Below are 57,671 nucleotides of genomic sequence, written 5' to 3' on the forward strand. Positions count from 1 at the left end.
CCATGGCAGGGGTTGCCTTGGTGGCAGGGCCGCGCCGCCTGATTCGTTGGGCGGGTGTGCTGCTGCCCATGTTGATGCGGCTGCGGCGCTAGGCCGGTGCTGCACGCACCTGCGCAAGGCGGCCTGCCTCTCGCAAACACAAAGAGCCGCTGATCACAGCGGCTCTTTGTGTTTCCGGTTCAGCGGGGCGACCTGGACTCAACCCATGGCTTTGATGGCCTTTGCGGCCTTCACCACCAAAGCGGGGCCTTCGTAGATCAGTCCGGTATAGATCTGCACCACGTCGGCGCCCGCGCGGACTTTGCTGACGGCATCCTCTGCGCTCATGATGCCGCCCACACCAATGATGGGAAAGCGGCTGCCCAGTGCGGCCCGCAACTGGCGGATGACCTGGTTGCTGGCCTCCAAAACCGGCGCTCCGCTCAGGCCGCCGGTCTCTCCTGCATGGCGCAGGCCTTGCACGGCAGTGCGGCTGATGGTGGTATTGGTCGCGATCACGCCGTCCATCCCATGGCGTTGCAGTGTGGCGGCGATCACGGACACCTGGGCTTCGTCGAGGTCGGGGGCAATCTTCACAAACACCGGCACGCGGCGGCCATGCTGTGTGGCCAGGGCCTCACGCCTTTCGGCGATGGCACCCAGCAGGGCGTCCAGGGCAGCGTCGCTTTGCAGAGCGCGCAGGTTCTGGGTGTTGGGTGAGCTGATGTTGACTGTGACGTAGTCAGCGTGGGCGTAGACGCCCTCCAGGCAGGTCAGGTAGTCGCTGGTGGCATTCTCGATGGGGGTGGTGGCGTTCTTTCCGATGTTGAGGCCCAGCAGAAGGGGATGTTTGCGGCTTTGGGTGCGAAATTGCGCCTGCTGCACGTTGTGCAGGAAGGCGTCCAGGCCCCCGTTGTTGAAGCCCAGGCGGTTGATCAGCGCCCGGGCTTCGGGCAGGCGGAACATGCGCGGCTTGGGGTTGCCGGGCTGCGCCTTGGGCGTCACCGTGCCCACTTCGACAAAGCCGAAGCCCATGGCACCGAGCGCGTCAATGCAGCGGGCGTTCTTGTCCAGGCCTGCCGCCATACCCACGCGGTTGGGAAAGGTCAGGCCTGCCAGTTCCACGGGGTCGTCCACGGTTTCGTTGCACCAGGCCCACTGCAGCGGAGTGCGCTGCCCGCGTGCCAGCATGTCCATGGTGAGTTCGTGGGCGGTCTCGGCATCCATGCCAAAGAGAAAGGGGCGGGTGAGGGCGTAGGGGATCAGGGACATGGAGGGATAATTCAAGGATTACCCCTGATTTTCTCCCATGACGACCACTCCTTCCCTGACCCAAGACGAACTCAAGACCCTGGTAGGCCAAGCCGCACTGCAATATGTGGTGCCTGGCGAGATTGTGGGCGTAGGCACCGGCTCCACCGTCAACAAGTTCATTGACGCACTGGCCACCATCAAGGACCAGATCAAGGGTGCTGTCTCCAGCTCGGTGGCCAGCACAGAGCGGCTCAAGGCGCTCGGTATTCCAGTGTTTGATGCCAACGAAGTGGCTTCGCTTGCGGTCTACATCGACGGTGCCGACGAGATCGATGGCAAAGGCCATATGGTCAAGGGCGGTGGCGCTGCGCTGACGCGCGAGAAGATCGTCGCGGCACTGGCCACGCGTTTTGTGTGTATTGCCGATGAATCCAAGCTGGTCCAGGCGCTGGGGCAGTTTCCCTTGCCGGTCGAGGTGATCCCCATGGCTGCCAACCACATTGCACGGCGTTTTGCGGCGATGGGGGGGCAGGCGCAGCTGCGGATGCGGGATGGGCAACCCCTGGTGACCGACAACGGTCAACACATCCTGGATGTCCGTGGGCTCTCGATCGCGGACCCGTTGGCGTTTGAATCCGACATCAACCAGTGGCCGGGGGTGGTGACGGTGGGGGTTTTTGCCCACCAGAAGGCGTCTGTCTGCCTGTTGGGCACCGCACAGGGTGTGAAAACGCTCACCTACTGAGCATGAACTCCTGAGCAGTTTTTCCGGCAAAGAAAAAGGGGCCTGAATAGGCCCCTTTGTTTTGGCAGTTGGCCGCGCGTTCCCGCGCTCCGAGATCAGAACCGGATACCTGCGGGATTGCTGGGCGATGGCCCATCATTGACAGGTGCGGGCGGGCGTGCCCTGGATGGTGCTGCGGGCGCTGGGGCCGAGGCCGCTGCTGCGGGTTCTGCCGCCTTGACGGCCACCAGCGGCGTGGGCGCTGGCTGGCGGTAGTTTCGGGGCAGTGCGGATTGTTTCGGGTAGCCCGCAGCGTCCAGATACTGTACCCATTCCCCTTCGGAAAAGCCTGCGAGCTGCTGGCCGCCGATGGTGCCGAAGGGCAGGCCGGTACCGCCACTCAACCTTTGAAACGCCGCGATGTCTTCGTTGCTGGACACGGTGCGCTCGGTGAAAGGGACACCCCGTGACGTGAGCAGGTTGCGCGCAGAGGTGCAGGGCGGGCAGTCGTTGCCGGTGTAGAGAGTGACCGGAAAGCGGTTGGCAACCTGGCGCAGCTCGTAGGGCAGCGCGCCGTTGGCAACAGCGGGCGCCTCGTTGGCCGTGCGGGCGGGCTGCGCGTTGGCATTGGCGTCGGCGGGAGGTCGGTCTGAAAACGTCACTTTGCCATCCGGGCCGACGATGCGGTAGACGCCTTGTGCTTGCACGCCGGCGCAGGCCAGTGTCATCAGCAAAGTCGCCAACAGGGGGGCGGTCAGTGGCTTGTGCATGTTCATTCTCCTTGCTCCTTCTTTGTCGTCAGGCCTGGGTGCAACGTGTGCATTTCAGGCCGTGGGTTCGGTTCGCTCAGGCAGTCGATTCTTCCGCCATGCCCTGGTGGCGCAGCAGGGCTTCCAGGCTGGGCTCGCGGCCCCGGAAGGCCTTGAACGATTCCATCGCAGGGCGGCTGCCACCGGCTTCCAGAATGGCCTGGCGGTAGCGGCGACCCGTTTCTATACTCGGCAGACCGTCGCTTCCCGCGGTTTCCTCGAAGGCTGCGTAGGCGTCTGCACTCAGTACCTCGGCCCATTTGTAGCTGTAGTAGCCAGCGGCATACCCGCCCGCAAAGATATGGCTGAAGGTGTGTGCCGTGCGGCTGAATGCCGGGGGCTGCAGCACGGCCACTTCGCGGCGCACCTGGTCCAGCAGAGGCATGATGTCCTGGGCCGGGTCGTGTTCGGTGTGCAGCAGCATGTCGAACAGCGAGAACTCAATCTGTCGCAGCGTCTGCATGCCGCTCTGGTAGTTCTTGGCGGCAATCATCTTGTCGAACAGCGCGCGGGGCAGGGGCTCGCCCGTGTCCACATGGGCCGTCATGTGCTTGAGCACATCCCATTCCCAGCAGAAGTTCTCCATGAACTGGCTGGGCAGCTCCACCGCGTCCCACTCCACGCCGCCAATGCCCGAGACGTCGCGCTCGTTCACCTGGGTGAGCATGTGGTGCAAGCCGTGGCCGAACTCGTGGAAGAGGGTGATCACGTCGTCGTGAGTGAGCAGCGGTGGCTTGCCGTCCACGCCGCTGGCGAAGTTGCACACAAGGTGCGCCACCGGGGTTTGCAGCACGCCCGTGTCGGGGCGCAGCCAGCGTGTGCGCACATCGTCCATCCATGCGCCGCCGCGTTTGCCGGTGCGTGCAGGTTGGTCGAGGTAGAACTGGCCCACCAGCTGGGTGCCCTTATGGGCGCCCTCCGGGTGCGTGCGCTCAATGCGGTAGAACTCAACGGCTGGGTGCCAGACGGCGGCCGTGTCGCGCCGGATGGACACTTCGAACAGGGTTTCGATGATCTTGAACAGGCCTGCCAGCACCTTGGGCGCCGTGAAGTACTTCTTGACCTCCTGCTCGCTGAAGGCGTAGCGCGCTTCCTTGAGCTTTTCGGAAATGTAGGGCCAGTCCCAGGCCTGCGGATTGGCCAGGCCCAGGTGTTCGGCGGCAAACGCGCGCAGGTCGGCGATGTCCTTCTCGGCGTAAGGGCGTGCGCGTCGGGCCAGATCACGCAGGAAGGTGATCACCTGCGCCGGAGATTGGGCCATCTTGGGCACCACGGACACTTCCCCAAAATTGGCGTAGCCCAGCAGTTGGGCCTCTTCGCGGCGCAGTGCCAGGATTTCGCTGATCAGCCCTGTGTTGTCGAACTTGCGTGCATCGCCTTCAGCCTGGTCGGAGGCACGGGTCACATAGGCGCGGTAGAGCTTCTCGCGCAGGTCGCTGCGCGCGGCAAACTGCATGACCGGTAGGTAGCAGGGCATCTTCAGGGTGAGCTTGTAGCCTTCCTTGCCGTCTGCCTGTGCTGCGGCCAGCGCGGCCTGTTGCACATCGTCTGGAATGCCATCGAGCTCTTCGGCCGTGGCGTAGTAGGCGTAGGCGTCGGTGGCATCGAGGGCGTTCTCGCTGAACTTCTGGCTCAGCTCGGCCTGGCGTTCCTGGATCTGCGCAAAACGCTCCTTGGCGGCACCGGTCAGCTCCGCGCCACTCAACACAAAGTTGCGCACCGCGTTCAGGTGTGCCTGCCGCTGCTCTGCAGTCAGGGTGGCGGGGTCGATGGCCTTGTACTTGGCGTACAGGCGTTCATCGGCACCCAGGCGCGTCCAGAACTCGGTGACCTTGGGCAAGGCGGCGTTGTAGGCTGCGCGCAGTTCAGGGGTGTCGGCCACGCTGTTGAGGTGGCTGATGCTGCCCCAGGCGGTGCCCAGCCGTTCGGTGGCCACATCCAGCACTTTCGCAATCGCATCCCAGCGGGCTGGAAAGTCGGGTGCGGTGACAGTCTCCAGCGCGGCATTGGCACGCTCGAGCAGAACATCCACGGCAGGCGCCACGTCCTGCGGTGTGATGCGGTCGAAATGGGGGAGGTCCGAGAAGTCGAGAAGGGCGTTGCTCATGCGAAATCAGATGGCGCCATATGGCGCAGGTTCAAGTTGCAAAGCCGCCGACATCGACAGCACTGACCCAGGTCAGTGCCCTGCAGTGCGCTCAGCGGCTTCGATGGTGTTCACCAGCAGCATGGTAATGGTCATGGGGCCAACCCCGCCAGGCACGGGGGTGATCCAGCCGGCCACTTCCTTGACGCCGTCAAAGTCCACGTCGCCGCAGAGTTTGCCTTCGTCATTGCGATTCATGCCCACGTCAATCACCACGGCGCCAGGCTTGACCATGTCGGCGGTCAGCACATTGCGTTTGCCGACTGCGGCCACGATCACATCGGCCTGCAGGGTTTGAGCCTTGAGGTCCTGGGTGGCACTGTGGCAAATAGTGACGGTGGCGTTCTGGCCGAGCAGCATCAGCGCCATGGGCTTGCCCACGATGTTGCTGCGGCCGATGACCACGGCGTGTTTGCCCTTGAGCTCGTAGCCGATGCTTTCCAGCATCTTCATGCAGCCATAGGGTGTGCATGGCCAGAAGCCGGGCATGCCGGTCATCAGAGCCCCGGCGCTGGCGATGTGAAAGCCGTCCACATCCTTGGCGGGCGAGATGGCTTCGATCACCTTCTGCGCATCAATGTGTTTGGGCAGGGGCAACTGCACCAGGATGCCGTGAATGGCCGGATCGTTGTTGAGGGCCTCCACACGGGCCAGTAACGCGGCTTCGGTCATGTCGGCCTCGTACTTTTCGAGGACGGAGTACAAGCCGCTGTCTTCGCAAGCCTTGACCTTGTTACGCACATACACCTGGCTGGCAGGGTTGTCGCCCACCAAGACAACGGCCAGCCCGGGGGTGACGCCACGGGTTTTCAGGGAGGCGGCGCGTTGCGCCACGTCGGCGCGCAGTTGGCGGGAAAGGGCGTTGCCGTCGATGAGTTGGGCTGTCATGTCAGAGAATATGAGTCAAATTGGTCTCTAGCGCTTTATCAGCAAGCGCGATCAGCTATCAAAATGTGAGTATCAACCCTTGGGGGCGTTCTGGCCGAGGGCGATCTTGAGCAGGTCGGCCACGGTGTTGGCGTTGAGCTTCTCCATGATGTTGGCGCGGTGCGCCTCCACCGTCTTGATGCTGATGCCCAGGTCGTCGGCAATCTGCTTGTTCAGGCGACCGGCCACGATGCGTTCGAGCACCTGGGCTTCGCGGCTGGTCAGCTTGGAGAGCAGGGCATCGCGGCTGGCGGCCTGCTGGTAGCCGGCGAAGGCCTCGCGGGCGTGGTCGAGCATGCGCTCGACGAGTCCGACCAGTTCTTCTTCGTCAAAAGGCTTCTGGATAAAATCCAGCGCGCCTTTTTTCATGGTGTTCACAGCCATGGGCACGTCGCCGTGGCCTGTAATGAACACGATGGGCAGGGGGGACTTGCGCTCGATCAGTCGATCCTGAAGCTCCAGGCCCGTCATGCCGCCCATGCGGATGTCCACAATCAGGCAGGCGACTTCGCGGGGGTCGTAGCGTGAGAGAAAGGTCTCGGCCGAATCAAAGCAACGCACCCGGTAGTCCTTGCCTTCCAGCAGCCACTGCAGGGAATCGCGAACTGCCTCGTCGTCGTCCACAACGTAGACAGTGCCTTTTTTCGGAATCAAGCTCATGCAATTGTCCTTGGTTTTTGAATGTTTGCTACAGAATTTGTAGTGGCATCAGCAGGCTTGGCAAGCGGCAGCCAGAAGGAGAACTTGCAGCCCGTGACCTCGGATCCATTGTAGAGGTTCTCCGCAAGCATCCTGCCCTGGTGCGACTCGACGATGCTGCGGCACAGATTGAGGCCCATGCCCATGCCTTCTTCCTTGGTGGAGAAGAAGGCTTCGAAGAGGCGCTCCAGCACTTCGGGGGCCAGGCCCTTGCCGGTGTCCTGCACCGAAAATTCCACCACTTCGCGGTCTTCGACGTGTTTGGGCACCACGCGCAGTTCCACGCTACGACCCGACGGTGGACGGTTGGCGTGCTGGATGGCTTCGGCGCCGTTCTTCATCAGGTTGACCAGCACCTGCTCGATCAGGATGGTGTCCACCATCACGGGCGGCAGGCGGGCGGCCACATAGTGCGTCAGGCGCACGTTGTGTCGGCGCAGCTCGATGTCGGCCAGCTCCACGGCTTCGTTGACCATCGAATGCACGTCGGCCAGGGTGCGGTTGGGCTCGCTCTTCTTCACAAAGGCCCGGATGCGCTGGATGATCTGGCCCGCGCGCTGGGCCTGGTGGGCGGTCTTTTGCAGTGCCGTGAGCAGCGCTTCTTCGGTCAGCTGGCCACTCTGGATGCGCGAGACCATGCCACTGCAGTAATTGTTGATGGCCGTGAGCGGCTGGTTCAATTCGTGCGCCACGCTGGAGGCCATCTCGCCCATGGTGATGAGGCGGCTGACGGATTGGGCGCGCTCGGCCTGGCGTGCCGCCTGCTCCTCGGCCTGGCGGCGGGGGGTGATGTCGGTGGCAATCACCATCTGGGCCAGTCGGCCGTCCACCCAGTTGAGGTAGCGCGAGCGTACTTCGAGCCACTTTCCCAGGTCGGGCAGGTAGATTTCGGCGTTCTCGGTGCGGGCGCTGGTGAGTGGGTCGGTGGGCAGGCCCATGAGTCCGTCTTCGTCGTCCATGCCCGTGTGCTCCGTGCCCGCCACGGGCACCACGCCCGCCTGCGCCACCAGCTGCAGGTGGCCGCCCGTCTGCGAGCCGAACCATTGGCGGTAGAGCTTGTTGGCGAACAGCAGTTCTTCGCTGCCCAGCGGGGCCACCGACACCGAGGCGTCCAGCGATTCCAGGACGATGGTGAAGCGCTCGTGCGATGCGGAAAGCTGTTCGCGGATGCGGTTGGGCTCGGTGATGTCCGTCATCGAGGTCATCCAGCCCGTCTGCTGGCCGTGTGCATCGATCAGGGGCGACACATACAGTCGCGCATCGAAGAGCGTGCCGCTTTTGCGCCGTACCCGCACCTGGAAGCCGCCCACGATCGTTTTGCCCGACAGTTCGTCGCGCAGCTTGGCGTGCAGGGCTTCGTGGTCGGAGTCGGGCCAATAGGGGAAGGGTGCTTTCAGGCCCACCAATTCGGCCTCGCTCCAGCCAGTCATCTGGCAGAAGGCGGCGTTCACATAGGTGATGCGGCCTTCCATGTCCAGCGCGCGCATGCCCGTCAGGATCGAGTTCTCCATCGCGCGGCGGAAGTTCGTCTCGGCCACCAGGGCCTGCTGGGCCTGCATGCGGCGGCGGGTGTGGCGCCAGGTGGCGATCAGCATCCAGGCCGTCATCGCGCTCAGCGTGCCCACCAGCCAGAACAGCCCACTGCCCACAACGCCCAGCGAGGTGCGGTAGGCCTGCGCCTTGAGCACCAGCCCGTTGCCCACCGGGGAGACGGGCACCTCGTACTCGTTGGCTCGGGGTGACCAAGGCAGGAGCTGTGTGGCCGTGTTGCGCGGTCCCAAAGGGGTTCCGGCCAGCACCTGGTTCTTGCCATCGAGCAGCGTGACGGCGTAGCGCGCCAGCACCTCGGTCGGCGTGCCGTAGCGCAGCAGGCTGTCGATGGAGTATTCGCCCAGCACCACCCCGCTGAATTTGCCCTGGTTGTTCAAAGGCACCTGCAGCTGGAGCAGCGGGGTTGAATCGCCCGAGGTTGCGGCCGGCTGGGCGTACACCGGCTGTTGCAGGTCGCGGGCCAGGCCAAAGGTGTCGGCCGTGTCGCCGGGTTTGAGCACTTCGCCGGCAATGCGCAGCTCGCTGCTGGCCAGCGTCGGTGCAGCATGGCTGGCGCGGATGCGGCGGCGCTCGTCGATCCAGGTGATCGCCTGCAGTTCGGGGTATTGGCTGATCAGGCTTTCGGCACGGCTCACAAACTCTGTGCGTTCCAGCTCTTGGTTGGACAGGTCACGCGCAATGCGCATGAGCTGTTCTTGCCGCTCCAGCAGCCGCAGGCGCACACGCTGTTGCGCGTATTCCACGTCACGCCGTAGGGCTTCTTGTTCGCGCTCGGCCTCTTCGGCGCGCAAATACCAGAACGCCGCCACGATGGCGGCCAGAAACATCAGCACGGCAGCCAAGGGTGCCAGCGCCGCAAACCGGTCCTGCCGGGTAGGCGACAACCCGCGCCACCACTTGCGCCACCAGCGGGCAGGCGCTGCCACGACCATGGCTGTGGGGGAGGGGTGAGGGGGCAGGGAATCCATCCTTCAAGTGTAGGGGAGCAGCAGCCCGGAATCCGGGGTACGTGCAATGTGCGTTTGCAGCATTTTCTTGCAATATGAAATGCATAGGCACCATTTGAAATTTTAGAAAAATATGCGAAACTAGAGCCAACGTACTAAATTGCTGCCACACCTACAGGAGACAAAGCATGTCAGCTCAGCCCGACCCTCAGGCCGGAAACGGCAACGCGCCCGCCACCGATACCGACCAACAGGAAACCCGTGAGTGGATGGATGCGCTGTCCGCCGTCATCGACAAAGAGGGGGCCGAGCGCGCCCACTACCTGTTGGAGCAATTGCTGGAACACGCCCGCCAGAACAGCGTGGACCTGCCGTTCTCGGCCAATACCGGCTACGTGAACACCATAGAGCCCAGCCAGGAGGCACGCAGCCCCGGCAACCTTGAAATCGAACAGCGCCTGCGCGCCTACATGCGCTGGAACGCCATGGCCATGGTGGTCAAGGCCAACCGCCATCACCCGCCCGAAGGTGGCGATCTGGGCGGTCACATCGGCTCCTTTGCCTCGCTGGCCAGCATGTTTGGCGCGGGCTTCAACCATTTCTGGCATGCCGAGAGCGAGAACCACGGCGGTGACCTGCTTTACATCCAGGGCCACGTATCGCCCGGTATTTATGCCCGCGCCTACCTGGAAGGCCGCCTGAGCGAAGAGCAGTTGCTCAACTTCCGCCAGGAAGTGGACGGCAAGGGCCTGTCGAGCTACCCGCATCCCAAGCTCATGCCCGAGTTCTGGCAGTTCCCCACGGTGTCGATGGGCCTGGGCCCGCTGATGGCCATCTACCAGGCGCGTTTCCTCAAGTACCTGCACGCCCGTGGCATCGCCAATACCGAAAACCGCAAGGTCTGGGTGTTCTGCGGCGACGGTGAAATGGACGAGGTCGAATCCCTGGGCGCCATTGGCCTGGCGGCGCGTGAGAAGCTCGACAACCTTGTGTTTGTCATCAACTGCAACCTGCAGCGCCTGGACGGCCCCGTGCGTGGCAACGGCAAGATCATTCAAGAGCTCGAAGGCGAGTTCCGTGGCGCGGGCTGGAACGTCATCAAACTCATCTGGGGCAAGGGCTGGGACGAGTTGCTCGCCAAAGACCATGATGGTGCGCTGCGCAAGCTCATGATGGAAACCAACGACGGCGACTACCAGGCCATGAAGGCCAACGACGGCGCCTACGTGCGCAAGAACTTCTTCGGCCGCGACCCTCGCACCCTGAAGATGGTCGAGCACATGACCGACGACGAGATCTGGAACCTGCAGCGCGGCGGCCACGATTCGCAAAAGGTCTATGCCGCATTCCATGCCGCTCAAAACCATGGCGGCCAGCCTTCCGTCCTGCTGGTCAAGACCGTCAAGGGCTTTGGCATGGGCAAGATTGGCGAAGCCAAGAACACGGTTCACCAAACCAAGAAGCTCAGCGACGAAGACATCAAGGCCTTCCGCGATCGCTTCAACATCCCGATCCCCGACAGCCAACTTGCCGAACTGCCCTTCTACAAGCCCGCCGACGACACCCCGGAAATGAAGTACCTGCACGAGCGCCGCAAGGCCTTGGGCGGCTACCTGCCACACCGTCGCGTGAAGGCCGACGAGAGCTTCACCGTGCCTGCGCTGGACACCTTCAAGGCCATCCTGGAGGCTACGCCCGAGGGCCGCGAAATCTCCACCACGCAAGCTTACGTGCGCTTTCTCACGCAGCTGCTGCGCGACCAGGCCCTGGGCCCGCGCGTGGTGCCCATCCTGGTGGATGAAGCCCGTACCTTCGGCATGGAAGGCCTGTTCCGCCAGATCGGCATCTACAACCCCGCAGGCCAGCAGTACACCCCGGTCGATAAAGACCAGGTCATGTACTACAAGGAAGACAAGGCGGGCCAGATCCTGCAAGAGGGCATCAACGAAGCCGGCGGCATGAGCAGCTGGATCGCGGCGGCCACCAGCTACAGCACGAACAACCGGATCATGATCCCGTTCTACGTGTACTACTCGATGTTCGGCTTCCAGCGCATTGGCGACCTGGCCTGGGCGGCGGGTGACATGCAAGCCCGTGGCTTCCTGCTGGGCGGCACCTCAGGCCGCACCACGCTCAACGGCGAAGGCCTGCAGCACGAAGATGGCCACAGCCACATCCTGGCCAACACCATCCCCAACTGCGTGAGCTACGACCCGACCTTTGCGCACGAAGTCGCGGTGATCATGCACGACGGCATGAAGCGAATGGTCGAGCGCCAGGAAAACGTCTTCTACTACCTGACGCTGCTGAACGAAAACTACCCCATGCCCGGCCTGCAACCCGGCACCGAAGAGCAGATCATCAAGGGCATGTACCTGTGCAAACAGGCGCCCGCACTGCCCAAGGATGCGCCCACCGTGCAACTGCTGGGCAGCGGCACCATCTTGCGCGAATCGTTCTTTGCGCAAGAACTGCTTGAAAAGGACTGGGGCGTGGCCGCCTCGGTGTGGAGCTGCCCAAGCTTCAACGAACTGACCCGCGACGGCCAGAACGCCGAGCGCTGGAGCCTGCTGCACCCGACCGAAGAAGCGAAGGTGCCTTTCGTCACGCAGCAACTGTCCGCATCGCAAGGTCCCGTGGTCGCGTCCACTGACTACATGAAGGCCTACGCCGAGCAGATTCGTCCGTTCATCCCCAAGGGCCGCACCTACAAGGTGCTGGGCACCGACGGCTTTGGCCGCAGCGACTTCCGCAGCAAGCTGCGCGAGCATTTCGAGATCAACCGCCACTACATCGTGGTCGCTGCGCTCAAGGCGCTGAGCGAAGACGGCATCCTGCCCGCCACCAAGGTGGCTGAGGCGATCGCCAAGTACAACATCCAGGCCGACAAGGTCAACCCGCTGTACGCGTAAACCGAACGGAGACAACAATGGCATTGGTAGACATTCAAGTCCCGGACATCGGGGATTTCGACGAAGTGGGCGTGATCGAACTGCTGGTCAAGGTGGGCGACACGGTCAAGGCCGAGCAGTCGCTCATCACTGTCGAGTCTGACAAGGCATCGATGGAGATTCCGTCCAGCCACGCAGGCGTGGTCAAGGAACTCAAAATCGCCCTGGGCGACAAGGTCAAGCAGGGCTCTGTGATTGCCGTGGTCGAGTCGGCAGACGCGGTTGCCTCAGCCCCGGCTGCTGCGCCAGCCCCTGCCGCTGTTGCACCCGCCCCCGTTGCGGCCGCTGCGCCAGCACCGGTTGCACCCGCTGCAGCCCCTGCAACTGCAGGCCCGGTGGAAGTGCGCGTGCCCGACATTGGCGACTTCAAGGACGTGGCCGTCATTGAGTTGCTGGTCAAGGTGGGCGACACCATCAAGCTCGAACAATCGCTGTTCACCGTCGAATCCGACAAGGCCTCCATGGAGATTCCGTCGCCCGCCGCTGGCGTGGTCAAGGAGCTCAAGGTCAAGATTGGGGACACCGTCAACATCGGCGACTTGGTGGCCTTGCTGGAAGGGGTGGCGGGCAGTGCGCCAGCTGCCGCTGCAGCGCCCGCAGCGCCGGCGGCGGCTCCCGCTGCTGCGCCTGTTGCAGCCCCCGCACCGGTTGCAGCAGCCGTTGCACCGGTCGCCGCTACGGCCTCCGTGCCCGCCCACCAGCCTGGCACGCCCACAGCGGGCCTGCCGCACGCATCGCCCTCGGTGCGCAAGTTCGCCCGCGAGCTGGGTGTGCCCATCGATGAAGTCAAGGGCAGTGGCCCCAAGGGCCGTATCACGCAAGACGACGTGCAGTCCTTCACCAAGCAGGTGATGGCGGGTGCCACCCAAACCAAGGCGCAGGCTGCCAAGGCGCCTGCCGCATCCGGTGGCTCTGGCGGTTCCGGTGTGGGCCTGGATCTGCTGCCCTGGCCCAAGGTCGACTTCACCAAGTTCGGCCCCGTCGAGCGCAAGGACCTCTCGCGCATCAAGAAGATCAGTGGCGCCAATCTGCACCGCAACTGGGTCGTCATCCCGCACGTCACCAACCACGACGACGCGGACATCACCGACCTCGAAGCCTTCCGCGTGCAGTTCAACAAAGAGAACGAGAAGAGTGGCGTCAAGGTCACCATGCTCGCCTTCATGATCAAGGCCGCCGTGGCCGCGCTCAAGAAGTTCCCCGAGTTCAACAGCTCGCTCGACGGCGACCAGCTGGTGCTCAAGCAGTACTTCCACATCGGCTTTGCGGCCGACACGCCCAACGGCCTCGTTGTGCCCGTCATCCGCGACGCCGACAAGAAGGGCATCGTCCAGATCTCGCAAGAGATGGGCGACCTGGCAAAGAAGGCGCGCGACGGCAAGCTCGGCCCGGCCGACATGACCGGTGGCTGCTTCTCCATCAGCTCGCTGGGCGGCATTGGCGGGCGCTACTTCACGCCCATCATCAACGCGCCCGAAGTCGCCATCATGGGCGTGTGCAAGAGCAGCATCGAACCGAAATGGGACGGCAAGCAGTTCGCACCGCGCCTGATGCTGCCGCTGTCGCTCAGCTGGGACCACCGCGTGATCGATGGCGCGGCCGCCGCACGCTTCAACGTGTACTTTGCCTCGCTGCTGGCGGACTTCCGCCGCATCGTGATGTAACGAAAGGGCAAGACACACCATGGCAATCATCGACATCAAGGTGCCCGACATCGGCGACTTCGCCGAAGTGGCCATCATCGAAGTGCTGGTCAAACCCGGCGACACCATCAAGGCCGAGCAAAGCCTGATCACCGTGGAGTCCGACAAGGCCTCCATGGAGATCCCGTCCAGCCATGCTGGGGTTGTGAAGGAGCTGAAAGTGAAGCTGGGCGACAAGATCGCCGAAGGCTCGGTGGTGTTGACGCTGGAAGTGCAGGGCGCTGCAGCTCCAGCGCCTGCTACAGCCCCGGCACCCGCAGTTTCTGAGCAAAAACAGGCCCCATCGCCCGCCCCACAAGCGCAAGCAGCTATCAATTTAGTAGCATCCAGCTTTGCAGGCACTGCCGATATGGACTGCGACGTGCTCGTGCTCGGCGGCGGCCCCGGCGGCTACTCGGCTGCCTTCCGCGCGGCCGATCTGGGCCTCAAGGTCATCATCGTCGAGCGCTACGCCACCCTGGGCGGCGTGTGCCTGAACGTGGGTTGCATCCCGTCCAAGGCCCTACTGCACGTGGCAGCCGTCATGGACGAAGTGAGCCACATGGCCGACCTGGGCGTGGACTTTGGCGCCCCTGCCGTCAACATCGACAAGCTGCGCGGCCACAAGGAAAAGGTCATCGGCAAGCTCACCGGTGGCTTGGCCGCCATGGCCAAGATGCGCAAGGTGACCACCGTGCGCGGCTACGGTGCCTTTGTGGGTGCCAACCACCTAGAAGTGGAAGAAACCACCGGCACTGCGCAAGAGAAGACGGGCACCAAGAAGGTCATCGCCTTCAAGAAGGCCATCATCGCCGCCGGAAGTCAGGCCGTGCGCCTGCCCTTCATGCCCGACGATCCACGCGTGGTCGACTCCACCGGCGCCCTGGCGCTCAAGGAAGTGCCCAAGCGCATGCTCATTCTGGGCGGTGGCATCATCGGCCTCGAAATGGGCACGGTGTACAGCACTCTGGGCGCGCGCCTGGATGTGGTCGAGATGATGGACGGCATGATGCAGGGCGCCGACCGCGACCTCGTCAAGATCTGGCAGAAGATGAATGCCAAGCGCTTCGACAACATCATGTTGAAGACGAAAACGGTGGGCGCCGAAGCGACACCGGAAGGCATCAAGGTCACGTTCGCCCCGGCAGAAGAGGGCGGCACCGCCCCCGAGCCGCAGGTGTATGACCTGGTGCTGCAGGCTGTGGGCCGCACACCCAACGGCAAGAAGATTGCCGCCGAAAAGGCAGGCGTTGCCGTGACGGACCGTGGCTTCATCAACGTCGACATCCAGATGCGCACCAACGTGCCGCACATCTTCGCCATCGGCGACATCGTGGGGCAGCCCATGCTGGCGCACAAGGCGGTGCATGAGGCGCATGTGGCGGCAGAAGTGATTGCTGGTGAACTGCAGGGCAACAAGGAACTGGCCTCCGCCGCCTTCAACGCCCGCGTGATTCCGTCGGTGGCCTACACCGACCCCGAAGTGGCATGGGTGGGCCTTACCGAAGACCAGGCTAAGGCGCAAGGCATCAAGGTCAAGAAGGGCCTGTTCCCCTGGACGGCCTCCGGCCGCGCCATCGCCAACGGCCGCGACGAGGGCGTGACCAAGCTGCTGTTCGACGACTCGCCAGAGGCCCATGGCCACGGCAAGATCCTGGGCGGCGGCATGGTGGGCACGCATGCCGGCGACATGATCGGCGAGATTGCCCTGGCCATCGAGATGGGCGCCGACGCCGTGGACATCGGCAAGACCATCCACCCGCACCCCACGCTGGGAGAAAGCATCGGCATGGCGGCGGAGATTGCGCACGGCAGCTGCACGGATGTTCCGCCGCAGAAGAAATAAGTAGCCAGCTTCTCAGCTTCTAGCTAGTAGACAAAGCCCGAACCGGTAACGGTTCGGGCTTTTGCGCATTGCGCGCCCCTGCAATCGTTGCAAAATGTTTCTGATTGGTATTGACTGAAGCGATCGCCGGTCTCCCAGGCGGGCGTACGACGACCACCAGCAGATTGTTGATCTGGAAGCAGGATGCCCGTAACGCCAACCATCGCCGCTCAGCCTGACGATGACCCGAACCTTGCCTGGGTGCTGCTGGGTAAGGGGCTGGACCTGTATCAGGATGCCGTACTCATACTGGGCGAAGAGGGCCGCTTCGTCTATGTGAACGATGCCGCCACCCGCGCCCTGGAATACAGCCGCGAGGCGCTGCTGACGATGGGGCCGCCGGACATCGATCCGAACATTTCCAGGGAGCGGTGCCAGGAAATACTGCAAAGCCCGGAGGGCCAGGCTTTTGTCATCGACACGGTGCACAAGACCCAGAGCGGCAAACAGATTGCCGTGCAGGTGCACGGTGTGACGCTGCGGCGGGAGGGGCGCTTGTTTGCCGTCTCCATCGTTCGCGACATGTCGGAAGCCCAACGAATGCAGGAGGCCCTTCAGCAGCGCCAGCAGTATTGGCGCACCCTGCTGGACGAGTTCCCATTTTTTGTCTGGCTCAAGGACGAGCACAGCCGTTTGCTGGCAGCCAATATCGCGTACGCCAGAGTGGCGCGGGTGGCCTCCACGGCGGAACTGGAGGGCCGGACTGAATTCGATTTCTTCCCCAAGGATTTGGCGGAAACGTATGTGGCCGACGACAAGGCTGTCATGGCGGCGGGCGTGGCCCACTATGTGGAAGAGCTGTACGTCGATGAGCACGGGCAGCGGCGCTGGATGGAGGTGTGGAAGTCTCCGCTGCACCAGCATGGCAAGGTGGTGGGCACGGTGGGATATTCCAGAGATATCACGGACCGCAAGCACACCGAGAGTGAACTTCAGAAAGCGCTGGCCTTTGCCCAGGGGGTGATTGATGCCTTTCCGGACTTGTTGTTCGAAACCGACCGGGAAGGCCGTTACCTGAATATCTGGACGCGCAACCCCGAGTTATTGGCGGCCAGCCGGGAGGCTTTGCTGGGGCGGACGCTGCAGGAGGTGCTGCCTCCTGAAAGTGTGGCGATTGCCGAGATGGCGTTCGCGGAGGCAGAGCACAAAGGCGTGTCGTTGGGCCATGTCATATCGGTTGCGACCTCTCTGGGCCCGCGCTGGTTTGAACTGTCGGTATCGCAAATGCGCACCAGCGTGGATGCGCGCCCGCATTTCATTACGGTCTCCCGCGATGTAACGCAACGGCTGGAACTGCAGGATGAGCTGACCTTGCGGGAGCGTGAGTACCGTACCCTGGTCGAAAACTCTCCCGATGTGATTGCCCGTTTTGATCTTCAGTTCGGCTGCCGGTATGCCAACCCGGTGTTGCTGAAGGCGGTGGGGCGGCTTGACACCGGCGCGCTGGGATGCTTACCCCATGCGCTCTGGGGGCAAGAGGTTGGGGCAAAGTTGACGCAACATCTGGTACAGGTGGTGGACAGCAAGGCGCCCGTCGAGTTGGAGCTGCAATGGTCCGATGCGCTGGGGCGCCGCATCTGCAGTTTGGTGAGTTTGACCCCCGAGTTGGACGACGACGCCAGCGTCTCGAGCGTGTTGCTGGTGGGGCGGGATATCGGTGAACTGAAGGCCTACCAGGACAAGGTCCACCAGATGGCTTTCTACGACGCGCTGACGGGGATGCCCAACCGCGTGCTGTTCCATGACCGCCTGGCGCAAATGCTGAAGGATGCGGCCTACCACCGCGCTCAGGCGGGTGTGATGGTGGTGGACCTGGACCGCTTCAAGCAGATCAACGACACCATGGGTCATGCGGCGGGAGACGCGTTGCTCAAGGAGGTCTCCCTGCGCCTGCGCGCCAGTGTGCGCACTTATGACACCGTAGCCAGGCTGGGAGGGGACGAGTTCGGCATGCTGTTGCCAAAGATCCATACCGGCAGCCATCTGGCGCGTGTGGCGGGGAAGGTGAAGACCGCCTTCAACCAGAGCTTTTGGCTGGAGGGGCAGGAAATTTTCGTCTCCTGCAGTGTCGGTATTGCGGTGTACCCGACGGACAGTGAGGCGGCAGAAGAGCTGCTCAAGTACGCAGATTCGGCGATGTACTCCGCCAAACGCTCCGGGCGAAACAGCTTCCGGTTTTACTCCAGGGATATGACCGAGCATGCCCAGCAGCGGCTGACCCTGGAGTTCGACCTGCGCCGAGCGCTCCAGCGCGGTGAACTGGCGCTGCACTACCAGCCCAAGGTGCTGCTGGCGTCCGGCGCAACGGTCGGCTGTGAGGCGCTTTTGCGCTGGACGCATCCTCGCCTGGGCCAGGTGTCTCCGGAGTTGTTCATCCCGGTGGCAGAAGACGCTGGCTTGATCAACCAGCTGGGCGCCTGGGTGTTGCGCGAATCCTGCTCGACCGCCGTCGCCTGGAATGCCGGGGCCACACAGCCACGCAAGGTGGCGGTCAATCTGTCGGCCCGCCAGATCCAGGCCTCCGGCCTGGTGGCGCAGGTGAAGGAAATCGTGTCCCAAACGCGTTGCAAGCCCCAGTGGCTGGAGTTTGAGATTACCGAGAGCCTACTCCTTGACGAGGACGGTGTTGCAGTCAAGGCTCTGCGGGCCCTGCGCGACATGGGGGCCACCATCGCGATCGATGACTTCGGCACCGGGTATTCGGCGCTGTCCTATCTGGCCCGCTTCCCCATCGATACGCTCAAAATCGACAAATCGTTCATCCACTCCGCGACCACTGACCATTTCAGGGCCGAGCTCATCAAGGCCATCTTGTCGATCGCGCGCTGCTTGAACCAGGAGGTGGTGGCGGAAGGCGTGGAAACGCCCGAGCAGGCAGACTTCCTGGCGGCGGAAGGATGCCAGTTGGCTCAGGGCTTTCTGTTCAGCAAAGCGGTGCCACGAGAGCAATTGCTGGGCATGTTTGGCGCCTGACAGGAGCTCGCTGGGCTGGCCACGATCCGCCCGCACCGCGCAGTTCTGCATGGGCTGCTGCAGGGGCTTTTTTTGCCTGGAAGATGATCAAAGGCGCATTAGGCTCATTGTTACAGGTGGAAACTGACATGGGGTCGGGCGATTCAATCCAGTATTCTCGACAACACACTTGCTCCGGACTGGGCTCCCACGCCCAGTTGCCGTGAATACAGTGAAGAAGGCGCAAGCCAATTTTGGCTTGGCGCCCACAAACCAGGGAGTCGACTTTGAAATGGATGAACTTGGCCCGCTTTACCGGGCACGCGGTAACGTTTGCGAGTCTCGTAGCTTTGCAGGCCTGTGGCGGTTCCGGCGGAGGAGACAACGTCAGCCCACCACCGGCAGTGGCTGGAAAAATCGCCCTGTTTGCGGGTGACGTGGGGGGCGTTGGAAACCTGGATGGAGCTCGCGGCAACGCAACCTTCTATGGCATCCAAAGTCTGACGGTGGACCCTGCGGGCAATCTCATGGTGGCCGAGGTTGGCAACCACGCGGTGCGCAAAATTTCTTCTGACGGCACCGTGAGTACCGCTGCCGGTGGCGATATGGTCGCGGCATTCGCTGACGGGCAAGGGGTAGCCGCCAAGTTTCTGAATCCGCAATTTATTGCGGCGGACACCAAGGGCAACTGGTACGTTTCTGACAACGGAGAATACATACGCAAGGTGACGCCTCAAGGCGCGGTTACCACGCTGGCAAACGTCTCGACCAATTGGAACTGCCAGAGTTCATCGATGGTTTTCTGCCATGTTGGCAAACCTTTGGCGGTGGACGTTGCGGGTACGGTGTATTTCACCGCCAATAACCAGCTGCGCAAGCTGGGGGCAAACGGCCAAATGGAGACTTTGGTCAATGCCATCAGTTCGCGGGGGCTACCCACTCCGGCGTTTTCGTTTGTCTACCTGGCCTCTGGCTTGGTGGTGGATGCACAGGGGACGATCTATATCGCTGACCGTAACCAGCCTGTGATTCGCAAAGTCTCGCCTGCGGGCGAGATGACGATACTGGCCGGCTCGGAAGAGTCAAGCCAGGCTGTGGACGGGCAGGGTAGCGCTGCGCGTTTTGTGGAACTTCAAGCCATCACGATGGATGCCGTGGGCAACTTGTACGTGTTGGAAGGCAACGGTGCTATCCGTAAAGTTACGCCTGCTGGTTTGGTCTCCACTGTTCGGCAGCCAACACAGACATGGAGTTCAGGCTGGTCGTACAGCTTTACCGGGTTTGCACGGGATGCAGCTGGAAACTTCTACCTGTCTGCGCTCGGAGCTGGCGGAAATGCACCTGTTTTTGGGAATACTGCCATCCTGAAAATTGATGCTCAAGGTGTTGAAAGTGTTTATGCGGGCCACAAGGGACTGGAGGGTGAGGGGGACGGAATTGGCAGCGCTGCACAGTTCTCTGATCCGCGCAGCCCATCCATCGATGGGAATGGCAATCTGGTCGTACTCGACCGGTTCGTTAATCCCAACAGCCACTTGTCGGGCCACATTGACGACTCCTACTCTCTGCGCCGCATAAGCCCTGAAGGCGGCACAACGAGTATCGTTCGCATGGAATATCAAAATGCGATGAGCGGAGCGGCCGTAGATCGACGAGGCAATACATATGTCGGCGGTGGGAAGCGCATTCGAGTGATTGCTCCCGACGGCACAGTCCAATCATTCTTTGAAGGCAGCGAGAGTCTTCCCGATGGATTGAAGGTGTTGGCGGTAGATAGCTCCGGGGCGGTGTATGTAGCCGCAGGCTCAACAGTACCGGCCGCAGGCCTGCCTATTTTTGTGCCGACAAGGCCGTATGGAGCAATTTACAAGATCAATTCGGACAAGACCGTGAGTCTGCTGGCTGGCAGGGCGGGCGTTCAAGGCCTGGTGGATGGCATGGGGGATTCCGCTCGGTTTTCTTCCATTGGCGGTGGCGCGCTGGACTCTGCAGGTAATCTGTATGTGGCGGATCCCGCCAATCATGTGGTCCGCAAAGTTACTCCAGCGGGTTTGGTCAGCACCATCGCCGGTCAACCCGGCGTTCTTGGCTACAGCGATGGGGCGGCGGCGCAGGCTAAATTCTGGTTCCCCGTGGATGTCAAGATCGATGGTCAGGACAACTTGTATGTGGCTGATCGCAACAATGCTTTGGTGCGCAAGATCACTACTAGTGGTGTGGTGAGCACCGTGGTTGGCACGGTTGGAAAGTACGGTTTTGTACCTGGCGCCTTGCCGAGTGTGATTCCTCCCCCAGAAGGCATTGCGCTGAAAGACTCCGCGCTCTTTATTACGACGCGCAATGGGGTGTTGAGGGCTGATCTGTAACACAGAAGAGGCTGGCGCTCATTCTGCTTGCGGGATGGCTGCTGGCAGCCCGCTGTAGCGAATTCAAGTCGCCTCCTTGGGGGCTGCGTCAAAGTGCCCGGACAAAAGTCGTGGAAAATAGATGGTTTTCTGCCGCTACCTCTGGGGCAGAACATCCGCCCGGCCTCCCAATCACTTTTGCTCCTCTGAGCTTGTCCATGTCAGACGTCAACTCCTCCAAGATCTCTGTCGAGAAAATCGGCGGCACCTCCATGACCGCCTTTGGCGATGTGCTGCGCCACATCATGCTGCACGATCCCAAGCGCATTTATGGCCGGATCTATGTGGTGTCTGCCTACTCTGGCGTGACGAACCAGTTGCTGGAGCACAAGAAGACGGGCGAGCGCGGCATCTATGCCCTGTTTGCAGAGGGCAAGGGCTACCAGGACGCCTTGACCCAACTTGCCGCCAGCCTCAAAAAGCTGAACGCGGGCTACGCCGACCTGGGCCTGCCGCTGGATGTGGCCGATGCCTTTGTCGACCAGCGCATTGGCCAGGCACGTGAATACCTGAACGCCATGCAGCACGTGCTCGCTAGTGGCTATCTGAGCCGCAAGGATGTGCTGCTGGCCGCTCGCGAAGTGCTGGCCTCCATTGGCGAGTCGCACAGCGCGTTCAACTCGGTCGAGATCCTCAAGGTCAATGGCGTCAACGCCATCCTGATGGACCTGGCCGGTTTTGACGACAACGAAGCCTGGACCATTGATGAGCGCATTGCGCAAAGCTTCAAGGGCCTGGACCTGAGCGACAAGGTGGTGGTGGCCACTGGCTATACCAAGGGCACCGAAGGCATCATGCGCGAGTTTGACCGCGGTTATTCCGAGGTCACCTTCAGCAAGATCGCCGTGGAAGTGCGCCCAGCCGAGGCCGTGATCCACAAGGAATTCCACCTCTCGTCCGCCGACCCCAACCTTGTGGGCCTGGAAAACGCCATCGTTGTGGGCGCCACCAACTACGACGTGGCTGACCAGCTGGCTGACGTGGGCATGGAAGCCATCCACCCCAAGGCTGCCAAGCCGATGGAATTGGCGGGCATTCCCATCCGCCTGAAGAACACGTTTGAGCCCGACCACCCTGGCACGCTCATCACCAAGGACTTCGTGGGCGAGCGCGCGCGTGTGGAGATCGTCACGGGCACCGACAAGGTCACGCTGATCGAGATCCACGACCCCAGCATGGTGGGCACGGTGGGCTTTGATGCGGGCCTGATGAACGTGTTCTGCAAGCATGATGTGAGCTACATCCTGAAGGCAACCAACGCCAACTCCATCGCCCATCTGGTGTGGGACAACCAGGTCACGCCCGAGCTGGTGGCCGAGCTGCAGGAGGGCTACCAGGTCGTGACGATCAAGCCCAGCGCGATCGTGTGCACCATCGGCTCCAACATTAGTATCCCGGGCGTGCTGGCCAAGGCGGCGCAGGCGCTGGCTGATGCGCAGGTCAACGTGAACTGCGTGTCGCAAACCCTGCGCCAGGTGAACATGCAGTTCGTGATCGAGCGCGAGGATTACAAGACCGCGATCAAGGCGCTGAACCTGGCACTCTGCGTGAACTCAGGAACTCCCGTTCCACGTGTTTGAAGGAATAGCGGCAGGCTTGCCTTCCGCTATGCCGTTCCATAACGAGCCCGCCCTGTGCGGGCTTTTTATCGCCTGGATGTCTCCGTCAGCCGGCGCCGAGCAGCCTTTCGAAAAGGTCCGTTCCACCCATCTGCCCACCCTTGAGCATCAACTCCAGCCCGTGGCGCGACGGATCTGAGCTGTGTGCGCTGCTCAGCGTGACCCCGGGACATACCGTGGTTTTGTACGACAGCCCCCACAGCTGAAGCGCCTGCACGGCGTGGCTGGAGGTGTCGCCCCCCGCAATGCCAATGCGCCCCAGGGGCGTGCCGTTGTCGGCCTGCGCCTGCACGACGCGGGCTACCAGGGCCGCGCTGGCGGGGGCGACGGCTGCCAATGCGCCACCGGCGGGGGCATGGGCGCCGTCCGCAGGCCCGGTGTAGGCCAATACATGATGGCCTTGCTGCAGCCCGGCACATATCGTGCGCTGGGTGGCCTGGGCGTACGCTGCGTCGGTGCCCAGGCGCTGCGCGTCCACAGGGATGTGTTGGTAAGACGCTGCGGCCTGGACCTGGGCCGCAGTGATGGGTGACAGGCTGCCCGCCCAGGCGAACACAGGGCCAGTCGATGGCGCCAAGGCGGGGGTGGGGTGGCTTGCGTGGGCTCCCCAGTGAGCGATCAGCGCTTGCGCCACGGAGCTGGGCCCCACGGCGAGCAGACGCGCGCGTTGTGCCTGTTGCCAGAGCAGGCGCCCCACGCTGGCCAGCTGGTCTGCACTGGTCAGGTCCAGCAGCGTGGGCACGAACGGCAAATCGGGCAGATCGGCCGGGCCGTTGTCCAGAAGCGTGCCCAGTGCGGTGCGCAAGGTTGCCGCGTTTTGCCCTGTATCCGCTTCATACAACGGGTAATGCAACGCCGTGATGCCCTGCAATCCTTGTTGCGCCAGATGCACCCGCAAGTCTGCCTCGGCCATGGGGGTCACTGGGTGCCGGTGCATCGTCGGGTGCCGGTCAATGCGGTAGACGGCTCCACCCGTCCCGGCAGCGGCAAACAGATTGCTGAACGCGCAGTATCGGCCCAGGCTGGGCTGGCCTCCGAGGATGGGCACCCAGCGGTTGTCCACGCTGGGATGCAGGGTCTGGATGGCGCAGGCAATGTTGCCGACATGGGGTGCGCTGTCGAAGGTGGAACACACCTTGTAGTGCAGCACGGTGGGCGCAATCTGCCTGAAAAATTGGCCCACACCGGTCAGCTCGACGCGCATGGCGTCGGGCGCCATGGCACGCGCGGCGCCGGCAATGCCGATGGCATCCAGCGGCCCGGCGGCCACCAACGCTTGCGCGCTGGGCACGCCCATGAACAGCATGGACCGCAGGCCCGCCTGGGCCAGCACGGCGAGGGTGTCGGTGGCGCCGGTGAAGTCGTCGCCGTACAAGCCAAACCGGGGGGCTGTGGTGGTCATGGTTCAGGGCTTCTTGCCGAAGAATTCGATGGCGCGGCGCAGCTCGGGGGCGCGTGCCGCGCGCTCGGCCAGGGTTTCGCCCTTCTGCACCGCATTCCACGCCTGCTGCAGGCTGGCCACGCCCGAAGCGGGGCCATCGGGGTGGGCCAGGATGCCGCCGCCGGACATGAACAGCAGGTCGTTGGACTGGATGTTGTCCCACGTGGCAGGCACGGTGCCAGCCCACTGGCCGTTGGAGAAGGCGGGCAACACGCGGTCGTCCAGGCCTTCGCACAGCGGGGCCAGGGTGTCGCGCGCTGACTCGATCACTTCTTCATCGGTCTGCGAGAACTTGCCTTGCAGGCCATGCACGTGCATGTGGTCCACACCCGCAAGGCGCCACAGCGTCTGCCAGGCGTTGAACGAAAAGCCCAGCAGCGGGTGGCGCGACAGGGCGCCGTAGCCGTTGCGGTGGCCGTGTAGCGCCAGCGGGGTGTGGCGCCGCAGGGTTTGCACGGCGGAGTAGCCGCACCAGTTCAGGCTCACCATCACACAGCTTCCGCCTTCTGCGGCGATCAGGTCGGCGTGGCGGCGCATGGCGTCGGTTTCGTCGGTGATGTTGAAGGCCACCATGACCAGCTTGCCGGTTTTGTCCTGGTGGGCGCGCACGCGGCGCATCACGGCCTTGACGCGGTCGGCCAGCGGCGCGCGAACCGGGTTGGCGCAGACCTCGTCGTCCTTGATGAAGTCCACCTCCGCGGCACACAGGCGGCCGGCCAGGTCGCCGGTTTCTTCGGCCGACAAACCCACGTTGGGTTTGATGATGGTGCCGATCAGCGGGCGCCCCTGCACACCCGTCAGCGCGCGGGTGCCGCTGATGCCGTGGCGGGGCATGTCGAACTGCGCGCGGTAGGCGCTGGGCAGTTTCATCGACTCCAGGCGCAGGCCGGTGACCTCGCCCAGGTCGTACAGATTGCCCGACACCGTGGCGGCCAGCGTCGGCAGGTTGGGGCCGATGTTGTCGCACGGAAAGCTCACGCGCAGCCGGGCGCGTTGCCAGGTCTGCGGCGTGTCGAACATGCCGCGCCGCTGCATCCAGCCGTTGGGCAGCGAAGGGGCGGGCGCCACGTCCAGCAGCTCAACCGATTCGACCGTGGCGCGGGCGCGTTCGCGCAGCGCGTCGGTCTCGCCCTCCACCCGGGTGAAGGTGCCACACGATTGTTCGCCCGCCAGCACTTCGGCCACGTGGGCCGGGTCCAACGGGGTCTCGATCAGGTAGGTGGCTTCAAAGCGGTCTGGGGACATGGTGGGTGAACTACTGTTTTGATAGCTGCTAGCGCTTATGGAATAAGCGCTAGAGGCCAATTTGGCTTGAAATTCTGGGCGTCTTCAGATCTTGGACAGATCCGGAAACGGCCGCACCGGGTCGGTCGTACCGTCCCAGGTCTCCGACTCCGAACGGATCAGGTCGAACATGCGGCCCTTGGGGCCCGCCACTTCCGACAGCTCGATCACGGTGCCGGGGTGGTACTCGGTGTCGAAGTACACAAACCGGCCCTTTTCGCCCACCTCGCCGCTCATCACCGTCTTGAAGCCCTGTGCCGTCAAACGCGCCATGTCGGCGTCGTAGTCGCTTGTCCAGTACGCCACGTGCTGCAGCCCGGTGCGCCCGGCCTGCAGAAAGTCGCGGTACATCGACGGCACATCGTTGCGCGTCTGGATCAGCTCGACCTGCACATAGCCCGAGTTGGCCAGCGCCACCGAGTTGTGCGGCTCGTATCGCTCGCCCTTGTAAACGTAGTTCTTGATCGGAACCTTGGGGTTGTAAAACCAGGGGCCTACGCCCAGGGTCTTGCTCCAGTAGTCCATGGCGGCTTCGATGTCGTGGACCACGTAGCCAAGTTGGCGGATGGCGCCGAAATGACGGCTCATAAAAATTTCCTTTAGTGGTGATGCGTCAGGGCAGGGCGCAGCCGGGCGGGGCCCGTCAGGCGCCGCCCAGGTTGCAGGCTTGGCTTGCTAGTTGGCTTACTTCGCGCCGTCGATGATTTCTTTGGGGATCGGCACGCCCGCGTACTTCACATGGATGTCGTTCAACTTGCCGTTGGCCAGGTTGGTCTTGATCCAGCCATTGACGGCGGCCATCAGCTCGGGCTGGCCTTTGCGCATGGCCACGCCCAGCTGGTACGACTGCAGGATGAACTTGGTCTCGAAATCGCGCGCCGGGTTCTTCTTGGCGATGGCCGCGATGATCGGCGGCGTGATGGCCACGATGTCGGCCTGGCCGGTGGCGGCGGCGGTGATGGACGCGGATTCATCGTCAAACCGCACCACCTTGGCCTGCGGTGCGCGCTCGGTCACGATCTTGTCCTGCGGGCCACCGCGCGTCACGGCCACGGTTTTGCCCGCCAGGTCTTCGATGCTGGTCAGCTTCAAGCTCTTGGGCGCGCCCACTGCCGCCTGGATGGCGCCGTAGGGGATGGAGAAGTCCACCGCCTTCTGGCGCTCGGGCGTGATCGACAGCGACGAGATGATCAGGTCCACCTTGTTGGACAGCAGGTTGGGGATGCGTGCGGAGTTGGTGGTGTTCACGATCTCCAGCGTCAGACCCAGGTCCTTGGCCAGCAGCTCGGCCGCCTCCACGTCCGAGCCCACGGGCTTCATCTTGTCGTCCACATAGCCGTAGAACGGCGCGCCAAAGTCGATGCCCACGCGCAGCTTGCCGGCAGACTTGATGTCGGCCAGCTCGGCCATGGCGGGCATGCACAGGGCGGCGGCGCCCACAGCCAGCAAGGTGCGGCGGAAGAAGAGGGATACGGTCATGGTGGTTGTCTCCTGGTGGTTTTTGGATACGGAATCGAAAGGGGCAGGGCTGAAGCTGAAACTCAAAGCCCGTGAGAAAGAAAGTCGCGCAGCTCGGCGGTCTGCGGGTGTTTGAGCATGTCGCCCGGGCCCGTCTCCCAGACCTTGCCTTCGTGCATGTAGATGATGGTGTCGGCCACACGGGCGGCAAACTCCATCTCGTGGGTGACCAGAACCATGGTCATGCCGCCCTGGGCCAGGGCTTCGATCACACGCAGCACCTCGCCGGTGAGCTGCGGGTCGAGGGCAGAAGTCACCTCGTCAAACAGCATCACCTGCGGCTCCATCGCCAGCGACCGGGCAATGGCCACGCGCTGCTGCTGCCCGCCCGAGAGCTGCTCGGGGTAGGCCTGCGCCTTGTCCGCCAGGCCCACCTGCTGCAGCGTGCGGGCGGCAATCTCGCGCGCCTTGGCCGTGGGCAGGTTCTTCACGGCCTTGGGGGCCAGGGTGATGTTCTGCTCCACCGTCAGGTGCGGAAACAGGTTGTAGCTCTGGAACACGATGCCCACGTCCTGGCGCAGCTGGCGCAGGTCGATGGCCGGGTCGTGCACAGCGTGGCCGCAGACATTGATGGTGCCGCTGTCGATGATCTCCAGCCGGTCGATGCAGCGCAGCGCCGTGCTCTTGCCCGAGCCGCTCTTGCCGATGATGGCCACCACCTGGCCCCGGGGAATGGCAAACGACACGCCCTTGAGCACCTGGTTGCTGCCAAAGCTTTTGTGCACGTCTTTTAGTTCAACGACGGGCTGCGCAGGCGAGGCCGCTGGCTGGGAGGGTTGCGTGGCAGCGTCTCGGGCGAGGTTCATGGTGTCTTCTCGTTTCATGCGGTGGTCACAGAAGGGATGGCTGTGCCACGGTTTCCAAACTGCTGGCGCTGCTCCAGCTTGCGGCTCCAGACGGACAGCGGGTAGCACATCGCAAAGTAGACGATGGCGATCAGCAGGTACACGGTGAAGGGCTGAAAGATCGAGTTGTTGATGAGCTGCCCGGCACGCACCAGCTCGATAAACCCCACGATGGACGCCAGCGACGTGTTCTTGACGATCTGCACCATGAAGCCCACCGTGGGCGGCGTGGCAATGCGCACCGCCTGCGGCAGTACCACCAGCCGCATGCGCTGCGTGCGTGACAGGGCCAGGCATTCGGCCGCCTCCCACTGCGTGCGCGGCACCGACTCGATGCACCCGCGCCAGATCTCGCCCAGATACGCGCTGACGTAAACAATCATCGCGATGCTGGCGGCCACGATGGCGGGCAGCTCCAGCCCGGCAATGCTCAGGCCAAAGTAGCACAGGAACAGCACCACCAGCAGCGGCGTGCCCTGGATGATCTGGATCCACGCAATCGTCGCCCAGCGCACGGCCTTGATCGGGCTGACGCGGCACAGCGCAATCACGCCCCCGGCCAGGCCGCCCCCCACAAACGCAATCAGCGACAGGCCAATGGTCCACAGCGCGCCAAACAGCAGGTACTGCAGGTGATACGAGTTCAGTCCACCGTCAATCATTTGGCGTTCCCCAATTTGCGCTGGCGCGTGAACACGATCTGCCCGAACACCCACAGCCCCAGCCGCATCAGCAGCGACAGCGCCAGGTAAGCCACCGCCACCAGGATGTAAGCCTCAAACGGGCGGAAGGTCTCAGACTGCACCCGCGCCGCCACGGCCGTCAGTTCTTCCACCGAGATCTGCGAGGTGATGGACGACGCCAGCATCAGCAGCACAAACTGGCTGGTGAGCGCGGGGTACACCTTCTCCATCGCCGGGCGCAGCACCACATGCCAATACACCTGCCGGCGCGTCAGCCCCAGGCACTCGGCCGCCTCGATCTGGCCCTTGTGGATCGAATCCATGCCCGCCCGCATGATTTCGCAGGTGTAGGCCGCCACGTTGATCACCAGCGTCAGCAGCGCTGCAGCAAACGCCGACACTTTGAAGCCCAGGCTGGCCAGGCCAAAGAACACCAAAAATACTTGCACCAGCAGCGGCGTGTTGCGCAGCACCTCTACATACGCACCGCAGGCCTTCACCACCCAGCGCCTGTCGCCGCGCCGCCCAATGGCCAGCAGCGTGCCACCCACAAAACCAATCACCGTGGCCGGGAAGGACAGCAGGATGGTCATCCAGGCCCCTTCCAGAAACTGGGGCCAGTTGGCCAGCACGCTGGCAAAGTCGAACTCGTATTGCATGGGCGCGGCGGCGATGCTTCAGCGCACGCAGGCGGGGCGCCTGGTCACGAACGGCACGAAGGGTACGAAGGGCACGGGCAGGCCCGGGGCGCTGCACGCGGCGCGAGTTGGGGTATCAGGCATGTCTTGTCTCCTGCGCAATCGGTCTTGGCCGTTGCAACCTAGGGTTTGTACTGATGGTTTCTGATGCCTTTCAGCATCGAACGCCCAGTGATACTATCCGCGGAATCCATCAAATACCAGCAAACTTAATGATGGTTTTTGATTGAATTCATATGGCCCAAAACCCGCCTAGTCCTAGCAGTCCCAGCAGTCCCCGCAGCCCGCGCATCCCCGACATCGCCCAGCTGTCCGGCGTCTCCACCGCCACGGTCGATAGGGTGCTGAACCAGCGGTCGGGCGTGCGCAACGCCACCGCGCAGCGGGTGCTGCAGGCCGCCGCCACCCTGGGCTACCTGCCGCAGGCCGAGCTGCACGCAGCGCTGCAACCGCAACCCTTGCGCCTGATGGTGCTGATCCCCGAGGGCAGCAACCGCTTCCTGCAAATGCTGGGCGACGTGATCGGCTACGCGCAAGACCACTGGGCACCGTTCAACGTGCGCTGCCAGGCGGCGTACATCGAAAGCTTCAACCCCGATGCGCTGGCAAAAGCACTGCTGCACTACGGCAAGCGGTGTGACGGCATCGCCTTCATGGCGCTGGAGCACCCCGTGGTGCGCGAGGCCGTGGCCCAGCTGGCAGAGCAGGGCGTGCCCACCGTTACGCTGATCTCAGACCTGTCTAACTCGCGCCGCGTGGCCTACGTGGGCCTGGACAACCGCGCCGCAGGCCGCACCGCCGCCTACCTGATCGCCCGCTTCATGGGCCCGCTGGCCCACAGCCGCAAGGCGCATGTGGCAATGATTGTTGGATCACTGCGCTACCGCGCCCATGAGGAGCGCGAGGCGGGCTTTCTGCACCTGTTTGAAGAGCAGTTCCCCCTGGTGCAGGTGGTGGGCGTGCGCGAAGGCCAGGACGACGCCGAGCGCAACTACCGCCAGGCCCGCGCGCTGCTGGAGCAGCACGACGACTTGGCAGGCATCTACAACATCGGCGGCGGGGCCGAAGGCATCGGCCGGGCGCTGAAGGAAGCCGGGGCAGACCGCAAGATCGTGTTCATCGGCCATGGGCTCACGCCGGATACGCGGGCGCTGCTGATCGACGGGACGATGGATGCGGTGATCACGCAGAACCCGCAGGGCGCGGTAATGAACTGCGTGCGGATTTTTGCCAACCTGCGGGATGGGCGGGAGCCGACGAGCGGGGTGGAGACTACGCGGAGTCAGGTGATATTTCGGGAGAATTTGCCTTAGCGGTATGGCAAAAATGCAGTAATAAAAGAAAATGGTCTCAACGTTTAACTGACTGGTGCGAAGTCGTCTAAGGACACTTTTCCAATGATTTCTCCATCGAAATGGTTGAACATCACGTCTCCAAGAAGTTCAGGGAAAACTGAAACATCAAAACCGCTCTCGACTTGTAGCAACATTGCGTCATGCATCGGCAGAATAAGTTCTGTCGTATGAAATTTGCTAACTGCTAAAAGAGCCTTTTTAAATATAAGAGATGCTGTTCCTTGCACAACTTGACTTATGGCTGAGCGTTCCTCTTTAGGCGTCAGCGGTCCCGGCTTATCGCGATAACGGTAGTTGCCAAGAGATGTGCCGATGCGATTGTTACTTAAGTAACTTGCATGCACTGAAATTTTCCATTGCTCAAATTTCGAAAACTGGCGAAAAAAATCCTTGGCTGCTTTGCGTGGGGCACCTTCTGCTTCTGCCGCCTGAATCAGTGCTTTGAAATTCATCCCATATGCGTAGGAAAGGAAGAGTCTCTTGGCTTGCTTTCGCCTCAATGCATCTTGAAATAGTATTTCTGCGGCAGCTTCATATAAATCGCCTTCTAGGTAAAATCGGCGCATTGCAGGATCTCCGGAGAGAGCCGTCATGATCCCGACTTCATATTGGTCGTAATCAACATAGCAAAATTCTGTACCAACCTCTGGCACCAGAATATCACGGTGACGCTTCGCGAGATTCTGCAGAGCGGGATCTTTATAATAAATTCTTGACGTAATTGACCCAAAGGTGTCGACCATTGGGAAGGCTCTTTTTTGTCCTACTGGAAGTGCGTTTAGAACCCCCCGAGATAAGGCGAGTTTTTTTAAATTAAGCAGGTCTTTTGCAAAATTGTCAGGCATCGGGACGAAGCGAAGCATGTAATCAACATCTATTCCAGAAAAATCAAATCCACGAGAGGTTAGATAATCTACAACATCCTCATCATGTGGAATCTCTAAAGGAAAATTATAATTATTCGAAAATTCCTTGAGAGCTGTGTAATAGTCATGATCCATCTTCTTCTTGTGCATGCCCAGCCGGTCAACATCGATAGAGATTCCTTTTGCGGCAGATCGGGCTACGTAATTCCAAACAGGCTGCTCTATCAGTAGATATCTATCCAGTTCATTCTTTTCCAAAGCGGCTTGCTTTAAGATTTTCCAGTAATCAAGCAGTGCGGCTCCAAAGGCAGAGTAGATTTTTTCATCAAACGGTGCAGATTTGTTGAATATCTTAAAATAATGACTCGCGAGTTCTTTTTCTGGGAAATCAGGCAATCTACGTCCAATGTCTTGTTTTTCGCGTGCTCGTCGGGCAAAATTACCTCCCGTGGTTGCCGCTTGAAAATCATCTGCATCAATGATATTTTGAGGCAGGAATTTTCCTGAGGTTGCAAAAGTCGAGAAAATAAGCCATGAGTCATGACAGATTAGCGTGGATTTTTCATCTAGGATGGTAGCTTGATCTACCTCATCCAATTTTTCGTGGAATAAAAAATACCTGTCTTGCCCATTGTTCGCATAATCTTTAATAAATAGAAATGCTTTGGTTTGCCTGTTAGTCATAAGCATTGACTTCGTCAAAAAGCTGCAAAATATTTAGGGGTTCTTTCGTGGCTAGAGGGTGTCCATCAGTGTTGAAAAACGCGGCGCCCCTTCGTGCGGTATTTCTTACTTTTATCCCCACCTTGCTGTGCAAGGGCCATAGAACTTCTTTGTCCAAATCATGGGTTGCAAGTAAAAAATGTCGCTGATGCTTGTAAGGCCAGTCGTTCGAAAATAGTTGGACATACGGTACCAATTTATTTTTCTCGCCAATACATGAAAGGTAGACAAAAATTGAAGAGGTCGCGGGAGAGTCGAAATTGGTTTCGAGTTGGAATATGGCCGTTTTTATAAGCGGTTCAAATTTAATATTTTTTCGTGCAAGCAACAACCATAGCTGGTAATTCTGCCATGGATGGATGGCCTTTGATTCATTCGAAAGAAAATCGGCAAGTCTCTCGGTGGTATTTTCAGGCCATGGCAATGCAGCTAGTAGCCTACAATGTTGATCTGTCGATACTGGCTCATTCTCGAGGCAGTCGAGAATAGTGTTTGTTAAATTAATTCCGCACGATGTTTGAATGTCAAAAAGTTTGGCGTCGATTAGTTGTAAAAGTCTATTTGTCGCAAATCTGAACTGGCGCGATTGAGTTTCTTTCTTTTCGATGCATTCAATGATGATCTGACTTATATACTTTGCGGATCTCGCGATAACTCGACGACTTCTGGAGCGCCACATGTTATCGATGGTGATCGTTCGATCATCAGTCGCAGGAAAAAACTCAGCGATTAATTGATTTGAAGTGTGAGCGTCGAGAATTTTCGTTTTTGCTGAATTAATGTTCATGCCGATAAGCCTAAGCTCACCGATGAGGGTGATGAGTGCTTTTTTCGCTGCGTTACCGTCCGGGCAGATGATCCGTATATCATCTACATACCGGTAGTAGTCATGGCCCATTTCGACCATTTTTTTATCAACGGTGTTGAGAACAATGTTTGCAATAAATGCAGATGGGTCTCTATTTTGGGGTAAACCATGTTTATCACTATAACCCCATTTTTGAAGAAGATCGCATAGTGTGTTAATGGCATTTCTGATTAATACTTTTTCTCGGCCGTCTGCTTGCACGTACGGCAGTAAACCTTCAAAGCTGGATTTTATGGATTCAACTGATATATTTTCAAAATAGTTAATTAAATCAGTAGCGAGCAATGATTGCCCGCTAGAAATACCAGTGTACGTAACGCCCTCGAAGGTATGCCAAAGATCTATTCGGTTTTTGAATAGATATTTTTCTGCGGCTCGGCGCTTGTTAAATCGATGGCTGAGTACTCTCGGCGAAAGCAAGGGGTCAAAATATGGGATAAGGTAAGTACATATAGCCTGATATACAAACCTGTCATAAAAATCTGTCTCCAATGAATAGCGAATGCCTAGCCCTTTTTTGGGGATATCGCAAATCGTTCGTTTTGTGCCTTCGTATCGGCCGTTTCCCTCTGTGACCAAATCAGCGACGATTTCCATTAACGCATCGGGGTGATTTAATAAGTCCCTGTGCTCTAACGCGTCAGTAAACCAATCGTCCCGCATATCTTGGCTCATGTGAGCCGTTACGGCCCTTGTGTCAATGGGGAAAGCTAGAGTCAGTCGCTGTTCATTGAAGTGGCTCATTTGCGTCACGCTCTTCCGTTTGATCAAAACATATCGTTACGTTACGGCAATATAGGCCATATGCAGCGTGTTTACGGACGTAGACGATCGCTATCGTTAAAGCCTGCATACGACTTGATTGTCGAATGCTACAGTTTTAATAGCTGTCAGAGCTTTTCGAATAAGCGCTATAGGCCTTTTTGACTAGTATTTTGGCGAGCGAAACCTGCGTCAGGCCTTTCAGTCGTCGCAAGGTCTGCCAGCGCGCCACTCAGCCACGGGTGCTCAAATCGGTAGCCATTCGATAACGCCGCAACCGGCACGGCGTTCTGCCCGTCAAGCAGCAAGGTAGACATTTCTCTCAGCAGGGCTCGCAACGGCAACCCCGGCATGCGCAGCCAGGCGCGTCGGCCAAACGACTCGGCCAGCGCCTGCACAAACGTAGCCTGCGTCACCGCATCAGGCGCCACGGCATTGACGGGACCCTGCAGGTATTGGTGCTCCATCGCAAATCGCACCAGCCCCACCGCATCGGCCAGATGAATCCACGGCGCAGGTTGTCGGCCGTGGCCCAACACGGCGCCCAGACCCAGGCGTGCGGCCAACGCTTGCATCGGATAGGCACCACCCCCGTGCCCCAGCACCACACCAAACCGCATGCGCACCACCCGCACGCCCAGCGCTTCTGCCCGCCGGGCCTCGTGTTCGATGGCTGCGCACAGGTCAGACTGGAATTCGCCCGGGCGGGGTGGGGCGGTTTCGTCTAGCGGCTCCATCGACGCGTTGGGCGATGCGCCGTAGAAGCCCACGGCCGATGCGCTGACCAGCACGCGCGGGGCCTTTTGCAGGCGGCGCATCAGGCTGACGACGGCCACGGTGGTGTCGACGCGGCTGGCCAGCAGTTGGCGTCTGCGCGCCTGGGTCCACGGCATGCCCAGCACGCGAGCGCCTGCCAGGTTGACCACTGCGTCGATGGTCGTTTCAGACGGGATGGCGTCCAGGGTGTCCACCACCCACACGCCGGGGCCAAAGCTGGCGCGGGCCTGCAGGGCGTCGCGGGTCAGCACGATCACCCGCTGGCCGTCGCGCACCAGGTCGGCCACCAGGGCGCTGCCCACAAAGCCGGTGGCGCCGGTGACCAGGGTGGCGGGCTGGGGTTGGAGGCCATGGGTGTGCCGGGCGCTGGGCTGCGCAGGCAGTGCCGTGCGGTAGAGCTTGATGGCGGCCAGCGTGTTGCGCAGGCTCCAGGCCCACACGCCGACGGCGTAGGCCGTGAACAGCCACGACACCCAGCCGTGCGGGGCTAGCACCATGGCGGTGGGTTGCTGCACCCAGGCCCACAGCACGGGGGCGATGAGGCCCAGGAAGAGGCCGTAGCTGATGGTCAGCACGGTGTGCAGCACGCGCTCGAACGGCGGCAGGCGCCGGGTACGGTCTTCTTCCAGAAAGTCGGCCAGGGTAATGCCCAGCTCGATCAGCAGCAGGGCAGCCAGCACGGCGGCAAAGGCGCCGCGCCATTCAAACCAGGCCAGGCCGAAAAAGACGACTCCGTAGATGGCCTCGCGTGCGGCGTGCAGCGAGAGTTCATACCGTGCCGAGGTGCGCTGCGGCAGCCGGGCTTCGAGCTCGTGGTGCCACAGGTTGTCAAACGCGCCCAAGGCGGCCTGGATGGAGAGCAGCAGGAAGATGGTGTTCATGGCGGTCATGGTGTGTGCCCTCAGTGGGTAGAAGAATGGGTGCCAGCGGGGTCGGCGCAGTCGTCGGTCACGGGATCGGTGAACACGCCGGACTGGTGGAAGGTTTCGCCCCACAGCGGGTGCACCATGCTCAGCGTGAAGCGGAACTGGCCTGCGCCCAGGTCGGTGTGGGCAACGCGGCAGGTGCCGGGCGTCAGCAAGGTCGGCACGGGGATGCGCAGGCCTGCCAGCACCCACCAGAAGCGGCGGCTGCGGAACACCAGTGCGCCGTCTTCTTCCAGCACATCGAGCGACATGGCCAGGCCGCCGTCGGTGCGCTCCAGCAGGGTGCCGTCGGCGCCGAGTTCCTTGGTGGACCGCACGGTGCGGTCTGCGCCGTTGTCAGTGCCGTTTTCGGTTTCGGCTCCGGTGTGAAAGCGCCGCTCCCACACCACACCGCCGCGCCCGTTGTGGCTAACGTTCACGGTGGCGGGCAGGGCGGTGGTGTTGATGTGGGTCAGCGGGCCGCCCCAGGCCCGGGTCAGCGCGGCGTAGACGTGGCCGATCAGCGAGCAGCGCAGGTCCATGTGGCCGTGGTAGCTGACGTTAGCGTGCGCGGTGCCAAAGCGGCGTTGCACCGCGGCCGGCAGGCGTGCCCACGCTGCGGCGCCGGCCAGGGCGGGCAGGTCGAGTACCGGGTTGGGTTGCGCTGGGTTGGCGGTGCAGTGGCGGGGCGCTGGGGTGAAAAGGGCAAACATGGCGGGCTTTGCAAGAGTGGCGGTTGCACTCCCTATTGCGAAACCCGGGCCAGCCTCAGTGGCTGCTGCAAGTGCTTGATTTCATTGAAATTTGCGTGCTGACCTGCATACTTGGTTTACAGTGCGCGCAGCCCCCACCGTTAACGCCAGGAACAGGTCACGCCATGATCACCACCACCGTCTGTACATGCTGATCCACGCCGTCCTCGGGTTTTCGGTGCTCGAAACGCTGGTGCTGGCAGCCCTGCTGCTGGCCTGGGCCGACCGCGTGGCGGGGGCCCGGTTGCTGGCGGCGTTTCTGATCGGCATTTCGCTGTGGATGGTGGGCAACGAGCTGCCCAACTGGCTGGGGCCTGAAACCGAACCAGTGGCGATACGCTTGCTGGCCACGGCGCCGTTCACCTCTGCGCTGTTCTTTCATTTCTGCACGGTGTTTTGCCGTGTGGACCTGGGGCGCTGGGGCGTTGCGGCGGCCTATGCGCTGGGCGGGGGCGCCACGGTGGTTTCCATCATCCTGGTGCCGGGGCACTTGGTTGAGCACCGCGACATTGGCCTCATTGCGGTGGCCGACCCGGTGGGTACGGTCGCCAGCATGGCCTGGGTCATTTTGGGCATTGGCGGGGTGGCGGTGCTGCTGCATGCACTGCTGCGCGCACGCCGGTCGGGCGACGGGCAGAAGTTTCGGCAGATTGCCGCCGTCACCGCGTCGTGCCTGTGGGGCCTGCTGTGCCTGGCGGGCTACGGCATTGCGGTGCTGGATTTGCCGATTTACCCGTTTCCGCTGCTGGGCCTGCCGCTGTACTCGTTGATTCTGGTCTACGGCATCTTGCGTTATGGCGTGTTTGTGGCCAACGCCTGGGCTCGCCGCGCCCTGGTGTGGGCGCTGCTGCTGGCGCTGGGGGCGGTGGTCCTGGCGCTCACGCCGCTGCTGCCGTTTGAGTCGCGCTGGCTGGGTGGGCTGGCGGTAGCGGCCAGTGTGCTGGCGCTCAACGGCCCGGTGCGCCGCGTGGCCGAGCGGCTGGTGTACCCGGGGGGCGAGGTGTCGATTGCCGACCTGGGTGCGTGGCGCAGCGCGCTGCTGTCGGCGGAGACGCCCGAGGCCCTGGCGCAGCAGGCCGCCACGCTGCTGAGTGCACGCATTGGCACGCAGGTGGAGGTGCAGATTGGCGCTCCATCCGCATCAACAACACCCTCAACGTCATCGCCGCCATCAGCGCTACCCGGCAGCACCCCGCAGCTGGTGTACACCCCCGGCGAGCAAGGCTGGCAAACCACGCTGCACGGCTGGGACGCCGCACCGCCCGGGCCGCGCCATGTGGCCGAGCTGTTTGGCACGGTGGTGGCTGAGGCGGCGGCGCGCGTGGAGCAGGCCCAGCAGTTTGCCGCTCGTGAACGCGAGCGCCAGTTGCAGGCGCGGCTGGCCGAGCTGGGCGCGCTGGCCGCCACGGTGGCGCACGACATCCGCAACCCGCTCAACATCATCTCCATGGCCGTGGCCGCCGCGCCCAGTGACACGCGGCGCGAGGTGGCCGACCAGGTGGCGCGCATTGCCAACCTGACGCACGACCTGCTGGACTTTGCCAAGCCCTGGAAGCTGGTGCCCCGTGAGCTGGACCTGGCCGCCCACGTGCGCAACGCGGCACAGCGTCTGCCACAGGTGAGCCTGGGCGCGGGCCTGGCCCAGCCGCTGGTGCTGCAGGCCGACCCGCGCCGCGTGGACCAGGCGCTGACCAATTTGCTGGAGAACGCACGCATTGCAATGGCGTCCGAGGCCGGGGAGTCCGATGGTGTGGAAGATGCCAAAGCGGCCGCAACCCACAGCCCCGTGCACATCGACGCAGAAACCACCGACGACGCCGTGCTGCTGCACATCTGCGACGCAGGCCCCGGCGTGCCGAACGAAATCAAGAGCCGCCTGTTCGAGCCTTTTGCATCGCGCAGCCCCGGTGGTACCGGGCTGGGCCTGGCCATCGTGGCCCGCATCATGGCTGCGCATGGTGGCTCGGTAGCACTCACCGAACGGCCGCCGTGGAGCACGTGTTTCACGCTGCGCTTTCCTTTGACGACGACGCAACGACTGCCATGACCGCCAACACCACAGACAACGCAGCCGACGCTCAGCCGTATGCGGAGCAAGACGCCGCGCCAGCGAGCGAGCCGATGAGCGGTCATGTCAGCGGCCATGTGTTGCTGGTGGATGACGAGGCGGCTTTTCAGCGGCTGGGCGGCGTTTTTTTGCGCAACCTGGGCCACACCGTCACGCTGGCGGGCGATGGCGATCAGGCCCTGGCGGCATTTGCCAAACAGCAGCCCGAACTGGTGCTGCTGGACCTGGCCATGCCGCCGCACATGGACCCAGAGATCGGCCTGGAGCTGATCCCGCGTTTTGCGCGCGTGCCGGTGGTTGTGTTGACCGGCCACGGCGATCACGCGCTGGCCCTGCGCGCCACTGAGCTGGGCGCCTGGGACTTTCTGACCAAGCCCATCGACCCCGACATGCTGCGGTTTGTGGTGGCACGCGGGCTGCGCAAGGCGCGTCTCGATGCCGAACTGGCTACCCTGCGCGCAGGGCAGTCGCTGGACGACCTGGGCATGGTGGGACAGGCGGCGGCCACGGTGCAACTCCGCGCCCTGGTACGCCGCGTGGCACCCACCCACGTCAGCGTGCTGGTGCTGGGCCCCACGGGCACCGGCAAAGAGCTGGTGGCGCGTGCCTTGCACGCCTGCAGCGCCCGCCGCAGCGAGGCCTTTGTCGCCATCCACTGCGGCGCGCTGTCGGCCGAGCTGCTGGAGAGCGAGCTCTTTGGACACATGAAGGGCAGCTTCACGGGCGCGTACCGCGACCAGCCCGGCCTAGTGGAGGCTGCCCACGGCGGCACGCTGTTTTTGGACGAAGTGGGCGAAATGCCACCGCCCATGCAGGTCAAGCTGCTGCGCTTTTTGCAAGAGGGCACTTTTGTGCCCGTGGGCGGCCGTGTGCCCAAGCGCGCCGACACCCGCGTGGTGGCCGCCACCCACCGAGATCTGGAAGCGATGGTGCGCGAGGGCACCTTCCGCGAGGATTTGTTCTACCGCCTCAAAGGCGTGGTGCTGCGCACCCCGTCGCTGGCAGAGCGGCCAGCCGACATCCCGCTGCTGGCCACGCGCTTTTTGCACCGCGTGGCGCACCGTGCCAGCCTGTCGGTCAGCGCCCTGGCGTGGCTGATGGCGCGTGAGTGGCCGGGCAATGTGCGCGAGCTGAAGGCCGTGGTGGAGTCTGCCGGGGCCTTGCTGATGCCCGACCAGCGCGAGGTGGACGCCGAGCTGTTGCAACTGGCCAGCGGCGATATGCCAGACGCGAGCGACACCGCAGCGAACCTCAAAACCACCCCACTGGCCCCGCCTGGCAGCACCGGCCCGCTGGACGCCGCGCTGATGGAGCTGGAAGTGCGCATGGTGCGCGACACCATGGCGGCGGTGGCGGGCAACCAGTCGGAGGCGGCACGGCGGTTGGGGATTTCTCGGGTGGGTTTGATCAAGAAGTTGACGCGGCTGGGGTTGAAGTGAGCCTGCGGGCGTGACTGCGCGCATGGGCGCCGTGGCGCATGACATGTTCCTCTGCACTTGCGGAACTGCCCTCGACGAGTTGGGCTGCACACGGTGCTCCCCAAGCAGTAAATTGCCGATTGCTATATTAACGATAGCAATAAAGTCTTATGTATAAAGCGCTAGGCGCCAATTCGATTCGAACTTGGCGATGAACACGCGTTGCGCTTCGCCGGTGCCGCCCTCACCATCGCATCTGCCATGAGCGTTCCGACCTGTCAGCCCGAAAAGCAGGTCAGCGCCCAGGTCCCTCCTGCGTCTCGGCGTCGGCACTGCGAGATCCCACGCCAGCGCCCACCGCCACGGCACCCAGGCCGGCACCGCCTGCACCGGCCCCGTCTCCGCCACCTCCGCCACCAGCACCTCCACCACCGCGCCCGCCACCAGCCTCGGCCTTGCCAGCCGCTCCCGCGCGCCTGCCTGCGGCACCGCCCGCACTGCCGGGCGGGCGCAGCGGGCCCTGATTGGGGATGGCCACCGAGGCGGGGATCGGCTCCAGGTCCAGCGCCGCGCGGATGAAGTGGCGCAGGGACATGACCAGTTGCGCGGTTTCGATGCTGCGCCCGGCCACCATGTCTTGCGCGGCGCGGGCGGCCAGCTCTACCTGTTCTTCGGTGCCGAGAAGGATCACGTCAGACAGCGCGGCCTCGACCGCATCGCGCATGCGGCGCTGGCGTTCGGTGCTGGCCAGTTCGGGCGCGGGGGACAACGCCTCGGCATCGGTGTGAAGGGCGTCGGTGTCGGATGGGTCCTCCACCGCCACCGCTACTTGCACGCCGCTGTGCTGCACCTGCTGGCGCCGCAGGTCGCGCATGTGCGTGGGGTGCACCTGCAGTTGACCGGTGAACGAGCCGCCTAGCGTTTTGTAGGCCGCAATCAGTGTCTTGAGCCGTTCGTTGATCTGGCGGTTTTCGCGCTCCCGGCGCTTTTGCATGGTCTGCATGAAGACCAGGCGCGTACCCACCATGACCAAGGTGGCCACCAGCATGCCCACCAGCGTGCTGAGCAGGGTAGACCAGGAGCTGACGTCGATCAGATTGCGCATGGGTGGGGCGGCGGCGCGGGCAAGCCGTGGGGATGGAGGGGCGTCCATCGTAGCGGTGACGCACTGGTTTGCCATGTAGGCGGCTGCCCCGTCGGTGGCGCGTGGGCGCCGTGCATTCGCCCCGGTCTCCTACACGGAAGAGGCTTGTTCGGCCAGGCCCCAAAGCTTGAGTTGCGCGGCTGCCACCGTGGCAGCGCGAACTACGCGGGTAAAGCCGTCGCGCCTTCGGGCAGCTTCGCAATCACCTTGATCTCGAACTGAAACCCATACAGCCACGTCACGCCGATGCCCGTGAGCGTGGGGTGCGGCGCATGGCCCCAATACTCGCCCACGACTTCCCAAGCGGCCTCGAAATGCTTTTCTGGGTCCACCATGAACACCGTCACATCGATAACGTCGCCAAACGTGCAGCCAGCGGCCTGCAGGATCGCGTTGAGGTTGTCGAACGCCAGCCGCACCTGGGCCTGGTAGTCGGGCTCCGGCGAGCCATCGGGACGGCTGCCCACCTGGCCCGAGACGAAGAGGAAACCGTTGGAGCGGATGGCGGGCGAGTAGCGGTTCTTTTCGTAGAGCGCCTGGCGCCCGGGTGGAAAGACCACGTCGCGAGGGGATGTGTGCGTCGATGCCATGGGAGTGTTTTCCTTTCGGTAGGCCGCAGGGGCCTTGGGTTGTTGTTGAAAGGAATTTATCGGCGTACCCCCGGCAGATAAACGGGCAAGCCTGTCCATCACTGTTTGTAAACTCCAAACAATCTTTGACGAGGCAGGAGCGCCATGGACCGGTTCGATGCAATGCAGGCGTTTGTGCGGGTGGTCGAATCGGGCAGCTTCACCAAGGCGGCCGACACGATGCACGTGAGCAAGACCACGGTGACGCAGCTGGTGCAGCAATTGGAGGCGCGGCTGCGCGTGAAGCTGCTGCACCGCACAACACGGCGGGTGCAGGTCACGGCCGATGGGGCCGCGTACTACGAGCGCGCGGTGCGGCTCTTGGCCGACATGGACGATGCCGAGACAAGCCTGTCGAGCGCGTCCGCCGCGCCCCGGGGCCGCTTGCGGGTGGATGTGCCCAGCCCGCTGGCCCGGCTGATCCTGGTGCCGGCCCTGCCGGAGTTTCATGCCCAATACCCCGATATTCAGCTCGACATGGGCGTCAGCGACCGCATGGTGGATCTGATCGGCGACAACGTCGATTGCGTGGTGCGCGGGGGCGAGATTCAGGACCAGTCGTTGATTGCGCGGCGTGTGGGCGACCTGCAGCTGGGCGTGTACGCGGCGCCCAGCTACCTGAGTCGTGCAGGCAGCCCTGTACACCCGCACGAGCTGGAGGATTCGCACCACCGCGTGGTGGGCTTTTTGTGGTCGAGCACGGGCAAGACGTTTCCTTACGCGATGCGGCGTGGCGCCGAGGACATTCAGGTGCAGGGCCGCTATGTATTGGCGGTCGACGACGGCAACGCCTACCTCGCGGCCGGGCTGGCCGGCATGGGCGTTCTTTGGCTGCCGCACTACATGGCTCGCCCGCACCTGGGTAGCGGCGAACTGGTGCCCCTTCTGGAAGACTGGGCGCTCGACCCCATGCCGCTGTACGTGGCCTATCCGCCCAATCGCCATGTCAGCGCCAAGGCGCGGGTGTTCATCGACTGGGTGGCGGCGCTGATGGCAAAGCATGCGCCGCCGGTGCGCCCGCCGCGCAAGCGGCCCAGCCGGGCAGCGGACTGAACACCACCGCCCATGCAGGTCAAGCTGCTGCGCTTTTTGCAAGAGGACACTTTTGACGCTGCCTTGCCTTGGCACCACGGCGGCCATGGAGAAGGGCGCTCAGTTTTCATGGCCGCTGGGTGCCGCACTGCATCAGGGCTAAGGTTGCCCGAAGCTCAACATCACTTGATGCCCCTCTGGCTCCACGCTCAACATCCAGTAGCGTCCATCAATCAGGGCCAGGGCAGGGGTGATGTTGCTTAAAAGCTGCTCGCCGTCAGCTGCATCTACATCACCAGGAAGGTACTGGCGTTGTGTTGTGTCGCCAAGGGTCTGCTGGGTGATGCTGCGAAGTGCGTTGTCATCGTGCGGCACGACCAGCAACACCTGGCTGTCAGTGGGGTGTGCGGCAGCCGCTACGGCTGCTGACGTCCACGCGACGCTTTTGTCGATCAGGCGGATGGGCTCGTTGCCGTAGAAGTAGAAGTTTCTAGCGGGGTCGTTGTCGCTGACCCAGATGGAGTACACACTGCGTCCGCCATGGGCGCGGAAGTACACGAAAGCACCCTCGCGCGTGCAGGCAGCGCAAGGCTGTTCATCTGTCATTGCTGCGTAGCCCTGGCCCGTCTGAACCGGTGTGTTTCCCAACCACTTGGTTTGCTTTTCAAAGCGCCATGCGTAGTAGAGGTCACTGGACCGATATCCCTTGAAGAACAGCACGAGGTGGCGTGCGTTGGGCAGTGAAACCGCACAAGGGGCGCGATCGGTTTTGGCGGCACTGCCGTTGACTTGCACGGTGCCATGTTTCATCCAACGGTCGCCGTTCCATTGCAGCCACTGTAGACAGCCCTCGAAGTCGGCATAGAAGCAATGCAGCACGTCGCCATGAACAACCAGTGTCGCAGGGGTGGATGTCTGCACCGGGTCGCCGGACACCTTCAGCAGTTGAAAGTCGGTCCACTGCGTGCGGTGGCGCCCGATCAAAAACTGGTTTCCTTGTTTGACGCACACCCACCGTTCACCCTTGAACTCGGCGATGGCAGGTGAAGACTGCGTGGTCAGCGGTTTGCCCTGACGCTCCAGCAGACGGGCTTGCACTATCCAGTTTGTGGCGCTGCCAGAACCGGTGTTTGGGCCTGTGGCCTGGCCTTTGCCGGGTGGTACGCCAATTTTTGGGGGGCGCAGCGCACCATTGAGATCTGCCGCCAGTACCCACCAAGGCGCGACGCCTAGTATTCCCGCGCGCATCCATTCGCGCGAATTGGGGTTTGCAGTTGGAACACGTACCCGAGCCAAGGCTTCACCCGGTTTTGCGACAAACAGTGGTGAAAAATTGTCGGTAGCCTGAGGGTCGAGCGGGAGCTTGGGAAGAAGTCGCAGGTAAGTGGGAGCGGCCACGGCCTTGCCATCGGTGAACGCGCGATATACATCGGCGATAGCCGCGCGAAGGGCCGCGCGCATCACATTGCGGTTGGCCGCATTCACGGCGTCAAAGTAGCGCCCATCGCCGTAGGCGATCCAGTGGTCGCCAGCCGCATTGCTTACCCACAAACCGTTGAAACCGTCCTCGTCATGCATCGCCTTGGCGCATGCATCCGGCGCAAAGTCGATCGAATGGGTCTGAGAGCTCTGGAAGTCGTGCAGGTGACGCCGCGGCGTGCGCAGATGTCCGCTGGCGAAACCGTCGGTCAGATAGTGGCTGGCGAATGCCAGGTACGCATACGCCTTCAACAGTCCGTTGCTGCGATGCAGTCCCTGCTGGGCACTGGCTGAAGCGGCGGTCTCCATTGCTACTTGAAGACCTGCGCGGCAGACATCGTGGGCGTGGGCACCGAAGTGGTCCCAGTTGAAGCTGGCAATCCACATGTAGCGGCCCCAAAAACTGGTGTCATAGGGATAGATTTTTTTGTCAGCCCCTCCGGTGGCGACGTTGTATTGCAGGTCCCAGTGGTCGCTGTTGCGTGCGTAAGCTTCGTGGGGGTCTTCGCCCTTCGCGATCGCGTTGGCGATGGCCTGAAACTCTTCCTCCATGATTCCCAGAATTTTTTTGACCTCCTGCGGGTCTGCCTTGTCGAGCGTGGCGAAGGTTTCGCGAAACGCAGCGGGCTTGTCCGCCTGATCGGAGATGGGCTTGTGCGCAAGGGCATAAAAATCGCCAGCCAGCGCGACGATCTGGCCGAAACTCAGTCGGCAGCCGTTTTCCAGTGTGAATTCGAGATGAGCGGCATCGTGTGAGCTGCCATCCGCCAGCGTGAGCCTGAGCCCATCCACGATCGACCAGTGCTCGGCGCTACCGAAAAAAGCCCCCCCTGGCCTACGCCCACCCGCAAGCGCTGTGCGTGTGCGAAAGCGCATCGGGACCTTGCGAGGCTGCTGCTGCGTCTGATCCGGACCGAGCGGTTGATTGACTTTGATGTCCATGAGGTTCTCCTGGTAGTCGGCTTGGTGGGCGCTGCTCCGCGCTTGTCAGCCGGTGTTGGGAAGAACCGAAGGCTAGCGACAGAGGGTCGCGTCGAACAGTCCAAAGCTTGCATGGGTCGTGTGCGTGGCATGAACACACGAGGTTTTTCAGGCATGTGGCTGATCACCAACCTGAAGCAGCGCATCCGACCGTTGGCCACGAATTTGGGGAATCCTTCGAGTTCGGCATGGCCATGCTGTTGGCTGCTCCTGTCGGGGAAGCAGACGGCCATCACGGCCGGGCGCTGACGACCTTGGCCCCCGCCACTCGCAGGCTGGCGACAAGCTTGGCGGGCGTGGCGGCTGGCACTACCAGTGTGGCCAGCTCCTTGAGCGCCGCGATGCCGAAGGGGGAGGCGGCTCCGAGTTTGTCGATGGAGGCCAGCACCACGGTTTCTGCAGCGCGCGCGTGCAACGTGCGCTTGACGGCGGCCTCTTCAAAATCCCCGGTAGTCAACCCGGCGTCGGCATGCACACCCGTCACGCCCATCAGGTACAGGTCTGCGCGCAGCCTCATGGCGGCTTCGGTCACGCTGGCGCCCACGTTCACCATCGAATGGCGGAACAGGCGGCCGCCCAGCATCAGCACCTCTACCTGCAGGTGGTCCGCCAGCGCCACAGCCACGCTGGGGCTGTGGGTGACCACGGTGGCGCGCAGGTCCCGCGGAAGGTGTTGCACCACCTGCAGCGAGGTGGTGCCGCCGTCGAGGATCACCACCTGGCCAGGCTGCACCAGGGCCGCGCCGGCACGGCCCAGTGCGCGCTTGTCGTCGGTGGCAAGGTGCTCGCGCACCTGCAGGTTGCCCACGGCCTTTGATGCGGGCAGGGCGCCGCCATGCACGCGCTGCAGCTGGCCCTCGGCCGCCAGCTCGCGCAGGTCGCGCCGCACGGTGTCTTCCGAGATCCCGAGTTCCTCGCTGAGTGCCTTGGCCACGATCTGGCCGTCTTGCCGCAGGCGCTCCAGGATGAGTTGTTTGCGTTGGGTGGTGAGCATGGGCGTGAAGCGGGGCAACCATGGATCAAAACCAGGGTTGCATGAATTTGCATGTTTGTGCATGATATTGCACGATTAAAAATTTGCAAGACCATGTCCACCCCCACCCACCCAAACCCTCCGCTCCTGGTGCTTATTGCTGGCCCCTACCTCTCGGGCACCGACGGCGACCCCGTGGTGCACCCCGTGAATGAATGGCCGCTGCGGCAGCACGCCTGCGCTGCCAACGCCATTCCCGCAACGGAGCCAAGCCTGTGAGCCGCCCCGTGCCCGCACCGGTGCCTGCCAGTACCGAGCAGGTCAAGCTGCAGTCGGTGGAGGTGCTGTCCGACCACTGGTACACCCTGCGCAAGGTGACCTTTGACCTGCACCGCCGAGACGGCCAGTGGCAGACGCTGAGCCGCGAAGCCTATGACCGCGGCAACGGCGCGGCCTTGCTTCTCTATGACCCGCGCCGTCGTACGGTGGTGCTCACACGCCAGTTCCGGCTGCCGGCGTTCCTCAACGGCAGTGCCGACGGCATGTTGATCGAGACCTGCGCCGGCCTGCTCGACGGGGACGACCCCGAAACCTGCATCCGCCGCGAAGCCGAGGAAGAAACCGGTTACCGCGTGCGCCAGCCACGCAAGGTGTTCGAGGCCTACATGAGCCCCGGCTCGGTCACCGAAAAGCTCCACTTCTTTGTCGCCGAATACGAACCGCAAGACCGCATCCGCACCGGAGGTGGCCTCGCCCACGAGGGCGAGGACATCGAAGTGATCGAGATGCCACTGGCCGAAGCCCTGGCGGGCATTGGCAGCGGCGTGATCGAGGACGGCAAGACGGTGATGCTGCTGCAGCATGTGGCGTTGATGCTGCAGGAGGCGGCGGGATGAGGACATGCGGGCGGCGCAGGCGTTAAGGCCTGCGATGCCTATCGCGGTGTGCCGCCGGGCAATACGCCGCCGCGCATCAGGCCTTCTTCTTCACCAGCCCGTAGATCACCAGCAGCACGATGGCGCCGATGATCGATGCGATCCAGCCGACGGACGCGTTGGGCCCGTACCAGCCCATGGCCACTCCCACATAGCGCGCCAACAGCGACCCGGCAATGCCGAGAACGGTGGTCATGATCAAGCCCAATTTGTCATTGCCCGGCTTCAAGGCGCGCGCGAGCAATCCGACGATGAAGCCGACAACGATGGTTCCGAGAATGGAAAACATGGAATTCCTTTGTGATGATGGTCAAGCCGCACCGATGGCCCGGCAGCGACTGTAATTGCATTTCTGACCACGGTTTTACACGCAGGATCCAGGTCTTTGCAGGCCAACTGCGCACCATTGAGAATGGCCTTCATGTCCCTCGCGAGGCGATGGTGGCGCGGATCGTCACGGCGCCTTGGTCCTTGCAGGAACGATAATGGATGGTGCTATTATTTCAGTAGCTAACAGCGCTTATCCCTCAAGCGCCAGCGGCCATTTTTTCTCATAGTCTCGTTTTTCCAACCCGCCCCCGTCCCTCCATGCAAGCTTTGCTCGACGCCATCGCCGCCATGCCCCTGCCCGTTGAGGCCCAACGCGTCTTTCACGGGCGGGGCGGGCTGCATCCGGGTTCTGAGCAATGGTCGCTGGACGCCTACCCTCCGGTGTTCGTACTGACCAGTTTCGCACCCGCCACGGACGAAGACCTGGCCGCCATCGGCGCCGCGTTGCAGGCGCGCTGGGCGCAGATCGCACCGGCTGGCGAGCCGCTCAGCTGGGTCTTTCAGCACCGGGGCGAGGCCCTGCGCATGGAGGGCCGTAGCGAAACACGGCTGATGACCGGCGCCGTGCCCGACCCGCACATCGTGAAGGAGGCTGGCGCGCGCTATCGCGTGCATGTGCTGCGCGGGCAAAACCACGGCCTGTTCCTGGACATGGCCGAGGGCCGCCGCTGGGTGCGCGACCACGCGGCCGCCCGCAGCACCGACCGCTACGGCCTGAAGGTGCTCAACCTGTTTGCCTATACCTGCGCTTTCTCGGTGGTGGCGCTGCAGGCGGGCGCCAGGCACGTGGTCAACGTGGACATGAGCCATGGCGCCATCGGCATCGGGCAGCAAAACCACCAGCTCAACGGCATCACCACGGGCGCGGCGTTTTTGCCGCACGACATCTTCAGCAGCTGGGGCAAGATCACCCGCAGCGGGCCGTATGGCCTGGTCATCGTGGACCCGCCCAGCTACCAAAAGGGCAGCTTCGTGGCCACCAAGGACTACGCACGGCTGATGCGCCGCCTGCCCGACCTGCTGGCACCCGGCGGGCATGCACTGCTGTGTCTGAACGCGCCCGAGCTGTGCGTGGGCTTCCTGCAAGAGCAGATGCAGGAGCTGGCGCCTGAACTGCACTTTGTCGAACGGGTGGCCAACCCGGCTGTGTTTGCGGATGTGGACCCCGAGCGCGCCCTCAAGGTGCTGGTGTACGCCGCCCCGAACCTTTGAACAGGTTCTCAGGGCCGCTTGCGAGTGCCATTTGGGCTTTGTGGGTTATGGGTAGCTTCTGATATTCTTTGCGGCGCCTGTGTGAACCACAGGCCCACGTTCTCACGGCCTCGCCGCCTGGCGCATTCCTGGCGTGTTGGTGCGCGCTTCACCAGGTTCTTCTCATCGACGTATGGTCCGATTTTTCTTGATTTTCATCGCCGTCTTGGCGGTCCTCTTTCGCATCGACATGCTCGATGAGGTGCAACGGGTCGCCATCGAGCCCTGGACCAGCCTGCTCGCCACCGCCAGCGCAGCGCTGATGACCCCGCTGGACTCGGATGTGGCGCACCATGGCCGCATCCTGATGAGCAAGGCCACGGGTTTTGCGGTGTCCATCGAGGCGGGCTGCAACGGCGTGGAGGCGGCCATCATCCTTATCGCCGGCATGATCGCGTTTCCTTCCAGCTGGAAACACAAGCTCGCCGGCATCGCCATCGGCATTGCGGCGGTGCAGGTCGTCAACCTGCTGCGCATCATCAGCCTGTACTACCTGGGCAAGTGGAACATGACCGTGTTCGAGTTTGCCCACCTGTACCTCTGGCAGGCGCTCATCATGCTGGATGTGCTGGTGGTCTGGATGCTCTGGATTCGCTGGATCGCCCGCCAGCAACCTCCCTCACCCCCTCACCCCCCCCTCGCCAATGCAGCTTAGTTCGGTCGGACGTTTTCTGCTGGTTGCCATTGTCAGCCTGCTGTGCCTGATGCCGCTGTGGTACTACCTGTCGCCACAACTGTCCAAGCCCGTGTTCTTCATGGCGGGCGAGGCGGCTTCCACTCTGTTCCATTGGGCACTGAGCTACACCCAGAAAGAGACCACGGCGTTGTTGAACACCACGCTCAAGGTGGTCTCCGTGCAAAACGGCCAGTTCAAGTCGGGCAAGCTTGCGCCTTTGGTGGACTACCGCTTGCTGGGCTACGGCATCGTGATCTTCTGGGCGCTGGTGCTGGCATCGTTTCCCCGTCACTGGGGGCGCAAGCTGCTCATAGGCTCCTTGGCCATGCTGCCGATCCAGGCGCTCAACGTGGCCCTGCAGTGGTGCAACGATGTCTTCAACCGGGCGGGGCCTGAGGTGTTTGTGCAGACGGGACTGCCCGGGTGGGTGGCCGACGTGGTGGCATTTCTGTACCACTTCAATCTGTTCATCTTTACCGCACTGGCCCCGGTGATGCTGTGGCTGTTGCTGGACCGGGAGTTCCTGGCCAAGCTCCACGCCCAGGCGCGTGCCGCCGTGGCCGTTCAGCGGCCGTAGTAAAGCGGGGAGGCCCCAGGGCGGGGGCAAAGCAGGGCAAGCCTGTGGCTCAGCCCAGCATCTCCATGATCGCTGCCCACTCGACGGGCTCCACGGGGGTGATGGACAGGCGGTTTCCGCGCTGCAGCACCCGCATCTGCGCCAGATCCGGGTGCTCCCGCAGCTGCGCCAAACCCACCACCTGTGTCTTGCGCTGCGCCTGCACATCCAGCAGCAGCCAGCGGGGTTTGTCGGCAGGGGATTTGGGGTCGTAGTACGGCGAGGCGGGGTCAAACTGCGTCGGGTCGGTTCGTGTGCCGCTCGCCACGCGCGCAAGGCCGGCAATGCCTGGTTCGGGGCAGCTAGAGTGGTAGAACAAAACGCCATCGCCCACCTGCATGTCGTCGCGCATGAAGTTGCGGGCCTGGTAGTTGCGCACGCCCGTCCAGGGCACGGTGGCATTGGGCGCGGCCAGGGCGTCGTCGATGGAGCATTCCTCGGGCTCGGATTTCATGAGCCAATAGCGTGGTGTGGGGGCTGCGGGTGTGGACATGAGGCATTCTGGCAAAGATGGGGAAACGGCCGGTTGGGGGTTAGCACTCTCCGCCACGAAGGCTCTGCGGTAGTACACCTCTGCTATACAGAAATTCTGAGTCGCTCATGCGGTGGTGGGCCGCTTTTTTTTCCCTATGCCATTTCACCTGAACTCGCGCCTGAGCCTCAAGATGCGTTTGAGCTGGGGTATTGCCGCCGTAGTTCTGCTGGCAACCTTTGCCATTGCCACCATTGCTCTCTACTACGTTCGGCAGCAGCTTGAAAAGTCCATTGCGGAGGACCTTTTTCAGAGGCTGTCCACCATTTCCGACGCGATTGACCTCAAATTTCAAAGCCGTCGCACCCTCCTCAAGACGCTGTCAGCCAGTTTTGGGGCCGTGCCGCCCGGCGAGCCAGTGAAGCTGCAGTCCTATATTGAAAAATTCCAGTCTTTAAGGGATTTGTTCGACAACGTTTCACTGATTGATCCCAAGGGGAATGTGGTTGCCAACCTCGGCGGTACAGTGGCATTCGGGGCGGTGAATGTCGCAGACCGTGAGTATTTCACAGAGTCTCTAAGGTTGGCGAAGGGGATTATTTCTCAGCCCTATAAAAACAGATATACCGGTTTTCCACAAGTCACCATGATGGAGCCGGTGTGGAATGAAGATGGGTCATTGCGCTATCTTCTCTATGGTGCCATCAACCTGAAGGATCAACGTTTTCTGGATAGTTTGCAAGGAGTGAAATTCGGCAACACCGGCTATCTCTTTATTTTGAATTCGCGGGGACTGATTATTGACTTGCCTGATAAATCCAGAATTCTCCAGCATGTAGATGCGCAAGGCGGTGCAAATGTAGTAACTGCACGGGCCATTGCAGGGTTTGAAGGCACCACCACCGGAGCAACCAGAGCAGGAATTCCGGGCCTGTATGCCTTCAAAAGAACCAGGGAAACTGATTGGGTACTGGGTGCTTTTTTTCCAGCGTCAGAGGCGTTCGCCCCTTTGAATGCCATCGAAAAAAATGCCTGGTTGGGCGCGTTGCTCTTGTCAGTGCTTGCAGGCCTGTTGGCGGCGGCAGTCATACAGCGGCAATTGCAGCCACTCAGTGTGCTGCATGAGCGTATGCGGAACATGGACTCGACCAAAGAGTTGGACCAACTCGTCTACCATCCGGATGAAATTGGAGCACTGGCCAAGACGTTTGACGAATTGATGCGCAAGCAAAAAGCCGCTGAGCTGCAAATACGCACCATCATCGACAACATTCCGGCGCTTGTTTCGCATGTGGATACGAATTATTGCTACACGTTTATCAACGCCCGTGTGAGGGACTTGTATCCTGACAGCGGCGATTTGATCGGACGCAGCGTGCAGTCCATACGGGGTGGCGAGTTGTTCGCTCAGGTGGCGCCCCATCTGCAGAAGGCTTTAGCAGGTGAAAGTGTGCTTGCAGAAAGGCTGGGAAGTACCAAGAGTGGAGAGGTCCATAACACTTACCAAGCCCACTACATTCCCGACATCGGGCCCGATGGCAAGGTCAAAGGTGTTTTTGCGATGAGTTTTGACACCACCGCGCTAACCGCCGCATTGCATAAGCAGGAAACCAGCCAGCGTTTTTTGCGGACGATTACGGACAATATCCCTGCGCTGATCAGTTATTTTGATAGTAACAATCGAATTGCCTTTGCAAATGCGACCGTGGGTGCCTGGTTAGGGGTGCAGCCAGAGGAGATAATAGGAACCCATTTGGGAAATGTGCTTGGGGCGGACAGGTATTTGTACAGGGCGTCGATGATTGAATCCGCCATGGCAGGCAATCGGGTGGAATTTGATTCAGAATTGCATCTGCAGGGCGAGCAGCGATTCACTCGCACGATTTATGTGCCAGATATTGCGCAAGATAATAGCGTTCGTGGTGTTTTTTCTTTGACCCTTGATGTCACCGAGTCGAAAGCCATAGAAAAAAAACTGGAGCAGCTTGCGCGGCAAGACGGTTTGACAGGGCTTCCCAACCGAACGGCTCTCCACGAAGCCCTGCCCATGGCGATAGCGCGATCGCAAAGAACCTGTGTTGCCATTGCCATCATGTTTCTGGACATTGATTGTTTCAAGCAGATCAATGACGAATACGGCCACGGCGTCGGAGACGGGGTGTTGATCGAATTCGCTGATCGATTGAAGAAAACGCTTCGTGTCACGGATTCTGTGTACCGACTGGGGGGCGATGAGTTTGTGATCGTGATGGAGCACCTTGCTGATCGCGATGCTCCCAAGGGCGTGGCAGAAAAGATTGTGGATCTCATCCGTTCTGCCCGTTTTGATGAGACCTTGAGTCTGAAGGTGACCACCAGCATCGGCGTGGTGACCGGCGTCCCCAAAGAAGATGCGGACGCAAAGGCGCTGCTGGAAAAATCGGATGCCGCTTTGTATGCAGCCAAGGCCTCAGGCCGGGACCGGTTTCACCTGGTAGAAATGCAAAGTGCATGATGGGCCGGTCTGAGATGTGAATGTGAAGGTAAATGTGAATATCAGCATCTCGCAAACTAATGAATGAGGGGCGTTGCCGTGGGAAAACCCCAATGCAACGGCAAGAGCAAATGGCAAACCATGGCAAAAATCACCCGCTAGCAGTCGACACCCGTACGGAAGCACTGGATAAACACCGCAAACGGTCTGCAGGCACCTGGGTTCTGGCACTGTTTGCGCTGCCATTTGCTGGTGTAGGCGTCGGCTCCTTGTTGCTGGCCGTGCTGCCCACGCTGTACGACTGGACGCGCATGCAGTCCTGGCAGCCTGTGGAGGCAACGCTGCTGTCAGCCAAGCTGCACACCAGCCGCAGCAAAAACTCCAACACCTACAGCGTGACGGCCAGCTACCGGTTTCAGGTGGCGGGGCAAGAGGTGCACGGCAAAAGGGTGGCCATCAACGAGCGCTCAGACAACATCGGCGATTTCAATCAGGAGCTGGGTGCGCGGCTGGAGCGCGCGCTTCGCAACGGCCAGACCGTGCAGGCCTGGGTCAACCCCTCGGATGTGTCGGATTCCGTGATTGACCGCAGCCTGCGCTTGGGCTTGCTGGCGTTCTGGATGGTGTTTGTGCTGGTGTTTGGCGGCTTTGGCGTGGGCATGCTGGCCTATGTGTGGCACGCGCGCAAAAAGGATGCTGCGCGGCGCCCCGAGACCGAAGCGGAACCCTGGCTGGCGCGGCCGGAGTGGGCAAACAACCACATCCGGTCGCACAAGCGTTTGGAGGTGTGGGTGGCCTGGGGTTTTGCCACGGTGTGGAACCTGCTGGCACTGCCAGCCGCCATTGGTGGCGGGCCCCAGATGCTGCGCACGGAGAACTACGCGGCCCTGGGCGCGGTGTCGCTGTTTGTGCTGGTAGGCCTGGGCCTGCTGGTGTGGGCCGTGCGCGCAACGCTCGATGCTCGGCGCTATGGCGAGGTGTACCTGCAGCTGGACCCTTTTCCAGGCTCCATCGGTGGGCACTTTGGCGCCACCATGTCGCTTAGCGTGCCCTTCCAGGCGGGGCTGCACTTTGATGTGACGTTGAGCTGCGTGTTGCACTACCGCACGCGGTCGGCCGGCAAAAGCGGCTACGAGTCTCGCGAAAGCGTGGTGTGGCAGACCGAGGGCGTGGCACAGGTGGCGCCGCATGCGCAGGGCGTGGAGCTCAGCTTTCGGTTCAACGTGCCCCGTGGCCTGCCGCAGTCGCAAGAAGTGGACACCGAATACCACGCATGGCGGGTGCACATTGAAAGCGCCGACCCGGCCCTTGCCTTTGCGCGAACCTTTGATGTGCCGGTTTACGCCACGGGTGAAACGTCCGATGACCTGGCGGCAGACGCGGCGCAGCACCCCCTGCAGCAACAGACGCGCGACGCGCAGGTGGACGAAGTGAGCGATCTGGAGCCCATCCCCGGCGGGGTGCGGCTGTATCTGCCCTATGGGCGGCTGTTGCGCCAGAACCTGGTATGGCTGGGCATGGGCGGCGCTCTTCTCGGATTTGGCGTGATGGCGGGCCGCATGGGGGCGCCAACGTTGTTCCCCGTGGTGTTTGGCGGCGTGGGTGGGGCCATGGTGGTGTGGGGCTTTTATGCGCTGTGCAACAGCCTGCGCGTGCAGCTGGACCAAGACGGCTTGCAGACCGAGCGCCGCTTGCTGGGCCTGAGGCTGGCTTGGCACCGCGTGCCCGCCCGCGATATTGCGCGTTTGGCCGTCAAGGAGAGTTATTCAACCCAGACGGGCACCCGCCACATGAGTTTCTTTCGTGTGCAGGTGGATCTGAAAAACGGCAAAAAAATTGCCATTGCCGACAGCCTACGCGGTCGCGAGGCGGCCGATCAGTTGCTGGAGTCCATCGCATCCGCGACCGGCTATCGGCGGTAGAGCCCAGGAGCGTTTCAGCCCGCCTTGCGAAACGTGAGGTTGATGCGGTAGCTGCCTGTCATCGGGCGATGAGCCTCAGGTAGCGGCAACACCCCATGAAACCGCAGCCGCGCCGGGCCGCCCCACACCACGACATCTCCATGCATCAGCGCAATGCGCCGCGCCTTGTCGGAGCGCAGTGCGCCGCCCCACAGAAACACCGCCGGAATGCCGAGCGACACGGACACGATGGGGTGCGCGTAGTTGCCCTCGTCCCGGTCCTGGTGCAGCGACAGCCGGGTGCCAGGGGCATATCGGTTGATGAGGCAGGCGTCAGGCGCAAAGCCGGGGAAGCCCGCTGCTTGCGCCGCGTCAAATGCCAGCTGGCGCAATAGCGGCGGCATGGCGGGCCAGGGCTGGCCGCTGTCGGGGTCGAGGGGGTCGTAGCGGTAGCCGCTGCGGTCGCTCACCCAGCCGAGTCTTCCGCAGTTGGTCATGGCCACCGACATGCGCAGGCCACCGGGGGTGATGAGGTGCCGGAAGGGGGCTTGTGCCGTCACCTGCTGCACCGCTTGCAGCAGGTCTGCCGCCTTCTCCAGCGCAAAGCCGCGCAGCACCATGGCGCCGGGCTCCAGCACCTCGGGCGGCTGGGCAGGCTGGGGTGGGTCGTCGAAAAGGCTCAGGCTCATAACGGTGGCAATCCATGGCGACAGTGTGGACCGCAGCTGCCGTCGTCCCCGGAGGAGAAGGCGCCAAGCGGCACAGGGGGAACATCATCCAGCATCGTGAAAGATAACACCCAGCGTGTGCCGCTGCCCGCTGCGCAAGCGGCTCACGCCATGTCGCATCTGCACGCGGTACGGCCCGCGCGTGCCCTGCACGGGGCGGTGGTGCACGGCAAACACCACGGCGTCGCCGCGCTGCAGCGGCACCACCTCGGCCCGCGACTGCATGCGCGGGCGCTGCTCGGTCAGCACGAATTCGCCGCCCGTGAAGTCGCGCCCGGGCTCTGACAGCAGCACCGCTACCTGCAGCGGAAACACATGCTCGCCATACAGGTCCTGGTGCAGACAGTTGTAGTCGCCAGCGCCGTATTGCAGCAGCAGCGGGGTGGGGCGCACCTGGCCTGCGGCATGGCAGCGGGCAATGAAGTCGGCATGCCGCGTGGGGTAGCGCACATCGATGCCCATGGCGGTGTTCCACTGGTTGGCGATGGGCGCAAGGTGCGGGTACAGAGCCTCCCGCAGCCCGGCCACCACACCGGGCAGCGGGTAGCTGAAGTACCGGTATTCGCCCTGGCCAAAGCCGTGGCGCTGCATCACCACGCGGCTGCGGAAGGTGCTCTCATCCGCGTTGCCATACAGGCGGGCCAGCGCGGCGCATTCGGTGGCGCTGAGCAGTTGCGGCAGTACCGCGTTGCCTTGCTGGTGCAGGGCCTCCGTGGTTGTTGGCCAGTCGATGGCAACTGCACGCTGCGCCCAGTCGTCGTTCTGCGGATCGGGGTGGAGAGACAGCGGGCCAGAGCTCATGCCACCTTCTCCGCCAGCGGTTGTGCGGGCTCTGGCGCTGCTTCGCGCGCCAGCAGCGCACGTTTGCGTTCCACGCCCCACCGGTAGCCCGACAACGCGCCATCACTTTTCACCACCCGGTGGCAGGGTATGGCCACCGCCAGCGCGTTGGCCGCACAGGCCTGCGCCACGGCGCGCACGGCGGTGGGGGCGCCTATGCGCTGAGCCACCTCGGCGTAGCTTGCAGTCTGCCCGGCGGGTATGGCCTGCAGGGCCTGCCACACGCGTTGCTGAAACGCCGTGCCACGCACGTCCAGCGGCAGGTTCAGCCCCAGGCCCGGGGCCTCGACAAACGCTACCACCTGTGCCACCAGCGCTTCAAACGCGGTATCCCCGCCGATCAGGTGGGCCTGTGCAAAGCGGTCCTGCAAGTCGCGCACCAGGGCGTCGGCGTCGTCGCCCAGCAAGATGGCGCAGATGCCCCGGTCGCTCTGGGCGACCAGAATGGCGCCCAGCGAACACTGGCCGATGGCAAAGCGAATGTCTTGCGCCGCGCCCCCCGCGCGGTAGCGGCTGGGCGTCATGCCCAGTACCTGGGCCGATTGTTCGTAAAAGCGGCTGCTGGACTGGTAACCCGCGATGTAGATCGCGTCCGTCACCGAGGCCGTGTGTGCGTTGTCGAGCGCACTGCGCAGGCGCTGCGCACGCTGGGCGGCGGCATACGCCTTGGGCGTGAGGCCCGTGGACTGCTTGAAGATGCGGTGCAGGTGCGACGGGCTCAGGCCCATCTGGGCGGCCAACGCATCCAGCGTGGGCGCTTCACCGGCGGCAGCGCCTTCGATGATGCGGCAGGCCTCGGTGACCAGCGCGGCGTGGTGCGACAACGCTGTGGGCTGCCGGGGCTTGCAGCGCTGGCAGGGGCGAAAGCCTGCGGCTTCTGCATCCGCGCAGCTGTGGTGAAACCGCACATTCTCCGGCCGGGGTGCACGCGCCGCGCAGCTGGGGCGGCAATACACGCCCGTGGTCTGCACCGAATACCAAAAGCTGCCGTCCGCCGCTACGCTGCGCGCCGCCACCGCCGCCCAGCGCGGGTCGGCTTGGGTGGCTGCGGCCTGTGCGGCCTTGGTGGAGGGGGTGGTGCGGTGGGGCATGGCGACGGCGTAGGTAAATGGTCGGTCCAGGTCGTTGGCGCTGCTGTGAATAGCGTTCGGGTTCATGGTGGATGGCTCACAAGGGGGTTGCGATGCCATGCACTCTAGGGATGGGGTGCGCAGTGTGCACTCCGAAGCTTGCTTTTGAATTCTGCGCCACGGCACCGAGGTGGTTCTAGTGCTGAATTTGCTCTCAGTTCAATTGCTGTTGGCGCTTTCCCATCAAGCGCTAGAGGCCTAAAAGGCACAAATCTACTGGCTGTTGTGTGGGATTGATCGCGCCCCCATCTTTTAGACTGCACCCGGCTTGCCGCCAGCGCCCAGGCCAACCAGAACAAAGCCCACCATTCGGGAGGAGACCCATTTATGCCGCACATCCGCCACGCACGCAGGGCGGGGTTCCACAAGGCCCTGTTGCTCACCTTGTTTGTCGCCGCAGGGGGCGTGGGGACTACTGCAGGGGCCGCTGACCCACAGGCTGCACACCCTCTGGTGGGCCGCTGGAAGGTGGCCAGCATCAACGGCGCGCCGCCGCCCAAGTTCCTGGCGGGCCAGGTGCTGGTGATTCAGGCCGATGCGCAGGTCATCAACCTCGACCTGGGCGCATCCGGTGGCACAGCCGCATCG

Annotated in this window: 46 protein-coding genes (2 of these 46 cut by a window edge); 20 read left to right on the forward strand and 26 right to left on the reverse strand. The window is 62.4% G+C overall.

Annotation, left to right across the window (positions count from 1 at the left end):
- A protein-coding gene (locus AC2YJX_RS00515; protein WP_436130208.1) for a hypothetical protein crosses the window boundary here: on the forward strand, positions 1-92 show its final stretch. 241 nt of this gene lie to the left of the window's left edge; 92 of the gene's 333 nt are visible here — the last part of the coding sequence; its start codon lies off the left edge, out of view; the stop codon is at positions 90-92.
- A 106-nt stretch (positions 93-198) separates the two neighbouring features.
- On the opposite strand, the gene AC2YJX_RS00520 is transcribed toward AC2YJX_RS00515, so the two are convergent.
- Positions 199-1,251, reverse strand: coding sequence for a quinone-dependent dihydroorotate dehydrogenase (locus tag AC2YJX_RS00520; RefSeq protein ID WP_487254924.1), 1,053 nt, complete (start codon positions 1,249-1,251; stop codon positions 199-201).
- Between the two features lie 37 nt (positions 1,252-1,288).
- Here AC2YJX_RS00520 and rpiA point away from each other — a divergent pair, with 37 nt between their 5' ends.
- On the forward strand, positions 1,289-1,978 hold the full coding sequence (rpiA, locus tag AC2YJX_RS00525; RefSeq protein WP_121506478.1) for a ribose-5-phosphate isomerase RpiA: 690 nt from the start codon (positions 1,289-1,291) through the stop codon (positions 1,976-1,978).
- 95 nt (positions 1,979-2,073) lie between these two features.
- On the opposite strand, the gene AC2YJX_RS00530 is transcribed toward rpiA, so the two are convergent.
- The 5 genes from AC2YJX_RS00530 to AC2YJX_RS00550 form a co-directional block, all read right to left on the reverse strand.
- Positions 2,074-2,727 (reverse strand): glutaredoxin domain-containing protein, encoded by a 654-nt coding sequence (locus tag AC2YJX_RS00530; protein WP_487254925.1) that lies wholly within the window; start codon positions 2,725-2,727, stop codon positions 2,074-2,076.
- 76 nt (positions 2,728-2,803) lie between these two features.
- The gene (locus AC2YJX_RS00535) at positions 2,804-4,873 is read right to left on the reverse strand and encodes a M3 family metallopeptidase (RefSeq protein ID WP_487254926.1); all 2,070 of its coding nucleotides are present in this window, start codon (positions 4,871-4,873) and stop codon (positions 2,804-2,806) included.
- A gap of 72 nt (positions 4,874-4,945) precedes the next feature.
- Positions 4,946-5,800 (reverse strand): bifunctional methylenetetrahydrofolate dehydrogenase/methenyltetrahydrofolate cyclohydrolase FolD, encoded by an 855-nt coding sequence (gene folD, locus AC2YJX_RS00540; protein WP_228895231.1) that lies wholly within the window; start codon positions 5,798-5,800, stop codon positions 4,946-4,948.
- Positions 5,801-5,872: 72 nt separating this feature from the next.
- Positions 5,873-6,499 carry a response regulator transcription factor gene (locus AC2YJX_RS00545; RefSeq protein ID WP_007848524.1) on the reverse strand — a complete coding sequence of 209 codons (627 nt, stop codon included), beginning with the start codon at positions 6,497-6,499 and terminating at the stop codon, positions 5,873-5,875.
- A complete protein-coding gene (locus tag AC2YJX_RS00550) occupies positions 6,496-9,057 on the reverse strand; it encodes a PAS domain S-box protein (protein WP_055395892.1) in 2,562 nt (853 codons plus the stop codon). The genes AC2YJX_RS00545 and AC2YJX_RS00550 overlap by 4 nt, the downstream gene beginning before the upstream one ends.
- Positions 9,058-9,224: 167 nt before the next feature.
- Here AC2YJX_RS00550 and aceE point away from each other — a divergent pair, with 167 nt between their 5' ends.
- The 6 genes from aceE (at position 9,225) to AC2YJX_RS00580 (ending at position 22,491) form a co-directional block, all read left to right on the forward strand.
- Positions 9,225-11,948, forward strand: a complete 2,724-nt coding sequence (gene aceE / locus AC2YJX_RS00555; protein ID WP_487254927.1) for a pyruvate dehydrogenase (acetyl-transferring), homodimeric type — start codon at positions 9,225-9,227, stop codon at positions 11,946-11,948.
- 17 nt (positions 11,949-11,965) lie between these two features.
- Positions 11,966-13,651, forward strand: coding sequence for a dihydrolipoyllysine-residue acetyltransferase (gene aceF / locus AC2YJX_RS00560; RefSeq protein ID WP_487254928.1), 1,686 nt, complete (start codon positions 11,966-11,968; stop codon positions 13,649-13,651).
- Positions 13,652-13,670: 19 nt separating this feature from the next.
- Positions 13,671-15,515 carry a dihydrolipoyl dehydrogenase gene (gene lpdA, locus AC2YJX_RS00565; protein ID WP_487254929.1) on the forward strand — a complete coding sequence of 615 codons (1,845 nt, stop codon included), beginning with the start codon at positions 13,671-13,673 and terminating at the stop codon, positions 15,513-15,515.
- Between the two features lie 183 nt (positions 15,516-15,698).
- On the forward strand, positions 15,699-18,527 hold the full coding sequence (locus AC2YJX_RS00570) for a sensor domain-containing protein (protein WP_487254930.1): 2,829 nt from the start codon (positions 15,699-15,701) through the stop codon (positions 18,525-18,527).
- A 266-nt stretch (positions 18,528-18,793) separates the two neighbouring features.
- Positions 18,794-20,872 carry an NHL repeat-containing protein gene (locus tag AC2YJX_RS00575; protein ID WP_487254931.1) on the forward strand — a complete coding sequence of 693 codons (2,079 nt, stop codon included), beginning with the start codon at positions 18,794-18,796 and terminating at the stop codon, positions 20,870-20,872.
- Between the two features lie 197 nt (positions 20,873-21,069).
- Positions 21,070-22,491 carry an aspartate kinase gene (locus AC2YJX_RS00580; RefSeq protein ID WP_487254932.1) on the forward strand — a complete coding sequence of 474 codons (1,422 nt, stop codon included), beginning with the start codon at positions 21,070-21,072 and terminating at the stop codon, positions 22,489-22,491.
- Between the two features lie 85 nt (positions 22,492-22,576).
- Here AC2YJX_RS00580 and AC2YJX_RS00585 read toward each other — a convergent pair whose 3' ends face one another.
- From AC2YJX_RS00585 to AC2YJX_RS00615, 7 genes are all read right to left on the reverse strand, one after another.
- Positions 22,577-23,932 (reverse strand): four-carbon acid sugar kinase family protein, encoded by a 1,356-nt coding sequence (locus tag AC2YJX_RS00585; RefSeq protein WP_487254933.1) that lies wholly within the window; start codon positions 23,930-23,932, stop codon positions 22,577-22,579.
- 3 nt (positions 23,933-23,935) lie between these two features.
- A complete protein-coding gene (locus AC2YJX_RS00590; RefSeq protein WP_487254934.1) occupies positions 23,936-25,216 on the reverse strand; it encodes a ribulose-bisphosphate carboxylase large subunit family protein in 1,281 nt (426 codons plus the stop codon).
- 84 nt (positions 25,217-25,300) lie between these two features.
- Positions 25,301-25,843 (reverse strand): VOC family protein, encoded by a 543-nt coding sequence (locus tag AC2YJX_RS00595; RefSeq protein ID WP_487254935.1) that lies wholly within the window; start codon positions 25,841-25,843, stop codon positions 25,301-25,303.
- A gap of 96 nt (positions 25,844-25,939) precedes the next feature.
- Positions 25,940-26,734 carry a transporter substrate-binding domain-containing protein gene (locus AC2YJX_RS00600; RefSeq protein WP_487254936.1) on the reverse strand — a complete coding sequence of 265 codons (795 nt, stop codon included), beginning with the start codon at positions 26,732-26,734 and terminating at the stop codon, positions 25,940-25,942.
- A 62-nt stretch (positions 26,735-26,796) separates the two neighbouring features.
- Positions 26,797-27,579 carry an amino acid ABC transporter ATP-binding protein gene (locus AC2YJX_RS00605; protein ID WP_487254937.1) on the reverse strand — a complete coding sequence of 261 codons (783 nt, stop codon included), beginning with the start codon at positions 27,577-27,579 and terminating at the stop codon, positions 26,797-26,799.
- A 14-nt stretch (positions 27,580-27,593) separates the two neighbouring features.
- Positions 27,594-28,280: an amino acid ABC transporter permease gene (locus AC2YJX_RS00610; protein WP_487254938.1), complete on the reverse strand. Its 687-nt coding sequence runs from the start codon at positions 28,278-28,280 to the stop codon at positions 27,594-27,596.
- Positions 28,277-28,960, reverse strand: coding sequence for an amino acid ABC transporter permease (locus tag AC2YJX_RS00615; RefSeq protein WP_487254939.1), 684 nt, complete (start codon positions 28,958-28,960; stop codon positions 28,277-28,279). The genes AC2YJX_RS00610 and AC2YJX_RS00615 overlap by 4 nt, the downstream gene beginning before the upstream one ends.
- A gap of 275 nt (positions 28,961-29,235) precedes the next feature.
- Between AC2YJX_RS00615 and AC2YJX_RS00620 the strand changes: the two genes are divergently transcribed.
- Positions 29,236-30,312, forward strand: coding sequence for a LacI family DNA-binding transcriptional regulator (locus AC2YJX_RS00620; protein WP_487254940.1), 1,077 nt, complete (start codon positions 29,236-29,238; stop codon positions 30,310-30,312).
- A 44-nt stretch (positions 30,313-30,356) separates the two neighbouring features.
- Here the strand turns inward: AC2YJX_RS00620 and AC2YJX_RS00625 are convergent, their stop codons facing one another.
- The 4 genes from AC2YJX_RS00625 to AC2YJX_RS00640 all read right to left on the reverse strand — a co-directional run bounded on the left by AC2YJX_RS00625 (position 30,357) and on the right by AC2YJX_RS00640 (position 35,968).
- Positions 30,357-31,904, reverse strand: a complete 1,548-nt coding sequence (locus AC2YJX_RS00625; RefSeq protein ID WP_487254941.1) for a DNA polymerase — start codon at positions 31,902-31,904, stop codon at positions 30,357-30,359.
- The gene (locus AC2YJX_RS00630) at positions 31,897-33,555 is read right to left on the reverse strand and encodes an RNA-directed DNA polymerase (protein WP_487254942.1); all 1,659 of its coding nucleotides are present in this window, start codon (positions 33,553-33,555) and stop codon (positions 31,897-31,899) included. Before AC2YJX_RS00630 ends, AC2YJX_RS00625 begins: the two co-directional genes overlap by 8 nt.
- 167 nt (positions 33,556-33,722) lie before the next feature.
- Complete coding sequence (locus tag AC2YJX_RS00635) at positions 33,723-35,240, reverse strand: TIGR01777 family oxidoreductase (protein ID WP_487254943.1); 1,518 nt, start codon at positions 35,238-35,240, stop codon at positions 33,723-33,725.
- Positions 35,241-35,251: 11 nt separating this feature from the next.
- Positions 35,252-35,968 (reverse strand): DUF4166 domain-containing protein, encoded by a 717-nt coding sequence (locus AC2YJX_RS00640; protein ID WP_431152968.1) that lies wholly within the window; start codon positions 35,966-35,968, stop codon positions 35,252-35,254.
- Between the two features lie 187 nt (positions 35,969-36,155).
- Here AC2YJX_RS00640 and AC2YJX_RS00645 point away from each other — a divergent pair, with 187 nt between their 5' ends.
- Positions 36,156-38,054: a sensor histidine kinase gene (locus tag AC2YJX_RS00645; protein ID WP_487254944.1), complete on the forward strand. Its 1,899-nt coding sequence runs from the start codon at positions 36,156-36,158 to the stop codon at positions 38,052-38,054.
- Positions 38,051-39,514, forward strand: a complete 1,464-nt coding sequence (locus AC2YJX_RS00650) for a sigma-54-dependent transcriptional regulator (RefSeq protein WP_431152971.1) — start codon at positions 38,051-38,053, stop codon at positions 39,512-39,514. The genes AC2YJX_RS00645 and AC2YJX_RS00650 overlap by 4 nt, the downstream gene beginning before the upstream one ends.
- Before the next feature lie 274 nt (positions 39,515-39,788).
- Here AC2YJX_RS00650 and AC2YJX_RS00655 read toward each other — a convergent pair whose 3' ends face one another.
- Both AC2YJX_RS00655 and AC2YJX_RS00660 read right to left on the reverse strand, forming a co-directional pair.
- Positions 39,789-40,598, reverse strand: coding sequence for a hypothetical protein (locus AC2YJX_RS00655; protein WP_431152972.1), 810 nt, complete (start codon positions 40,596-40,598; stop codon positions 39,789-39,791).
- A gap of 200 nt (positions 40,599-40,798) precedes the next feature.
- Complete coding sequence (locus tag AC2YJX_RS00660; RefSeq protein WP_487254945.1) at positions 40,799-41,227, reverse strand: RidA family protein; 429 nt, start codon at positions 41,225-41,227, stop codon at positions 40,799-40,801.
- Positions 41,228-41,371: 144 nt separating this feature from the next.
- On the opposite strand from AC2YJX_RS00660, the gene AC2YJX_RS00665 reads away from it, so the two are divergent.
- Positions 41,372-42,319: a LysR family transcriptional regulator gene (locus tag AC2YJX_RS00665; protein ID WP_431152974.1), complete on the forward strand. Its 948-nt coding sequence runs from the start codon at positions 41,372-41,374 to the stop codon at positions 42,317-42,319.
- 138 nt (positions 42,320-42,457) lie between these two features.
- Here the strand turns inward: AC2YJX_RS00665 and AC2YJX_RS00670 are convergent, their stop codons facing one another.
- Positions 42,458-44,719 carry a hypothetical protein gene (locus tag AC2YJX_RS00670; RefSeq protein WP_487254946.1) on the reverse strand — a complete coding sequence of 754 codons (2,262 nt, stop codon included), beginning with the start codon at positions 44,717-44,719 and terminating at the stop codon, positions 42,458-42,460.
- 271 nt (positions 44,720-44,990) lie between these two features.
- Positions 44,991-45,752 carry a DeoR/GlpR family DNA-binding transcription regulator gene (locus AC2YJX_RS00675; protein ID WP_487254947.1) on the reverse strand — a complete coding sequence of 254 codons (762 nt, stop codon included), beginning with the start codon at positions 45,750-45,752 and terminating at the stop codon, positions 44,991-44,993.
- Between the two features lie 93 nt (positions 45,753-45,845).
- On the opposite strand from AC2YJX_RS00675, the gene AC2YJX_RS00680 reads away from it, so the two are divergent.
- Together AC2YJX_RS00680 and nudK are read left to right on the forward strand one after the other, a co-directional pair.
- Positions 45,846-46,010, forward strand: a complete 165-nt coding sequence (locus AC2YJX_RS00680) for a hypothetical protein (RefSeq protein WP_158603809.1) — start codon at positions 45,846-45,848, stop codon at positions 46,008-46,010.
- Positions 46,007-46,627, forward strand: a complete 621-nt coding sequence (nudK, locus tag AC2YJX_RS00685) for a GDP-mannose pyrophosphatase NudK (protein ID WP_487254948.1) — start codon at positions 46,007-46,009, stop codon at positions 46,625-46,627. The genes AC2YJX_RS00680 and nudK overlap by 4 nt, the downstream gene beginning before the upstream one ends.
- 76 nt (positions 46,628-46,703) lie before the next feature.
- On the opposite strand, the gene AC2YJX_RS00690 is transcribed toward nudK, so the two are convergent.
- Positions 46,704-46,955 carry a GlsB/YeaQ/YmgE family stress response membrane protein gene (locus AC2YJX_RS00690; RefSeq protein WP_055394624.1) on the reverse strand — a complete coding sequence of 84 codons (252 nt, stop codon included), beginning with the start codon at positions 46,953-46,955 and terminating at the stop codon, positions 46,704-46,706.
- A 299-nt stretch (positions 46,956-47,254) separates the two neighbouring features.
- On the opposite strand from AC2YJX_RS00690, the gene AC2YJX_RS00695 reads away from it, so the two are divergent.
- From AC2YJX_RS00695 to AC2YJX_RS00705, 3 genes are all read left to right on the forward strand, one after another.
- The gene (locus tag AC2YJX_RS00695) at positions 47,255-48,208 is read left to right on the forward strand and encodes a class I SAM-dependent methyltransferase (RefSeq protein ID WP_487254949.1); all 954 of its coding nucleotides are present in this window, start codon (positions 47,255-47,257) and stop codon (positions 48,206-48,208) included.
- Between the two features lie 172 nt (positions 48,209-48,380).
- Entirely contained in the window at positions 48,381-48,902 is a 522-nt protein-coding gene (gene xrtH, locus AC2YJX_RS00700; protein ID WP_055394620.1) for an exosortase H, read from the forward strand.
- Entirely contained in the window at positions 48,892-49,500 is a 609-nt protein-coding gene (locus AC2YJX_RS00705) for an exosortase H-associated membrane protein (protein ID WP_487254950.1), read from the forward strand. The genes xrtH and AC2YJX_RS00705 overlap by 11 nt, the downstream gene beginning before the upstream one ends.
- A 49-nt stretch (positions 49,501-49,549) precedes the next feature.
- Here AC2YJX_RS00705 and AC2YJX_RS00710 read toward each other — a convergent pair whose 3' ends face one another.
- Positions 49,550-50,032, reverse strand: a complete 483-nt coding sequence (locus tag AC2YJX_RS00710; RefSeq protein ID WP_487254951.1) for an EVE domain-containing protein — start codon at positions 50,030-50,032, stop codon at positions 49,550-49,552.
- 136 nt (positions 50,033-50,168) lie between these two features.
- On the opposite strand from AC2YJX_RS00710, the gene AC2YJX_RS00715 reads away from it, so the two are divergent.
- Positions 50,169-52,505, forward strand: coding sequence for a sensor domain-containing diguanylate cyclase (locus AC2YJX_RS00715; RefSeq protein ID WP_487254952.1), 2,337 nt, complete (start codon positions 50,169-50,171; stop codon positions 52,503-52,505).
- A gap of 248 nt (positions 52,506-52,753) precedes the next feature.
- Positions 52,754-54,406, forward strand: a complete 1,653-nt coding sequence (locus AC2YJX_RS00720) for a DUF3592 domain-containing protein (protein WP_487254953.1) — start codon at positions 52,754-52,756, stop codon at positions 54,404-54,406.
- A 14-nt stretch (positions 54,407-54,420) separates the two neighbouring features.
- Here the strand turns inward: AC2YJX_RS00720 and alkB are convergent, their stop codons facing one another.
- The 3 genes from alkB to ada all read right to left on the reverse strand — a co-directional run bounded on the left by alkB (position 54,421) and on the right by ada (position 57,044).
- A complete protein-coding gene (gene alkB / locus AC2YJX_RS00725; RefSeq protein WP_487254954.1) occupies positions 54,421-55,074 on the reverse strand; it encodes a DNA oxidative demethylase AlkB in 654 nt (217 codons plus the stop codon).
- A gap of 84 nt (positions 55,075-55,158) precedes the next feature.
- Complete coding sequence (locus AC2YJX_RS00730; protein ID WP_487254955.1) at positions 55,159-55,914, reverse strand: 2OG-Fe(II) oxygenase; 756 nt, start codon at positions 55,912-55,914, stop codon at positions 55,159-55,161.
- Positions 55,911-57,044, reverse strand: a complete 1,134-nt coding sequence (gene ada, locus AC2YJX_RS00735) for a bifunctional DNA-binding transcriptional regulator/O6-methylguanine-DNA methyltransferase Ada (protein ID WP_487255403.1) — start codon at positions 57,042-57,044, stop codon at positions 55,911-55,913. Before ada ends, AC2YJX_RS00730 begins: the two co-directional genes overlap by 4 nt.
- 366 nt (positions 57,045-57,410) lie before the next feature.
- Here ada and AC2YJX_RS00740 point away from each other — a divergent pair, with 366 nt between their 5' ends.
- Positions 57,411-57,671: the 5' portion of a hypothetical protein gene (locus AC2YJX_RS00740; protein ID WP_487254956.1), read on the forward strand. The gene runs 213 nt beyond the window's last position; only the first 261 of its 474 coding nucleotides appear in the window; the start codon lies at positions 57,411-57,413; its stop codon lies beyond the right edge, outside the window.

It is taken from the genome of Acidovorax sp. SRI_002, from assembly GCF_057586455.1.

Bases quoted from the DNA above. Each gene is read 5' to 3' on its own strand.
- AC2YJX_RS00535 (WP_487254926.1), bottom strand. From the start codon at position 4,873: ATGAGCAACGCCCTTCTCGACTTCTCGGACCTCCCCCATTTCGACCGC.
- lpdA (WP_487254929.1), top strand. From the start codon at position 13,671: ATGGCAATCATCGACATCAAGGTGCCCGACATCGGCGACTTCGCCGAA.
- AC2YJX_RS00675 (WP_487254947.1), bottom strand. From the start codon at position 45,752: ATGCTCACCACCCAACGCAAACAACTCATCCTGGAGCGCCTGCGGCAA.
- AC2YJX_RS00550 (WP_055395892.1), bottom strand. From the start codon at position 9,057: ATGGATTCCCTGCCCCCTCACCCCTCCCCCACAGCCATGGTCGTGGCA.
- AC2YJX_RS00530 (WP_487254925.1), bottom strand. From the start codon at position 2,727: ATGCACAAGCCACTGACCGCCCCCCTGTTGGCGACTTTGCTGATGACA.
- AC2YJX_RS00610 (WP_487254938.1), bottom strand. From the start codon at position 28,280: ATGATTGACGGTGGACTGAACTCGTATCACCTGCAGTACCTGCTGTTT.
- AC2YJX_RS00630 (WP_487254942.1), bottom strand. From the start codon at position 33,555: ATGAGCCACTTCAATGAACAGCGACTGACTCTAGCTTTCCCCATTGAC.
- AC2YJX_RS00710 (WP_487254951.1), bottom strand. From the start codon at position 50,032: ATGTCCACACCCGCAGCCCCCACACCACGCTATTGGCTCATGAAATCC.
- AC2YJX_RS00625 (WP_487254941.1), bottom strand. From the start codon at position 31,904: ATGACTAACAGGCAAACCAAAGCATTTCTATTTATTAAAGATTATGCG.
- AC2YJX_RS00605 (WP_487254937.1), bottom strand. From the start codon at position 27,579: ATGAACCTCGCCCGAGACGCTGCCACGCAACCCTCCCAGCCAGCGGCC.
- aceF (WP_487254928.1), top strand. From the start codon at position 11,966: ATGGCATTGGTAGACATTCAAGTCCCGGACATCGGGGATTTCGACGAA.
- aceE (WP_487254927.1), top strand. From the start codon at position 9,225: ATGTCAGCTCAGCCCGACCCTCAGGCCGGAAACGGCAACGCGCCCGCC.
- AC2YJX_RS00635 (WP_487254943.1), bottom strand. From the start codon at position 35,240: ATGACCGCCATGAACACCATCTTCCTGCTGCTCTCCATCCAGGCCGCC.
- AC2YJX_RS00690 (WP_055394624.1), bottom strand. From the start codon at position 46,955: ATGTTTTCCATTCTCGGAACCATCGTTGTCGGCTTCATCGTCGGATTG.
- AC2YJX_RS00570 (WP_487254930.1), top strand. From the start codon at position 15,699: ATGCCCGTAACGCCAACCATCGCCGCTCAGCCTGACGATGACCCGAAC.
- ada (WP_487255403.1), bottom strand. From the start codon at position 57,044: ATGCCCCACCGCACCACCCCCTCCACCAAGGCCGCACAGGCCGCAGCC.
- AC2YJX_RS00595 (WP_487254935.1), bottom strand. From the start codon at position 25,843: ATGAGCCGTCATTTCGGCGCCATCCGCCAACTTGGCTACGTGGTCCAC.
- AC2YJX_RS00655 (WP_431152972.1), bottom strand. From the start codon at position 40,598: ATGCGCAATCTGATCGACGTCAGCTCCTGGTCTACCCTGCTCAGCACG.
- xrtH (WP_055394620.1), top strand. From the start codon at position 48,381: ATGGTCCGATTTTTCTTGATTTTCATCGCCGTCTTGGCGGTCCTCTTT.
- AC2YJX_RS00640 (WP_431152968.1), bottom strand. From the start codon at position 35,968: ATGTTTGCCCTTTTCACCCCAGCGCCCCGCCACTGCACCGCCAACCCA.
- AC2YJX_RS00680 (WP_158603809.1), top strand. From the start codon at position 45,846: ATGTCCACCCCCACCCACCCAAACCCTCCGCTCCTGGTGCTTATTGCT.
- rpiA (WP_121506478.1), top strand. From the start codon at position 1,289: ATGACGACCACTCCTTCCCTGACCCAAGACGAACTCAAGACCCTGGTA.
- AC2YJX_RS00585 (WP_487254933.1), bottom strand. From the start codon at position 23,932: ATGACCACCACAGCCCCCCGGTTTGGCTTGTACGGCGACGACTTCACC.
- alkB (WP_487254954.1), bottom strand. From the start codon at position 55,074: ATGAGCCTGAGCCTTTTCGACGACCCACCCCAGCCTGCCCAGCCGCCC.
- AC2YJX_RS00705 (WP_487254950.1), top strand. From the start codon at position 48,892: ATGCAGCTTAGTTCGGTCGGACGTTTTCTGCTGGTTGCCATTGTCAGC.
- AC2YJX_RS00580 (WP_487254932.1), top strand. From the start codon at position 21,070: ATGTCAGACGTCAACTCCTCCAAGATCTCTGTCGAGAAAATCGGCGGC.
- AC2YJX_RS00660 (WP_487254945.1), bottom strand. From the start codon at position 41,227: ATGGCATCGACGCACACATCCCCTCGCGACGTGGTCTTTCCACCCGGG.
- AC2YJX_RS00645 (WP_487254944.1), top strand. From the start codon at position 36,156: ATGCTGATCCACGCCGTCCTCGGGTTTTCGGTGCTCGAAACGCTGGTG.
- AC2YJX_RS00650 (WP_431152971.1), top strand. From the start codon at position 38,051: ATGACCGCCAACACCACAGACAACGCAGCCGACGCTCAGCCGTATGCG.
- AC2YJX_RS00715 (WP_487254952.1), top strand. From the start codon at position 50,169: ATGCCATTTCACCTGAACTCGCGCCTGAGCCTCAAGATGCGTTTGAGC.
- AC2YJX_RS00545 (WP_007848524.1), bottom strand. From the start codon at position 6,499: ATGAGCTTGATTCCGAAAAAAGGCACTGTCTACGTTGTGGACGACGAC.
- AC2YJX_RS00620 (WP_487254940.1), top strand. From the start codon at position 29,236: ATGGCCCAAAACCCGCCTAGTCCTAGCAGTCCCAGCAGTCCCCGCAGC.
- AC2YJX_RS00590 (WP_487254934.1), bottom strand. From the start codon at position 25,216: ATGTCCCCAGACCGCTTTGAAGCCACCTACCTGATCGAGACCCCGTTG.
- AC2YJX_RS00520 (WP_487254924.1), bottom strand. From the start codon at position 1,251: ATGTCCCTGATCCCCTACGCCCTCACCCGCCCCTTTCTCTTTGGCATG.
- AC2YJX_RS00670 (WP_487254946.1), bottom strand. From the start codon at position 44,719: ATGGACATCAAAGTCAATCAACCGCTCGGTCCGGATCAGACGCAGCAG.
- AC2YJX_RS00615 (WP_487254939.1), bottom strand. From the start codon at position 28,960: ATGCAATACGAGTTCGACTTTGCCAGCGTGCTGGCCAACTGGCCCCAG.
- AC2YJX_RS00730 (WP_487254955.1), bottom strand. From the start codon at position 55,914: ATGAGCTCTGGCCCGCTGTCTCTCCACCCCGATCCGCAGAACGACGAC.
- AC2YJX_RS00665 (WP_431152974.1), top strand. From the start codon at position 41,372: ATGGACCGGTTCGATGCAATGCAGGCGTTTGTGCGGGTGGTCGAATCG.
- folD (WP_228895231.1), bottom strand. From the start codon at position 5,800: ATGACAGCCCAACTCATCGACGGCAACGCCCTTTCCCGCCAACTGCGC.
- AC2YJX_RS00695 (WP_487254949.1), top strand. From the start codon at position 47,255: ATGCAAGCTTTGCTCGACGCCATCGCCGCCATGCCCCTGCCCGTTGAG.
- AC2YJX_RS00600 (WP_487254936.1), bottom strand. From the start codon at position 26,734: ATGACCGTATCCCTCTTCTTCCGCCGCACCTTGCTGGCTGTGGGCGCC.